At 64.7% G+C, this 57,671-nt stretch carries 45 protein-coding genes, 1 tRNA gene and 1 pseudogene (1 of these 47 running past the window's edge); 17 read left to right on the top strand and 30 right to left on the bottom strand.

Annotated elements, in window-relative coordinates:
• Together N5E02_RS01680 and N5E02_RS01675 are read left to right on the top strand one after the other, a co-directional pair.
• Positions 1–388 carry the 3' portion of a DUF6436 domain-containing protein gene (locus N5E02_RS01680; RefSeq protein ID WP_053497371.1) on the top strand. It extends 212 nt beyond the left edge of the window, so only the last 388 of its 600 coding nucleotides appear in the window; its start codon lies off the left edge, out of view; its stop codon occupies positions 386–388.
• A 9-nt stretch (positions 389–397) separates the two neighbouring features.
• Positions 398–1,912 carry a PLP-dependent aminotransferase family protein gene (locus tag N5E02_RS01675; RefSeq protein ID WP_279945771.1) on the top strand — a complete coding sequence of 505 codons (1,515 nt, stop codon included), beginning with the start codon at positions 398–400 and terminating at the stop codon, positions 1,910–1,912.
• A 70-nt stretch (positions 1,913–1,982) separates the two neighbouring features.
• On the opposite strand, the gene N5E02_RS01670 is transcribed toward N5E02_RS01675, so the two are convergent.
• Together N5E02_RS01670 and N5E02_RS01665 are read right to left on the bottom strand one after the other, a co-directional pair.
• A complete protein-coding gene (locus N5E02_RS01670; protein WP_139727895.1) occupies positions 1,983–3,284 on the bottom strand; it encodes an aminotransferase class V-fold PLP-dependent enzyme in 1,302 nt (433 codons plus the stop codon).
• Positions 3,284–5,686 (bottom strand): TonB-dependent receptor, encoded by a 2,403-nt coding sequence (locus N5E02_RS01665; RefSeq protein ID WP_139727897.1) that lies wholly within the window; start codon positions 5,684–5,686, stop codon positions 3,284–3,286. Before N5E02_RS01665 ends, N5E02_RS01670 begins: the two co-directional genes overlap by 1 nt.
• A gap of 200 nt (positions 5,687–5,886) precedes the next feature.
• Here N5E02_RS01665 and N5E02_RS01660 point away from each other — a divergent pair, with 200 nt between their 5' ends.
• Genes N5E02_RS01660 through N5E02_RS01650 form a run of 3 tightly spaced genes read left to right on the top strand, consistent with a single transcriptional unit; the run spans position 5,887 to position 8,533 of the window.
• Positions 5,887–6,714: an AraC family transcriptional regulator gene (locus N5E02_RS01660; protein ID WP_139727899.1), complete on the top strand. Its 828-nt coding sequence runs from the start codon at positions 5,887–5,889 to the stop codon at positions 6,712–6,714.
• Positions 6,715–6,727: 13 nt separating this feature from the next.
• Complete coding sequence (locus tag N5E02_RS01655; protein WP_065186579.1) at positions 6,728–7,807, top strand: alpha/beta fold hydrolase; 1,080 nt, start codon at positions 6,728–6,730, stop codon at positions 7,805–7,807.
• Positions 7,808–7,861: 54 nt separating this feature from the next.
• Positions 7,862–8,533, top strand: coding sequence for a VOC family protein (locus tag N5E02_RS01650; protein WP_139727902.1), 672 nt, complete (start codon positions 7,862–7,864; stop codon positions 8,531–8,533).
• Position 8,534: 1 nt separating this feature from the next.
• Here N5E02_RS01650 and N5E02_RS01645 read toward each other — a convergent pair whose 3' ends face one another.
• The 4 genes from N5E02_RS01645 to N5E02_RS01630 all read right to left on the bottom strand — a co-directional run bounded on the left by N5E02_RS01645 (position 8,535) and on the right by N5E02_RS01630 (position 13,083).
• A complete protein-coding gene (locus tag N5E02_RS01645) occupies positions 8,535–9,947 on the bottom strand; it encodes a TPM domain-containing protein (RefSeq protein ID WP_139728167.1) in 1,413 nt (470 codons plus the stop codon).
• 139 nt (positions 9,948–10,086) lie between these two features.
• The gene (locus N5E02_RS01640) at positions 10,087–11,811 is read right to left on the bottom strand and encodes a peptidoglycan-binding protein (protein WP_235646036.1); all 1,725 of its coding nucleotides are present in this window, start codon (positions 11,809–11,811) and stop codon (positions 10,087–10,089) included.
• A gap of 122 nt (positions 11,812–11,933) precedes the next feature.
• Positions 11,934–12,506 carry a hypothetical protein gene (locus N5E02_RS01635; protein WP_227836791.1) on the bottom strand — a complete coding sequence of 191 codons (573 nt, stop codon included), beginning with the start codon at positions 12,504–12,506 and terminating at the stop codon, positions 11,934–11,936.
• Between the two features lie 52 nt (positions 12,507–12,558).
• A complete protein-coding gene (locus tag N5E02_RS01630) occupies positions 12,559–13,083 on the bottom strand; it encodes a hypothetical protein (RefSeq protein WP_139727904.1) in 525 nt (174 codons plus the stop codon).
• A gap of 205 nt (positions 13,084–13,288) precedes the next feature.
• Between N5E02_RS01630 and N5E02_RS01625 the strand changes: the two genes are divergently transcribed.
• Positions 13,289–13,915 carry a YiiX/YebB-like N1pC/P60 family cysteine hydrolase gene (locus N5E02_RS01625; protein ID WP_053497353.1) on the top strand — a complete coding sequence of 209 codons (627 nt, stop codon included), beginning with the start codon at positions 13,289–13,291 and terminating at the stop codon, positions 13,913–13,915.
• A 54-nt stretch (positions 13,916–13,969) separates the two neighbouring features.
• On the opposite strand, the gene N5E02_RS01620 is transcribed toward N5E02_RS01625, so the two are convergent.
• The 3 genes from N5E02_RS01620 to ubiA all read right to left on the bottom strand — a co-directional run bounded on the left by N5E02_RS01620 (position 13,970) and on the right by ubiA (position 16,886).
• Positions 13,970–14,134, bottom strand: a complete 165-nt coding sequence (locus tag N5E02_RS01620; RefSeq protein ID WP_005414774.1) for a hypothetical protein — start codon at positions 14,132–14,134, stop codon at positions 13,970–13,972.
• A gap of 272 nt (positions 14,135–14,406) precedes the next feature.
• Positions 14,407–15,831, bottom strand: a complete 1,425-nt coding sequence (locus N5E02_RS01615) for a TIGR00366 family protein (RefSeq protein ID WP_170944951.1) — start codon at positions 15,829–15,831, stop codon at positions 14,407–14,409.
• Positions 15,832–15,992: 161 nt separating this feature from the next.
• Positions 15,993–16,886 (bottom strand): 4-hydroxybenzoate octaprenyltransferase, encoded by an 894-nt coding sequence (ubiA, locus tag N5E02_RS01610; RefSeq protein ID WP_005411493.1) that lies wholly within the window; start codon positions 16,884–16,886, stop codon positions 15,993–15,995.
• 149 nt (positions 16,887–17,035) lie between these two features.
• Between ubiA and N5E02_RS01605 the strand changes: the two genes are divergently transcribed.
• Positions 17,036–17,112, top strand: a tRNA-Arg gene (locus N5E02_RS01605).
• A 39-nt stretch (positions 17,113–17,151) separates the two neighbouring features.
• Here N5E02_RS01605 and N5E02_RS01600 read toward each other — a convergent pair.
• The 13 genes and pseudogenes from N5E02_RS01600 to N5E02_RS01540 form a co-directional block, all read right to left on the bottom strand.
• The gene (locus N5E02_RS01600) at positions 17,152–17,601 is read right to left on the bottom strand and encodes a hypothetical protein (protein ID WP_005420071.1); all 450 of its coding nucleotides are present in this window, start codon (positions 17,599–17,601) and stop codon (positions 17,152–17,154) included.
• Positions 17,598–18,032 (bottom strand): hypothetical protein, encoded by a 435-nt coding sequence (locus N5E02_RS01595; protein WP_005420072.1) that lies wholly within the window; start codon positions 18,030–18,032, stop codon positions 17,598–17,600. Before N5E02_RS01595 ends, N5E02_RS01600 begins: the two co-directional genes overlap by 4 nt.
• Positions 18,033–18,120: 88 nt before the next feature.
• Positions 18,121–18,387, bottom strand: coding sequence for a hypothetical protein (locus tag N5E02_RS01590; protein ID WP_005420075.1), 267 nt, complete (start codon positions 18,385–18,387; stop codon positions 18,121–18,123).
• A 205-nt stretch (positions 18,388–18,592) separates the two neighbouring features.
• Positions 18,593–18,886: a hypothetical protein gene (locus tag N5E02_RS01585; protein ID WP_005420077.1), complete on the bottom strand. Its 294-nt coding sequence runs from the start codon at positions 18,884–18,886 to the stop codon at positions 18,593–18,595.
• Between the two features lie 802 nt (positions 18,887–19,688).
• On the bottom strand, positions 19,689–20,066 hold the full coding sequence (locus tag N5E02_RS01580; RefSeq protein WP_139727915.1) for a hypothetical protein: 378 nt from the start codon (positions 20,064–20,066) through the stop codon (positions 19,689–19,691).
• A gap of 975 nt (positions 20,067–21,041) precedes the next feature.
• Positions 21,042–21,407 (bottom strand): hypothetical protein, encoded by a 366-nt coding sequence (locus tag N5E02_RS01575; protein WP_139727921.1) that lies wholly within the window; start codon positions 21,405–21,407, stop codon positions 21,042–21,044.
• A 1,243-nt stretch (positions 21,408–22,650) separates the two neighbouring features.
• The gene (locus tag N5E02_RS01570) at positions 22,651–23,109 is read right to left on the bottom strand and encodes a hypothetical protein (RefSeq protein WP_139727925.1); all 459 of its coding nucleotides are present in this window, start codon (positions 23,107–23,109) and stop codon (positions 22,651–22,653) included.
• 1,000 nt (positions 23,110–24,109) lie between these two features.
• Positions 24,110–24,469: a DUF6869 domain-containing protein gene (locus N5E02_RS01565; RefSeq protein WP_139727927.1), complete on the bottom strand. Its 360-nt coding sequence runs from the start codon at positions 24,467–24,469 to the stop codon at positions 24,110–24,112.
• A 526-nt stretch (positions 24,470–24,995) separates the two neighbouring features.
• Positions 24,996–26,102, bottom strand: a pseudogene (locus N5E02_RS01560) (RHS repeat-associated core domain-containing protein); the annotation flags it as partial.
• Between the two features lie 360 nt (positions 26,103–26,462).
• A complete protein-coding gene (locus tag N5E02_RS01555; RefSeq protein ID WP_139727929.1) occupies positions 26,463–31,100 on the bottom strand; it encodes an RHS repeat-associated core domain-containing protein in 4,638 nt (1,545 codons plus the stop codon).
• 315 nt (positions 31,101–31,415) lie between these two features.
• On the bottom strand, positions 31,416–32,771 hold the full coding sequence (locus N5E02_RS01550; protein ID WP_139727931.1) for a Gfo/Idh/MocA family oxidoreductase: 1,356 nt from the start codon (positions 32,769–32,771) through the stop codon (positions 31,416–31,418).
• 65 nt (positions 32,772–32,836) lie between these two features.
• Complete coding sequence (locus N5E02_RS01545; RefSeq protein WP_235646035.1) at positions 32,837–35,812, bottom strand: TonB-dependent receptor; 2,976 nt, start codon at positions 35,810–35,812, stop codon at positions 32,837–32,839.
• A 134-nt stretch (positions 35,813–35,946) separates the two neighbouring features.
• Complete coding sequence (locus N5E02_RS01540) at positions 35,947–39,306, bottom strand: TIM-barrel domain-containing protein (RefSeq protein ID WP_279945780.1); 3,360 nt, start codon at positions 39,304–39,306, stop codon at positions 35,947–35,949.
• A 322-nt stretch (positions 39,307–39,628) separates the two neighbouring features.
• On the opposite strand from N5E02_RS01540, the gene N5E02_RS01535 reads away from it, so the two are divergent.
• The 6 genes from N5E02_RS01535 (at position 39,629) to N5E02_RS01510 (ending at position 46,958) form a co-directional block, all read left to right on the top strand.
• Positions 39,629–40,783 carry an SIS domain-containing protein gene (locus N5E02_RS01535; protein ID WP_005420100.1) on the top strand — a complete coding sequence of 385 codons (1,155 nt, stop codon included), beginning with the start codon at positions 39,629–39,631 and terminating at the stop codon, positions 40,781–40,783.
• On the top strand, positions 40,776–41,714 hold the full coding sequence (locus tag N5E02_RS01530; protein ID WP_065185864.1) for an ROK family protein: 939 nt from the start codon (positions 40,776–40,778) through the stop codon (positions 41,712–41,714). The genes N5E02_RS01535 and N5E02_RS01530 overlap by 8 nt, the downstream gene beginning before the upstream one ends.
• A gap of 16 nt (positions 41,715–41,730) precedes the next feature.
• Positions 41,731–43,065: a D-tagatose-bisphosphate aldolase, class II, non-catalytic subunit gene (locus N5E02_RS01525; protein ID WP_065185865.1), complete on the top strand. Its 1,335-nt coding sequence runs from the start codon at positions 41,731–41,733 to the stop codon at positions 43,063–43,065.
• A 33-nt stretch (positions 43,066–43,098) separates the two neighbouring features.
• Positions 43,099–43,875, top strand: coding sequence for a DeoR family transcriptional regulator (locus N5E02_RS01520; RefSeq protein WP_005420109.1), 777 nt, complete (start codon positions 43,099–43,101; stop codon positions 43,873–43,875).
• Positions 43,872–44,987 carry an N-acetylglucosamine-6-phosphate deacetylase gene (nagA, locus tag N5E02_RS01515; RefSeq protein WP_279945770.1) on the top strand — a complete coding sequence of 372 codons (1,116 nt, stop codon included), beginning with the start codon at positions 43,872–43,874 and terminating at the stop codon, positions 44,985–44,987. Before N5E02_RS01520 ends, nagA begins: the two co-directional genes overlap by 4 nt.
• Positions 44,988–45,179: 192 nt before the next feature.
• A complete protein-coding gene (locus tag N5E02_RS01510) occupies positions 45,180–46,958 on the top strand; it encodes an MFS transporter (protein WP_164092994.1) in 1,779 nt (592 codons plus the stop codon).
• Positions 46,959–47,010: 52 nt separating this feature from the next.
• Here N5E02_RS01510 and N5E02_RS01505 read toward each other — a convergent pair whose 3' ends face one another.
• From N5E02_RS01505 to N5E02_RS01470, 8 genes are all read right to left on the bottom strand, one after another.
• Positions 47,011–47,481, bottom strand: a complete 471-nt coding sequence (locus N5E02_RS01505; protein WP_235648998.1) for a hypothetical protein — start codon at positions 47,479–47,481, stop codon at positions 47,011–47,013.
• Positions 47,478–48,029 carry an HdeD family acid-resistance protein gene (locus tag N5E02_RS01500; protein WP_049404389.1) on the bottom strand — a complete coding sequence of 184 codons (552 nt, stop codon included), beginning with the start codon at positions 48,027–48,029 and terminating at the stop codon, positions 47,478–47,480. The genes N5E02_RS01505 and N5E02_RS01500 overlap by 4 nt, the downstream gene beginning before the upstream one ends.
• A 1,067-nt stretch (positions 48,030–49,096) precedes the next feature.
• The gene (locus N5E02_RS01495) at positions 49,097–49,456 is read right to left on the bottom strand and encodes a hypothetical protein (protein ID WP_235648997.1); all 360 of its coding nucleotides are present in this window, start codon (positions 49,454–49,456) and stop codon (positions 49,097–49,099) included.
• A 39-nt stretch (positions 49,457–49,495) separates the two neighbouring features.
• Positions 49,496–50,185 (bottom strand): ComF family protein, encoded by a 690-nt coding sequence (locus N5E02_RS01490; RefSeq protein ID WP_235648996.1) that lies wholly within the window; start codon positions 50,183–50,185, stop codon positions 49,496–49,498.
• An 89-nt stretch (positions 50,186–50,274) separates the two neighbouring features.
• On the bottom strand, positions 50,275–51,444 hold the full coding sequence (locus tag N5E02_RS01485) for an L-dopachrome tautomerase-related protein (protein ID WP_171956203.1): 1,170 nt from the start codon (positions 51,442–51,444) through the stop codon (positions 50,275–50,277).
• A 191-nt stretch (positions 51,445–51,635) separates the two neighbouring features.
• Complete coding sequence (locus tag N5E02_RS01480) at positions 51,636–52,136, bottom strand: hypothetical protein (protein WP_279945769.1); 501 nt, start codon at positions 52,134–52,136, stop codon at positions 51,636–51,638.
• Between the two features lie 23 nt (positions 52,137–52,159).
• Complete coding sequence (locus N5E02_RS01475; protein ID WP_279945768.1) at positions 52,160–53,530, bottom strand: chloride channel protein; 1,371 nt, start codon at positions 53,528–53,530, stop codon at positions 52,160–52,162.
• Between the two features lie 368 nt (positions 53,531–53,898).
• A complete protein-coding gene (locus N5E02_RS01470; protein ID WP_095378218.1) occupies positions 53,899–54,207 on the bottom strand; it encodes a hypothetical protein in 309 nt (102 codons plus the stop codon).
• A gap of 159 nt (positions 54,208–54,366) precedes the next feature.
• Here N5E02_RS01470 and bioB point away from each other — a divergent pair, with 159 nt between their 5' ends.
• The 4 genes from bioB to N5E02_RS01450 form a co-directional block, all read left to right on the top strand.
• A complete protein-coding gene (gene bioB, locus N5E02_RS01465) occupies positions 54,367–55,410 on the top strand; it encodes a biotin synthase BioB (protein WP_005420125.1) in 1,044 nt (347 codons plus the stop codon).
• A 67-nt stretch (positions 55,411–55,477) separates the two neighbouring features.
• Entirely contained in the window at positions 55,478–56,701 is a 1,224-nt protein-coding gene (gene bioF, locus N5E02_RS01460; protein ID WP_279945767.1) for an 8-amino-7-oxononanoate synthase, read from the top strand.
• Positions 56,702–56,719: 18 nt separating this feature from the next.
• On the top strand, positions 56,720–57,499 hold the full coding sequence (bioH, locus tag N5E02_RS01455; RefSeq protein ID WP_065177890.1) for a pimeloyl-ACP methyl ester esterase BioH: 780 nt from the start codon (positions 56,720–56,722) through the stop codon (positions 57,497–57,499).
• Between the two features lie 29 nt (positions 57,500–57,528).
• A partial coding sequence (locus N5E02_RS01450; protein ID WP_279945779.1) for an SDR family NAD(P)-dependent oxidoreductase occupies positions 57,529–57,671 on the top strand: 143 nt, incomplete at its 3' end.

Here is a 57,671-nt window from a genome sequence, read left to right as displayed (position 1 = left end):
TTTCTGGGACCCGGCCTGCGGCGTGTGCAACCGCGAGACTGGTGCGCACCTGAGCTACCTGATCAGCATGTACCGCCGCGCCGGCATCGACTTCTACGCGATCCGTCGCCCTGGCACGCAGGGCGAACTGCCCGAGCCGCTGCGCAACAAGGTGATCAACCTGCCGACCATCGATGGCATCGAGCACATTCCGGCCAGCCCTGCCGTGGCGATCTGGGACCGGCAGGGCCATCTGGCCTACGCCGGGCCGTACAGCATCGGCATGGTCTGCAACTCGGCCAACAGTTTCGTCGAACCGCTGCTGGACAGACTGGTGCGCGGCGAATCCGTGCGCCCGAAAGGACTGCTTGCCGTGGGCTGTTACTGCCCGTGGCAGGCCAAGCGCTGAGGACGCGCAATGACATCACTGGCTCTGGGTGGCGTGGCCGCCGCAAACAACAACGGCGGTCACCTGTCCGAACCGACCGATGGTTATGGACAGGCTCCCGCCGTTGGAAGCAACGATACGCCCCGACATGCTCCGTACATGCCGCGACCGGATGTCGCAGCGCGCGAATGGGTGCAGGACGTGCTCGCGCACAACGGGCCGATCTATCTGCGCATCGTCAATTCGCTGGAGCGCACGGTGCGTCGCGGTGGTCTTGCACCGGGGCAGCGCCTTCCCTCGCAGCGCGCGTTGGCGCAGCAGCTCGGCGTCGACCTGACCACGGTAACGCGGGCATTCGATGAAGCGCGCAAGCGCGGCCTGATCGAAGCGCGTGGGCCACAAGGCAGTTTCATCGCACCACCCAAGGCTGGCTTCGACCAGGTGGTGGACCTGAGCATGAACGTGCCACCGGTACCCGATGCCGACGCGCTGGCCGAGACCCTGCGCCGCGGCGCCGCCGCCGTGCTTGCGCGCAGCAATGCACCGAACCTGATGACCTACCACCTGGGCGGCGGTAACCCGACCGACCGCCATGCGGCAGCGCGCTGGCTGCAACCGATGCTGGGCACGGTGGACGATGCCTGCCTGCTACTGACCGAAGGCGCCCAGGTGGCGCTGGCCGCGATCCTGCTCAGCCAGGGCCGCGATGGCGACGCGATCCTGTGCGATGCGCTGGTCTATCCGGGCCTGCTGCAGGCCGCAGCGGCGCTTGGCCGGCGGCTGTTGCCGGTGGACTGCGACGAACACGGCATGTGCCCTGAAGCGCTGCTGCGGCAGGCACGCGGGAGTGGCGCGCGGCTGCTCTATCTCAACCCCACCTGCCAGAACCCGACCGCGCTGACGTTGCCGTTGCAGCGGCGCGAAGCGCTGGCGCGTGTGCTGGAGAGTGAAGGCCTACTGGCGATCGAGGATGATCCGTACTGGCACCTTGCCGAAGAGGCGCCGATACCCCTGGCGATGCTGGCACCGCGCCATGTGTTCCATGTGGCGACGCTGTCGAAGGTGATCAGCCCGGGCCTGCGCACCGCCTTCGTGCGCTGCCCGAGTGCCGCGCATGCCGAGGCGATGACCGCCGCGCTGCGGGCGACGCGGCTGATGGGCCATCCATTGGTGTCGGCGCTGGCCAGCCAACTGTTGCTGGATGGTTCGGCACAATCGCTGCTGGCGCAGGTGCGTGCCGAGGCGCGCGAGCGCGTGCGCATGGCCCGCTGCCTGCTGGCGCCGTCGCTGCTGCTGCGCGCCGAAGGCCTGCACGCCTGGTGCAGGGTACCAGCGCCATGGACCGACGCCACGCTGGTGCGTACCGCGCAGCTGCAGGGGCTGGCCATCGCTCCTTCATCGGCGTTCTGTCCGCCCGGGGTGCAGCATCAGCACGGCGTGCGGCTGTCGTTGGGGCTGGCGGCGGACCGACGGCAGCTGGAGAGCGCGTTGCGGCGGATTGACCGGTTGTTGTTGTCGGACGCGCTGCCGGCGATCGAGCGGTAGCCCTGGTAGTGCCGGCCGCTGGCTGGCAACGGCGTGCACGGATCATGAGGTTGCCGGCCAGCGGCCGGCACTACCCCAATGCCACCAGCGCCTGTACCAGCACATCCATCTGCGCCGGTCGGGTGAACACCGACGGTGTCACCCGCACGCAGGCACCCGACTCCAGGCCATCGCGATGGGTGGTGAAGATCCGATGCTCATCCAGCAAGCGCTTCTGCAGTGCCTGATTCTGTTCTACCGAGGTGCGCCCGCGCAGGCGGAAGCTGGCCAATGCGCTGGCCAGCGCCGGATCAGGCGACGACAGCACTTCGATATGCGCCATCTGCCGCGCAGGCACGGTCCAGCGCTCGCGCAGGTAGCGCAGGCGCGCCTGCTTGTTGGCTGCGCCGATGCGCTGGTGCAGCGCGATCGCTTCCGGCAGCGCCAGGTAAGCGGCGAAGTTGACCGTACCGGTGTGCACACGGCTGCCCACGCGGCCATCGTCGGTCTCGCCCATGTACGGGTCCAGGTCCGCAACGCGGCCCTTGCGCACATACATCGCGCCGACGCCGACCGGCGCACCGATCCACTTATGCAGGTTGATGCCGACGAAATCAGACTTCAGCTGCGGCACCGCGTAGTCGATCTGGCCAAACCCGTGTGCTGCATCAACGATCACGTCGATGCCGCGTGCGCGCGCACGTTCAGCGATTTCGGCCACCGGCAGCACCAGCCCATGGCGATGGCTGACCTGGGTCAGCAGCACCAGTTTCAGGCGTGGCAGCCGCGCGAACGCGGCCTCGTAGGCCTGCAGGATCTGCGCATGGTCGGGCACGGCCGGCAGCGCGATGCGCTCGACCTGCACGCCGCGGCGCTGCTGCAGCCAGCGCATTGCGCCGATCATGCTGTCGTAGTCGATATCGGCGTACAGCACCTGGTCGCCAGGCTGCAGGCGGTTGTAGCCGCCGATCAGCGCCAGCATCGCCTCGGTGGCACCGCGGGTGAGTGCGATCTCGTCGGCGCCCACGCCCAGCAGTTCGGCCACCTGCCGCTGCACCGCCATGTACTGCGCCGGGAACGCATGACGGCCATACCAGGCATTGCCTCGGTTCACTTCAGCGGTGTGGCGCTGGTAGCTGGCCAGCGTCTCGCGGCCCATCGCGCCCCAGTAGCCGTTCTCCAGATGGTTCACTTCGTCGGTGACATCGAAGTGGCTGGCCACGGCGGCCCAGTAGTTTTCATCGCGGGCCAGCACGTCCGGCGCCACGGTCGTTGCGGGAATCTGCATGGACGCAGCGTAACGCGTGGCAGCCATGGCCGGCAGTGAAGAAAGTGCGGCTGCGGCCGGCAGCAAGGCGCCGGCACGCAACAGGGAGCGGCGGGCCGGGTCCATCAGAAGCTCAGCCGGTACTGTGCGTACAGGTTGGCACCGTCGGTGTCGTATGGCGCGTTGCGCGAGTAGACCAGGCCGCGACTGGCCTGGAAGGTGGCTTCGTCCGGATAGCGGTCGAATACGTTGTCGGCACCGACGCGCAGGCTGTGATGTTCGTTGATGCGATAGCCGACGGCCAGGTCGAGGAAGCTCATCGCGCCGAAGCGCTGGTAGATATCGCCCACTGCATTGCCGCTGGAATCGGTCCAGGCGCCGTAGTAGCGCATGCGTGCCATCAGCGACCAGGCGCCGATGTCCCAGCTGCCGGTCAGGCTGCCCTTGTGCTCGGGCAGGCGATCCTCGAACAGCACGCGCTGGGTCTCGTTGGTGGCCACCGAGGTGCTGCCATTGTCCACGCGGGTGCGGTTGTAGTTGTAGGCCAGGGTCAGCGTCATGCGGCCGGCGCCGAGGTCGCGCAGGTAGTTGCCGACCACGTCCACCCCGGTGGTGGTGGTATCGAAGTCGTTGGTGAAATAGTTCACCGAGGTATAGCCCAGCGGATTGGGCGTACCGGCCGGAATGGCGAAACTGGCCGACTGGCTGAAGCGGTCGCTGAGCTTGATCTGGTAGACATCCACCGAGCCGGACAGGCCCAGGTCGGTGCGCCAGGTCAGGCCCAGCGACGCGGTCCGCGATTCTTCCGGCTTCAGCGGCCTGGCGCCGAGCAGCTGCGCCAGCGGATCGTTCGGCCACAGGCGGCCACTGGTGAAGATCTGCAGCGTGCGCGTATCCAACCCCTGGGTGGTGCTGGTGGTGTTGAGCTGCGCCGGCGTCGGTGCACGGAAGCCGCTGGACACGGTACCGCGCAGGGCCACGTCCGGGGTGATCGCGAAGCGCGCCGAGAGCTTGCCGTCCAGCGTGCTGCCGAAGCTGGAGAAGTCCTCGTAGCGGCTGGCCGCACCGATGCTCCAGCGCTCGCCCAGCGGCACTTCCATGTCCACGTAGGCGGCCCTGCTGCGCTGGCTCCACTGCCCGGCCTGGCTGGCCGAGAAGCCGGGCGCGCCATTGGAATTGGCCTCCAGGCCCGCCGCAGCGCCCGGACCCACCGCGTACGAGGCCGGGTCGCCGGCACGCACCTGGTAGGTCTCCTGGCGGAACTCGCCACCGAAGGCGACGTTGACCGGCTGGGACAGCGCGGCCACGTCCCACTCGTAGTTGAAGTCTGCGTTGGCGTTCTTCTCGGTCTGGGTCAGGCGGCCAAGATCGAACGCGGTCGGGCTGGCCGGGCCGAGCGAGGCATTGATCGAGTTCTTCAAGCTGTAGTCGATGGCGTTGCGGCCATACGAGGCGCTGACATCCCAGCGCAGCTTGGGCGTGATCTCGCCGCGCAGGCCACCGACCAGCTGCAGGTCGTTCTGCGTGTTGCCGTACTGCGGGCTGAAGCCCACCGGATAGATCGAGCGCAGGTTCCAGCCCGGGAAGATGGCGGTGGTGCGGTACGCACCGGTGGTAGTGTCCGGATTGCGCCAGTTGAAATCACTGACGCCATCGCTGTGGCTGTACAGGCCGAAGGCATAGAACTCCAGTGTCTCGCTGGCATGGGCCTTCACGTTGAAGCCGACGCGGCGGCTTTCCAGTTCCGGCTGGCCCCAGCGCTGCACCGGATTGGGCACGTCCAGCTCCGGATGTGCAGCCTGGAAGGCGATCGCATCCGGGCGCTGGCGCGTGCGCGAGGTGGCGTCTGAGTTGGACGATTCGGCGAACAGCACCAGGCTGCCATAGTCGCCCAGCGACCAGCCGGTGCGCGCACTGAAATCGCGCGAGGCACCGTCGCCCTGCGCGTACTGCGAATAGCCGGCGGTGATCTCGGTGCCGGGCCCCTCTTCGAGGATGATGTTGATGACACCGGCGATGGCATCCGAGCCGTACTGCGCCGACGCGCCATCACGCAGCACCTCGATGCGCTTGATCGCGCTGGTGGGAATCTGTGCCAGATCAGCCGCCTGCGCACCGCGGTTGCCGAGCAGCGCGCTGCGATGGAAGCGGCGACCGTTGACCAGCACCAGGGTCTGGTCCGGCGACAGGCCACGCAGCGTGGCCGGACGCACGAACACCTGGCCGTCCGCCATCGGCAGGCGCTGCACCACGAACGACGGCACCAGCTGGGCCAGCACGTCCTTCAGGTCGGTGGATTCGACGGACGTGATGTCTTCCTTGCTGAACACGTCCACCGGCGCCAGCGTTTCGAACTGGGTGCGGTTGGACGCGCGGGTACCGGTGACCAGCATCGCGTCGAGCTGGGTGGGCGCGGCGCGGCTGCCGCCGGCGGCATCGACCGCATCGGCTTCCGCTGCGATCGCGCCTCCTGCGCTGGCCATGGAAAGGGCAAGGAGGATGGAACGCGAAAGCTTCGAACGATGCACGGCAGGGCTCCGGGAGGACGCGACAGGGCCAGCACCTGTGCGCACACAACAGGCCTGGACAAGGCGCGCAGTCTCGGCGCGATGTGTGAAGGAGGCATGACGTCAGTACGACAGCTTGAATCCGCACAGGCGCAAGAACTGCTAAACGCCGCGCCTGCCGATCCGCTACTGTGCCGGCATTGGATCCGGGGAACGGCAGGATGAGCGCGGCAGGCAAGGCGTTGTGGTACATCGAAACCCATGCGGACCAGCCCTTGGCGCTGGCCGACATTGCCGCTGCGGCCGGCCTGTCGCCGTTTCATCTGTCACGTCTGTTCCAGGCCCGCACCGGCACCCCGGTGGTGCGCTACCTGCGCGGGCGCCGCCTGACCGCTGCCGCGCAGCAGTTGGCCAACGGCGCCAACGACATCCTGCAGGTGGCGCTGGGTGCCGGCTATACCACCCATGCAGCCTTCACGCGTGCCTTCAGCGAACAGTTCGGACAGACGCCGGAGCGCGTACGCGAACAGGGCACCGATGGGCTGGCGCTGGTGCAGGCGATCCGCGTGGACGAGGCCCCGTCCGCCTGCATTGAAGCGCCCCGCCTGCTTGAGACGCCCGCGTTCCAGGTGGCCGGCATCAGCATGCGGCATACCCGCGACAGTGGTGGCGCGATTCCTGGCCAGTGGGCGCAGCTCAACCGCGAATGGCCGATGCCGGCGCCGATCAGCTTCGGCGTGTGCTGCAACAGTGATGACGATGGTGGCTTCGACTACATTGCGGCACTACCGGCAAGCACGGTGCCGAGCGTGCCTGCGCACTGGCGACGCGTGGACATTCCGGCGCGCCGCTACCTGGTGGCTTGGCACGGCGGACACATCTCGGCCATCCGCTCGACCTGGTTCTGGTTGCTGGATCATTATCTCCCTGCGTCCAACCTGAGCCTTGCCGATGCGCCGGACCTGGAGCGCTACGACGCCCGGTTCGACGAGCACAGCGGCAACGGCGGCGTGGAGATCTGGCTGCCCGTCGACGACCGTCACCACTGACAAGGAGTTGAAGATGCGCATGACCGCTGCTGTGCTGGGAGGAATGCTGCTGGCGTTCGCGAGCGTCGGCGCCGCCCGCGAAAGCGGCGTCGCCGGCGAGCGCCACGGCACGACGACGCTGGCCAGCGCCGCCGTGCGCGACGCAGAGCACCGTGACGCGCTGCGCTACACGGTCTGGTATCCGGCACCTGCAGGCAGCCGGGAAACCGCGCTGACCATCGGTCCACCCGACGCGCCGCTGTTCGACGTCGGCCGGTCGTCCAAGGATGCGCCGGTCGCCGGTGATCGCCTGCCGACCTTGCTGCTCTCGCATGGCAACGGCGGCAGCGCGCGCATGATGGGCTGGCTGGGCACCGCGTTGGCGCGGGCAGGCTATCTGGTGATCGCAGTCGATCATCCGGGCAACAACGGGGTTGACAGCATGACCCTGCCCGGCAGCGTACTGACCTGGCTGCGCGCCGATGACCTGCGTGCCGCACTGGCGGCTGTCCAGGCCGATCCGGTGCTGGGCCCGCATGTCGATCCTGAGCGCCTGGGGGTCGCCGGATTCTCGGCCGGCGGCTACACCGCACTGGTGGCGGCCGGTGCGCGACCGGACCTGCAGCGACTGCTGGCCTTCTGCACGGCGCATCCGGATGACGGCGTCTGCCGGCCCCAGCAGGAAGCGGCCACGCACACGATGGAGGCGCGTGTTGCCGCTGCGGCGTCGCCCGAGCTGTCGCCGTGGATGTCCCACGCCAACGACGCGCGCGCCATTCCCGGCGTGCGCGCGGTGTTCCTGCTGGCACCGGCAATCGTGCAGGCCTTTGCGCCCGAGCAGCTCTCCTCGCTGGAACAGCCCGTGTCGATCGTACTGGGCGAGGCTGACACGGTTGCGCCACCGCAGAGCAATGGCGAGGCTGCGCGTGCGGTGATTGCGGGCGCTGCACTGCAGGCGCTGCCCGGTGTCGGCCATTACGATTTCCTCGCCGCATGCACCCCGACCGGACAGCGGCGGCTGCAGGACCTGTGCAGGACGTCGGTGCCGAAGGCGCAGACCCACGCGCAGGCAGTGGACGCAGCAATACGATTCTTCAACCATTCACTGCGCTAGTGGCCGCCGGGCAGGCCCCAGCGTTACAGTGAGCGCGTCCATGGAGAATCGGTCATGCGCCTGCTTCACCTCACCCTGCCGGTGTCCGACGTCGCCACCGTCGCCGCGTATTTCCACGATGTGCTGCAGCAGCGCGTGGTCGGCAACCATGTGCACATCGGCTGGAGCACGATCGAACTGCAGGCGGCGGGTGATCACCCCATCGGTGGCGTGCACCTGGCCTTCAACGTACCGGACAACCGCTTCAGCGAGGCGATGGCCTGGTTGCGCGAACGTACCCCGCTGCAACGTAATCCTGAGGGCCTGGATTACTTTGCGCTGGAGAGCAGCTGGCAGTCGCAGTCGGTGTACTTCACCGGTCCCGACGGCCTGATCCTCGAGTTGATCGGCCGGCGCCGTCTGCCAGTCAGCACGCGCGCAGGCGCTTTCCATGGCAGCGAGCTGACCTGCCTGAGCGAGGTTGGCCTGCCCAGCCACGATGTCGATGCGGTGCGCGAACAGTCCAGCCAGCGCTTCGGCCTGCAGCCGATCAGCCCGCCTTCGCCGCAGTTCGCACCGGTGGGCGACGACGAGGGCCTGCTGATCATCGTCGCCGCCGACCGTCGTTGGTTCCCCGAGCAGAAAGACCTGCCCAATGCGCAGGGCGTGCAGCTGCAGATGGGTGATGTGAGCGGCAGCGGCGAGCTGCGCGATGCGACGCTGGGCTGGCGGGTGTGGGCGGCCTGAGCTACCAGCTGCCCGAAGCGCCGCCACCGCCGCTGCGACCACCGCCACCGGACCAGCCGCCGGAACTGCTCGAGGACGAACTCGACGACGAGGTGCTGGACGAGGAACGGTAGCCTTGGGACGACCTTTGTCCGCTGCGTGCTTTTTCGCCGGGCAGCAGGGTGAACACCCAGATGAAGTACAGGAACAGCGTGCTTGCGCAGGACACGATCGTCGCCAAAACGCGTGCGTTCTCGTCGCCGGCCCGGTCGATGGCCAGCAGCGCGCCCAGCGCATAGCCGCCGGTCAACAGCACCAGCACCACCAGGCGCACGGCGAAGCTGTTGCGGTTCTTCCGCCAGCGCGCGCGGCCGGCCTGCACCAGGAAGAACACCAGCATGGCGGCAATGGCGACCGCCAGGTTCAGCAACGTGTGCAGGGCAAGGCTGGGCGGCAACTGACCACGGACCAGCATCACCATGAAGAAACCGATACTGACGGCCAACATGCCGGACAGCACGATGCGCACACCACGGCTGCGACGCCAGCACCACCCCAGCAGCGCCGCCACCGGTACGGCCGGTAACAGCACGAAGAACAGCGCAGGCAGCACATGCCGCGGCAGCAGCAGCGTCGCCGAAACCAACCCAGCGGCCATCACAGCCGTTACCAGCAACGGCCTGCCCCAGGCAGGCAAGGTCGGCCAATTCGGCCTGGGCACTGCCGCATTGGCTGCCAGTGCCTTGCGCCGCCGCTCACGGCGTTTACCGCTGGACTCGGCCTCGGTCCTGATGGCCAGCAGGCGCGGCGGTGATCGCCACAGACCGGCCAGGAACCCCACCAGCAACGTCAGGGCAACGACCGAATCCCCTGTACGCCAATCCGCTGGCAACAGGTTGCGTGCGGATGAATCCTGCTCGGGCGGCAGCGGCTCGCCATCGATCAGCGCCACCAGCACCTTGCTGCCGTCCAGCATGCCCCGGTCCAGGTCTCCTTCGCGCAGGCGCGGCACGATCGCTTTGTCGATGATGCGCGCGGCATAGGCATCGGGAATGGTGCCTTCCAGGCCATAGCCGGTCTGGATGCGTACGCGCCTGTCCTGCACCGCCACCAGCAGCAACACCCCGTCATCGACACCGGCGCGGCCCAGCTGCCACTGGTCGAAGACACGCTGTGCATAGGCTTCGATGCCGTCATCGCCAACACTGGGCACCACCAGCACCTGCAGTTGCGCGCCTTTGCGTGCCTGCAGCTGCAATGCCTGCTCGCGCAGCGTGGCGCGGGTGCTGGCGGACAGTGCGTTGGCGGTGTCCACCACCGGGTCGTCCAGTGCCGGAATCGGGGCCGCCGCCAGCACTGGCAGCGGCAGCAGGCAGAGCAGCAGTGCCAGCCCTACCCACTGCCATGCGTTGCGCCACGGCAGCACCCGGCTCATGTGGACGCCGTGCCTTGCAATGGCGGTGCTGTGCATCATGCGAAACGGCATCCGTGTATGTCCTTGCCCCATGAACGGAAAAGCCGGCCGGATTACCCCGGCCGGCCTCCTATACCACACACTTCTTCACACGCAGCGGTCAACGGCCCATGGCCACCCGCTGCTGCTCGTCCTGCACGTGTTGCTGCGAAGGCTCATGCTTGGCCAGCATTGCAGCGCTGGTCTCCTGCAGGCTCGGTGCCGCCTGGGTCATGTCCACCGCAGTACGGAAGCCGGGAACGGTGCCCACGACGAAGGCCTTGCCATCCTGCACGGTGACGCCCTGCAGCTTTTCCGGCGAATCGATGCCGGCGGCCTTGGCCTGGGCGGTCACATGCGCGCTCATCTCGTTGGAGATCATGCCCGGCATGTGGCCACGGATCGCATTGTGCAGCGGCGTATCCGGATGCGCCTTGTCGCCCAGCTGCGGCCCCTTCGGCGCCGCCTCGGCATGGCTGCGGCCTTCGGCCAGCTTGCCCAGCGTCGCCGGACCCGCCACGCCGTCGGCGGAGAGCCCGTGCTGCTTCTGGTAGGCGATCAGTGCGTCCCTGGTATTGGCACCGAACTTGCCGTCCTCGCTCAGCGGATTGCCTTGGCCGTCGCGCACGCCCAGGCGGTTGAGTTCCTTCTGCAGCGCAGTCACTTCCTCGCCCTTGGCCCCCTGGCGCAGCACACCGTTGTGGTCGGCGTCATGCGAATGGCCACCCTTGCCGGTTTCCTTCAGCTTGCCGTGGTCCCAGAAGTCCTGCGGGCTGATCAGCTTGCCGTGCGGATCCTTCAACTGGTAATGCACGTGCTGGGCATACTGACCCGCACCGCCCGGGCCACGCCCGCCCATGGTACCGATCGGCTCACCCGCCTTGATCGGCTGGCCTTCCTTCACCTGGGTCGACTGCAGGTGCAGGATCTCGTGCGAGTTGCCCTGTGCATCCCTGATCTTCACCGTACCGTAGTCGCCACCGACGAACGTCACCGTTCCGGAGATCGGCGCGTTGACGGTCGGGTGCTGCAGATTACGGCCGTGCTGGCCGCCGACATAGTTGAAGTCGGTGCCACCGTGCGGCTTGTGCGCGCGGTGTTCGCCGAACTCACCGGTAATGTGCGGCTTGACCCCGTTCTGCGGGGGCAGCATCACCTGCATCGTCTGCTCGAAGTTGCGGGTCTGGCCTTCGGCATGCGCCGCTGCCGGCTTGGCCTGCGCGTGCGTGGCCGCAGCTACGGCGGGGGCCGCGTGGCTGCCCTGGGACTGGCCGTGGGTCAGTCCCAGGCGCTGCTCCACGAACCGCTCGTACTTGTCCACGTACGGCATCACCTTCTTTTCAGACAGGGTGAGGCCGCCGTAATCGCGGGTCGGGCCGTCGTGATGGTATTTGTAGATGTACTCCTCACCCTGGCCGCGCTTGTGCGCCAGCGTGCGGTTATCGATGTAATGGTCAACCAGTGCATCGGACTGTGCGCCGACGTCGAAGCGGTTGCGGTTGTTGAGGTGGTAGTGGTTGCCGGTCTTGTCGATGAACTGGCCCAGGCCCGAGGCCGAGGTGGTGCCAGCGGCGGCATCGGGGTTGAAGCCCGATTCAACGCGGGCGATGGCCAGTACGTGCGCCGTTTCGCGCGGGGTCAGGCCCTTCTCGCGCGCCGACTCGATGATCGTGTCGATCACCCGTGACTGTACTTCCGGGGTCGCATCGCCCCACCGGCGGGAGTTGCCATGCAGGCGGCCGTCGCTCTGGTCGATCGGCTCGCGGTAGTGGCTCCACGGTTTGATGCGGTCACTGCTGTAGGCCGCCCCGCGGGGCTGGACCATGTCCTGGTAGATGTCTGCCATGTGTGTGCTATCCATTCTATGAAAAGGGGGATTTCCTTAAGGGGTACTGCTCCTGGTACCTCTGGTACTGCGGTACTGCAGTGCTGCGTTCACAGCGCGCGTGCGACGTCCTGCCGCTGCGCTCAGTCTTCGATGTAGTTCACCTCCGGGTGCTTGATGCCGAGCGAGTCGATCAACTTCTCGTACTCGTCGTTGTTGGGCTCCTGCTCCTCGCCTTCCGCGCCGCGCAGCGGCGGTGTGCTGTGGGTCAACTGGCGGCCACTGGCGTCGTACAGGTAGTACCACTCGCAGAAGCTGCAGCCGAACGGCAGTTCACCGTACTGCACGACGAAGTACGGCGTACCGCTGCGGTCCTGCACGCAGGCCAGGCCAACGGCGGTATAGCCGTCCATCTCCTTGGGCGCAGCAATGGCCTGGCGTGCGCCGTCCTTTTCAATTTCCAGCGTGGTCAGCCGGGAAGCGTCCGTGTCTTGGGTGGGCTGGGCCGCCAGGTGCAGGCGGGTGCCTTGGCAATCGATATGCATGCCGGTCTCGTCGCGCGTAAGAGAGGTGGAATGGTCCGCAACGGCAGCCGCAGGTGCGGCCGGCGTCGCTGCCGGGTCAGTGGAAGCAGGGGCCGCCGGTGCAGCCGCCTCAGGGCCGCTGCAGGCAGCAAGCATCAGGGCCAGTACGGGGGCAACGGGAGACAGACGCATGCGGGGCTCCTTGGGTGAATCACACGACCGCTCGCAGGCGGTCGCTCAGGGGTCAGATCGATTCGTCCTCACGCTTGACCAGTTGCCAGCACGGCTTCTGGGCAAAGGTGTAGATCTGCTGGTCACTGGTATCGGGAGTGCGCATCTGCACCTGTACCTGGCCATCGGGCAGGCGGGTGACCTGCATCTCGCGGCCCTGGCGCTGCAGCGTGGCCGGGTCCGGCATCACCGGCCATTCGACCTTGGCAAGCGGCACCTTCTCCTCCACCTTGCGTGGCTCCGGCTCGGCTTCGCTGTCGATGTGGCTGTCCAGCAGCGGATCGGCAGTGGACGTTTCCTGCAGCGCGATCTCGTTGCCGAAATGCTTGAGGAAGTCGTCGAAGACCGGATGGGGGCAGCTGGCAGAAGCCTCTGCCGGGGCCGCGGCAACCGGCGTGGCCGGCGTCGTGGCAGTGGCCGTGCTGGTCGGAGCCGGTGCGGCGGCGTCAGCGGGGGCTGCCTGGGGCGCAGGCTTGCAGCCGGACAGCGCAAGCCCCAGGGCAAGCGCAAGCAGGGCAACGGGGCGGAGCTGGTTCACGGGATCCTCCTGATTCCGGGCGGTCGCGCGCGGTTCCGGCGCGGTAGGGAGGCAAGGATAGCCATGCCTCGGTCAATTCAGTTTCAACATCCGCTGTCAGGAATATCCCGACATGCCGAATTGTGACTAATATCACACTAATTCTGAAATCAACGTCATCGCAGCAGCCGTTAGACTACGCCGCACACGCTTCGACCCTGGCCCCATGCGCGCATTCCTGCTTGCCCTCTCCCTGCTGCTGCCAACGCTGTGGCCTGGTGGTGCGGCCGCGCTGGAGGTCCGGGAAGGCGATCTGCTGTTCGTCACCGCCGGCCATGCCGGCCTGAGCGCGGCCATCGACGATGCCACCGGCAAGCAGGGCGCACCCAGCTTCGATCACGTGGCCCTGGTCGCTGCGGCGCCAGACGGCTGGGAGGTACTGCATGCGGATGAGAAAGGCTCGCGCCGGCAGACGCTGGATCAGTTCCGCGAGGACGCCCGAGGCAAGCAGCGGCAGGTCGTGGTCTATCGGCTGCGCGCATCGCAGCAGGCTGCCATCAAGGATGCGATCGCGACCGCACGCATGATGCTGGGCAAGCCCTACAACACGTCGTATGTGTTGAATGAGGACAGCTACTACTGTTCGGATTTCATCGAACGTGCGTTCCGTGCGCACCATGTGTTCGCACTGCAGCCGATGAACTTCCGCAACCCGAAGACCGGGCAGATCGCACAGCACTGGGTCGATCTCTACCGCGCCATGGGCATGGAGGTGCCGCAGGATCAGCCAGGCACCAACCCGAACGACATGTCAGCAGCGCCGGTGCTGCAACGCATTGGCGTGCTGGAATAAGCGAAGCCCCGCACGGGGCGGGGCATCGCGCATCACAGGAAGTGGTTACCGAAGTCACTCCTCCTCGTCCTGCCCACCCTGTTGCTGGTTGCGCTGGTTGCGCTGCTGCTGTTCCTGCTGCTGTTGCTGCTGCTGGTCGCGGCCACGCCCCTGCTGCTGATCCTGCTGGTTCTGCTGGCCCTGCTGCTTCTGGTTCGGGTTCTGGTTCTGCTGTGCCATGTCCGATCTCCAAAGCCACACGCGGAATGCGGTGGACGGGCCCATCGTCTGCAGCGAAGAGTTAATCGCGCGTTGGTGGGCGGCTACATTGGTGTGTACGCGCGTGAATGAACGGGCAAAGCCCCTTGCGGCACAAGCCGATGAAGGATTCATATGGGTTCGGCATGTGCTCATGCCGTCAGCGCGACTGCGCGCATTCATGGCGTGCTCTGCTGGAAACACGCGCTGAACGGAGCTGGCGTCCTGCTCGCGCACGGACGCCAGCCCTGCACTCACGGCATCACCGGCGGCACATACGCCAGGGTCATGCCCAGCAGCCACAACAGGCCCAGCACCAGCGGGATGTGCACCAGCAACTGGATGAAGGTGAAGCCCACGATGTCGCGTGCCTTCAGCCCCAGCACGCCCAGCAATGGCAGCATCCAGAACGGGTTGATCAGGTTCGGCAGCGCTTCGGCCGCGTTGTAGACCTGCACTGCCCAGCCCAGGTGCGCCTTCAGCTCGTTGGCGGCCTGCATCACGTACGGCGCCTCGATGATCCACTTGCCGCCACCGGACGGCACGAAGAAGCCCAGCACCGCCGAGTAGATGCCCATCACCAGCGCGAAGCTATCGGTGCTGGCCACGTGCACGAACAGGCTCGACAGCCGGTGCGCCAGGGTCTGCCCGTCACCACCGGCGGCGTGGGTGAGGATCATCGCGATACCGCCGTACAGCGGGAACTGGATCAGCACGCCGGTGGTGCTCGGCACCGCCTTGGCCACAGCGTTGAGGAAGCTGCGCGGGCGCCAGTGCAGCAGCAGGCCCAGCGAAATGAAAAGGAAGTTGTAGGTGTTGAGGTTGGCGATGGCAGTCACCACCGGCTTGTTGGCGAACTCGTTGAACAGCCAGCCGAACGCCAGCAGCGAGAGCAGCACGGTCAGCAGCGGGCTGTATTCCAGCCATTCGCCCGGGCGCGTGCGTCGCTGCAGCGGTTCCGGCTCGGCCTGCGCAGCGCCGGGAAATTCCTCGGCGGTACGCGCACTGCCGGCTGCAGGCGCGGTCAGCCAGGCGATCAGCAGCGAGACAAGGATCAGCACTGCGGTCAGGGCGATCGACTGCCACAGAAAGATGGTTTCGGTGAACGGCAATACGCCGGTGATCTCCACCAGCCCCGGCGGCATGCTGGCCGGGTTGGCCTGCAACTGTGCGGCCGACGAGCTCAGCCCCATCGCCCACACTGCGCCCAGGCCGAGATAGGCCGACGCACCGGCGGCGCGGTAGTCCATGCGCAGTTCGGTGCGACGGGCCAGCGCGCGGACCAGCAGGCCACCGAACACCAGCGAGAAGCCCCAGCTGAGCAGCGAGGCGAGCATGCTGACCAGGCCCACGTACACCACCGCACCGCGACCGGTGCGCGGCACCCGGGCCAGGAAGTCGATGAAGCGTGCGACCACCGGCGCGGTCGCCACGGCGTAGCCGCCGATGACCACAAAGGCCATCTGCATGGTGAAGGGGATCAGGCTCCAGAAGCCGTCACCAAAGGCGCTGGCGGTGGCCTGAGGGGTCGAACCGAAGCCCATCGCGGCCAGCGCGACAATGACCACGCCCAGCACCGCGAACACATACGCATCGGGGAACCACTTTTCCGCCCAGGCGGCCGAGCGCAGCGCTGCGCGCGCCATCCAGCCGTCCTGTACTGCTGCCGTCGAGGCCATCGCCTACCCTCCCAGGTTCGATGGACCGATTCTGGGCGGTGGGGTGTGGGCTGTCTGCCACCTATTGGTCGTAGGTGGCGGTAGTGCCGGCCGCTGGCCGGCAAACTCGGGATCGCGCACGGGTGCAGCCGGCCAGCGGCCGGCTCTACCAACCCCTGGGGTCAGCGCAGCGCCAGGTCCACGGCGATACCGGCAAACAGCGCGGCGCCGACCCAGTTGTTGTGCAGGAACGCCTTGAAACACGGGCCGCGCTCGCGGTTGCGGCAGATCCAGAATTCGTACACCACCAGCGCGGTGGCCACGGCCACGCCGGCCAGGTAGTAGCCACCCAGCCCGCCGCGCACGCCAACCAGCGCCATGGTGGCCAGGAACAGCGCGTACAGCACGCCCTGGATGACCAGATCGAGATCACCGAACAGGATCGCGGTGGAGTGCGAGCCCATCTTCAGGTCGTCCTCGCGGTCGACCATGGCATACCAGGTGTCGTAGGCGGTCGACCACAGGATGTTGCCGGCATACAGCAGCCAGCCCAGCATCGGCACCTCGCCCTGCACGGCGGCGAACGCCATCGGGATGCCCCAGCCGAACGACATGCCCAGGTAGACCTGCGGCAGATGGGTGTAGCGCTTCAGGTACGGATAGCTGGCGGCCAGGAACACGCCGATGAAGCTCAGGCCGATGGTCAGCCCGTTCAGGGTCAGCACCAGGCCGAAGGCCACCAGCATCAGTACGGCGAACAGCGCCAGCGCGGCGCGACCGCTGATCGCGCCGGTGGCCAGCGGCCGCGCCTTGGTGCGCTCCACATGCGGGTCGAGCCAGCGGTCAGCGTAGTCGTTGATGACGCAACCGGCCGAGCGGGTCAGCCACACGCCGGCGGTGAACACGAACAGCGTCCACAGCGGCGGCAGGCCGCCGGCAGCCAGCCATAACGCCCACCACGTGGGCCACAGCAGCAGCAACGTGCCGATCGGGCGATCAGCGCGCATCAGACTCCAGTAATGCCGCCAACGCGGCGTCGCCGGCGACTGCGGCGAAGTGAGGGGGGTATCAGCCATGGCGATAGGATACTCCTGCCCCTCTGGCAGGGCTTTGCCGGTGGGGGGAGATTTGTTCGACGAAACTGGATAGAATGCCGGTCCCGCACCGCCTCATGGCGCTGCGATGCCCGCCCCGGCACTGGCCGACGGCGCGGCGGTTCTACAACGCGCCCGTAGCTCAGCCGGATAGAGTAGTGGCTTCCGAAGCCATTGGTCGGGGGTTCGAATCCCTCCGGGCGCGCCATTTTTCCTTCGTTGCCTGGCCGGCGCGCCGCCAGAAATGTCAGGGAATGAACGTTGCCGAGCGATGCTCGCAACCGGCAGTATCCTGTACCACGATGGAGTAATTCGCGCCCGCGCTGGATGCGCCGGGCAGGAACAGGCCATCACCATCGAACAGAACGCTCTGCTGTTCATCCTGCCCGATCGACAGCCCGATCGCTCCCGGTGTGATTTCCTCAAGGATCACGTTGTAAGGCCGCCAGGCATCCTCGCCTGTGCGCCTCATCTCTGCGCGAGCGGTCCTTGGGTTCAACCTGCGTCTCTCATCCACCCACAGCTGAAGCGGCTGATCAGCATTGTGGGTGACCTGGAAGCGCCCGTAGGTCAGTCCGTCGACGCTCTCGGTGCCGACGTAGGTGAAATGGGCCGGCGGACACTTCGTGGTGCGGTTCGGATGCGCCGCACAGGATGTCAGTGCAACCACGAGGCAAAAGGCGTTCAGGTGCTTCATGGCTTCGAGGCCTGACGTGGGTGGTTGTCGCGGCGGTGTTCGGCAGTGAGGGCAACCAGCACTACGCCCCAGAGCGGCGTGAGCAGCACGACGCTCATCACCGTCAGCGAAACCGGTACCTGCCAGAGCAGCGATGGGCTGAATCCGCTGAATCTATAGGCTTCCAGTACAAGCACCACGACCTGGGCCAGAAGGCCCGCGAGCAGCCCCAAGCCAGCCCCCTTGGCAAGCCGCCTGATCGTAAGGCGGCCCGCGGCGGGAACCCGTGCGCAGATTCCCAGCAACAAAAGGCTGACGGCATACAGCCAGAAGAAAACCTGATGTGAGTCGAAGGCGTAAAGCGCCCTGCCCACAAAGTGCAGGAACAGCCAGAGTGCTCCACACGACACCGCGTAGGCCAGCCCGTACCGAAGAATCTGCCTGGCTTTCATCTTGTACCTCTCCGAGGGCGTGCAGCCCGATCGCGTTCTTTTGTGGAGGAGTGCGGGAGCTCATGCACCTTGCCTCCCGCTTGGCACCCTACTCGCGCAAGGCATCGCGCAGCGCTCGAGAGTACCTGCCTGCCTCCAGCGTTCGCAGCTGGGCCAGTGGAATCCGATACCTCCTGAACAATGCGGCCAGTTCCCAGACGTCCTCCTCCAGAACCGCATCTGGATCCAGGGATAGATAGATGACATCCCCTCTGCCGACCACATTGCCGATGCAGCCGATTCGACCAATCCACTCGAAGAAGAACCGTTCATCCTGTTGAGAAAAGAAAACTACCCTTTTCGCTTCAAGCTCCATGGTAAATCACCGTCCATTCAACCAAGTCATTTGAATGACGCGCCCCATTCCAGCCTTTGCGCTGATTACTCTGGAGCGGCGACAACGAACAGAGCTGTCAGCGCGCTGCAGAACATCCTGCGAAGACACGGGTGGGCTTCTTCTTCAAGCTCAAAGCGATCACGCGGCGCATGGGATGCTCCGGCACGTGCACGCCTATCTGCAATCACACTTCTTCACTCATCCTCCCCCCTATCTCGTAGGGGAGGCAGGCCAAAGCAGATAGATGATAGGCCAGTGGCTCCTGCTGCCCCGACGCTACTCTTTGAATATCAGAGTAGTCATCGAAAAGACTTCCAACTTCAAGCTCCACCCGCTCACCGCCCATGGAGTGGCGTTCCGACCATGGCACCACGCGGTAGAACACGTCCTCCACTTCAATCTCTTGCAAGCCCCTGGAGCGCAGCGCGTCGAACAATATTGATGAGACCTTTTCCAAGGTGTCCAAATTCATCTTCATACTAGACGCCAAATTCGAATTTCATAAGGCCAGGGTGGCACTGAAAAGAAGATTGCGACTGCCGGCCCAAAGCGGGTATCTGCGCCCCCACGCTAGAAGGATACGGAGAAGATATGGGAATCACCACCTGCATATTTCCCGCGCCCTGCCGAGAACGGCCGCACTTGCCCGTCCGACTTCGAGCTTCCGTATCAATCCAGCACATTCAGGCCGATCCCCGGTTTTCACTCCATAGATCACGGGCTCACCGTTCCTATCTACTCCATCCAAATAGAGCACTGCGCAGTCACCAGCGATTGTTCCAATGCGCACCGCACGAACCTTCTCGATACTGGCATCTGGACCGGCTGCACCCTCGCACATCCCACCGTAGTACGCACTACTCAGCTCAGCGTAGATGGGTTTCAGCTGCAGCTCCCCTAACCGGTCATTCTCGCATCCGCTCAGGGCGAGCACGCAGACGGACGCGAAAGACAAAGCGCGTAGGAAGAAGCCTTTGGCATCGAGAGAACTCCTGAGCAACCCCGATTTCATTTGACTGCTTTCCATTAGCTCCCCAGAACAATCTGCTCGAACGCATTGGTCGCGCTGCACCGATCTCCCTTGCGGTTGCCGAGCGCGCCATTGGTCGCACACTGGCGTCATCCGCCAGGCAGTAGGCGGAGCTCGACGCTTCAGCGCACTATAGCGCCGCCGAGCATCGGCCGAATACGTTGGCGGGCTTCTCCCGAAGACTCACGGCAGCCACCCGTTGCTTCTGCTCACCGCAGCCCCCCATCACCCCGTACATGATGAGAAGTCCCTAGTCGTTGACGTAGCCGATGAACTTGCCCCTACCTTCATCCGAAGCGGCCCTGACGAGATAGACGCTCTCCCCGGGCGCTGGCTTCAGGTCACTCAACGGCATTGGACCGATCTTCCCTTCAACCTCTGATGCCGATACCACGACCAGCGAATGCTCCAACATCCACTTCGCAATGGCTGCTTCACTATCAGGATCAAGTATGGAAACGCGGTCAAGCGGCAGCGTCGTTGAATTGCCAGGGAAAATTGCACCGGACGAAACATCTACCCAGTCCGACTTCCATTCCGTATGTTGAAACTGGTGAATGCTGCAGCCCCCTAGCATTGGCAAGAGCAGCACCGCTGCACGCAAGATGCCAGCCTTCGGCATGGACATGAGAGCCCCAGAAAGGGCCGGCCAAATGTTAGTTACCATCTGCAACCCGTTCTGCAAAACGATTCAGGGACTGCACCTCGCGCCCAAGATGGTATGTCATTTCTTGACTTCCCTATCATGGGCTGGCACTTGGCGTGTCGCTACGCTGCTCCGGATTTGCGGCAGCGTGCGCAGTCGAAGCACCTGGCCTGCGCGCATTGTAATCGGCATCCCGGCAGGCGCGCACGATCGGACTTCGTGCGTGCCTGATCACGCCCGGGAACCAGCACAGCACCAGCACTACCAGACAGATCGTTCCCAGCCGTACCCATTCACCCGCGACACTGGCCCCGATCAGCGGCAATGCCGCCACCAGGATGACGACCTGTGTGTACAGAAGATAGAGCGTGTACGTGCCCAACCGCGGGTCTGAACGAAGCTCGACGCGACACCTCCGGCAGGACATCTTTGCTTGACGCCTCCCAGCAAATCTCAGGGGAAAGCGCTGCCCGCTAGCGCCACAAAGTGGACAGATGAAGGTCATCAGGCGCATCGGTAAAACCTCTTTTCAGAAGTTTCCATCAGCAGGTTCCATCTGCGGCGTCGACCATACGCACCACATCATCAAAGCTCTTGCCAGCGGCGTCAGATCAAGATCACCACGCGCATCGATGGTAGTCACGAAGGGCATCAATGCGCTGAGGAGGGCCACATCGTTGTAATAAGGCCACCACATGCAGGGGCGTGTCCTCATAGGCCCCTTGGGTCTCCGGACAAGTCAGCACCGTATCGCCGAAGTCAGTGCCGACACCGAGCCGGGAAAGCAGTTCGCTGAGTACAGGATCCATGATGTTCATCGGGCTGCACGCACGGTAGAGCCCATTGCGTTGGCCCGATGGTGGTCCGTCCCACAATCCATCTCTCCGTCAGATCCCTGTCGACCTACAAGCCAAGCGGTGCGTGCGTCTTGGAGCGATGCGCTCGACAGATCAGGAATCATGACTTGACAGGAATCAACCGGCTATCCCAAGTGCCCTCTACTAGAAGTGCAATCTCTGCGCCGACAGAGGCCTCAATGAAGACCAAGGTGTCACCATCGACAATTTCCCTGGCAGCCACTGGATCTAGGCCAAGGAGGAAGCAACACCGCTTGAATTCAAAGTAATCATCCTTTCGATTGAAGACCTTGAGATCGAGCACGACATTCTGGCTAGAGAAACCATCAACGCTTGCTCTCCTGACTTGGCCAAAGACAAAATCATAGGATGCCCGCGAAGATTCATCGAACAGAGAAACAGTCACACCTGACAGCGGATCAAGACGAATTCCAACCAGCTGGAAATCGTGAATAGTGATACCCATGCAATAACCTGTCGGAACCATACGTCGCGCGTGATGCTCCAGGCGCAGCCTACTGATCGGATTTCATTCCTTTAATCACAATCGCCATGAACATGCCGCAAATCAGGAGTGACCCCAGCGCCACAGGCAACATTACAAAATAATCACCCCTCTCAAGGTGACCAATAGCATACACCTTCAATACAAGATAGGACGAGGACCTCAAAAAAACTAGCGCAAATAACAACAAACCAAGCCAATTCATTATTTTCTTGCGCATATGCATATCACCTCCATTATATGCAACTGCACCCAGACCCACCCGAAACATCCTTCACCGCCTTCATGGCATCCAGCGCATCCTTGTCAGGGGCTACGAAGTGCAACAGTTCCGTGTGGCCTTAAGGTGACCGTTGAACGTCAAGCCGAATGACGACAGCTCTCCCGTCTTCGCGCCAACTGCCCCCCGCCACCTCGGTATAGATGGACTCTCTTTCCTTTGCATCCTGAGCGGTTTGTATCACTGACACTCCATCGTACGCCGTTGCTCCACCATTCACCATTACCAGGAATCCGGGGATTGCAACTTCGGGCTGCGGAGACAAAACACCGGCAATGGTGACTCCTTCGCCATTCACAGCTTCCAAGCCTCCAAAGGCGAGGTCTGCCACACCGAACGTCACGCCCAAGTAGTCGACGCACTCACACGGGCACAGACCAGGTGGATCTACCAAATACAACGGGACGCCACCTGCGTACGGCCGGCACTACCCCGGCAGTTGTTCAGAGCATCCCTGGAAAGATCTATGGTGCCCTCCTTTGCCGAAGACGGAGCAGGCCGACAGACCCGATTTTCCACATGGCAAACGCTGTGCAAAGAGAGAGCGCGACAAACGCCAAACCCGCAAATCCGTAGTCTCGTCCACCATCAGAAATATCAACCAGCACAAAGGCAAGGAGCACTGAATTTACGGCAACTCCAAGGCAAGCAACCAGCCTGAGCGCCCAGAAGAACATGATGTAGTAAGCCCCAAAAAAAACGATTGTATTTTCTCATCTCAAGGACACCCGCATCCTTTTCCAGTCGGCGCAGCTATCTGACCAGGAACTGTGTAGCCAGATCCCGACATGACGCCAAACCCAGCTCCAAGCAGTGGAGGGACCGAAAGGGATCCACCACCGACCTTATCTCGCCTCATATCTTCAAGTGAGAAAAGGCGGCGAAGCCACCCAATCTGCTCCACTCCAATCCACCCAGTGCCAACTATTCCTCCCTCAAGAATTTCCTCGGCCGAGCTCCAAGCCTGATGATTTTTCGCGCAGGACCAAGATAGATATCACCGAATACAAATGAGAATGCGACAGCTGTATAGAAAACAAGTAGTGCACCAGGAATGGGAATCGCGCGAACGAAGCTATCGCATTCGAGGTTGCGGGCGACGAGCAACCCAATCATCAGCATCTCGGCCAGGAGCGCTATTGCGAACGCGAAACGCACCTGCCCAACCTCAATCGACAGAATTCCCCTTCTCGCCAGTTCGAACTTGGAATATACGAGCAACATCAGCAACGCGAAAGAAAGAGCAAACATAACTTCCGGAGAGTACCTAGCTACTGGACAGCGCATACTCAACATGGACGCGATCAGCGCGCAACAGATCCCCAGCGCTCCCGCCGCAGCTGCACCCTTCATGAACCTTATGAAAATCACTTCGCCGGACATTGGCATTTATTGCAGTTTGACCTGTAATTCACGATTGCTCCAAGGGGCCCAAGTATCTTCGACCCACCCCGCAAGAGATTGGCGTTCCCCGGATGCGCTGCAGCCCGATTAAGTCGACCATTGGCAACCGAGTTGCGGTTGGCATCGTTGTAGGTGAACGTCTTGCTGCCGATGCTGGTGGTGTTGCCCGCTGCGTCATGGCTGCGCGCCTCGACATCCACCGCAGTCAGCTGATGGCTGGTTGCGGGATAGGGTGTAGCGGGGGCGCCGAGCCCCCGTGCATCCCTCAGCAGACGTCACCGCACCAAGGTGCCCTGCCATCACTGTGTCCTCCCAACCTTGCTGGGTACGCTCTGGCCCATATCCAACTAGGTAATTCACGCAGTGGCAGCTCCTGTTTCGCCACAGTCTCCAGCTTGGTGATCTCAGTTTCGCCTCGCTTAGTTAACTCTAGTCCGCGCTTCTCGCGGTTTCCGGGCAGGATGAGCTCCGGCCCACTGTTGATCTTAGCTCTCGTATTCCATCCCGCACATACCCTATGTGACCCAGATAGCAGACCTTCAGCACGTAACGAGTCTTATCCGGATAAACATATCCAACAACCGGAATCTGAGTAGTACTCGTACCAATTACGCCCCCGCCCTCTGCCGAATCATAAACTTCGATCACGCCCTCCGGCACAACTTCTCTACCCTTGTGTTCGCAAGAGGTGATAGTTAAGACTGAGCAGATAAGAAAAATTCCAGGAATAAATTTCATCACCTTTTCCCGCGTTGAATGGTTGAGTCATCAGACATCCACCAAAGCAGGGGGTTTATTGATTCCGGAAGAATCATGTTCACAGGCTGAAGCCCCTTGCCAATCTCCCGCATGCAATTCTGCAACGGCGTCCCGCAGTTATTATTTATTGCACTGTACTCCCCCTGCGGCCTCGCGGGACATGCCGATAGCGAAGCTGCCAAGCGTAGTCATAAGGCGTTCGAGCGTTACCCATGGCAGCCTAACCTGATGCAGCAGCAAGTTGTACCCGCCGCCATACCTCATCCGACATCGAGTTCTTCCACGTCTGAGCAAGGAGATCCCGAAGAGATGGGTCGTGCTTTGCCAAGCTTTCAACCCTCTCGATTTCGGTCTCGCCGTGGGCAACCAAGTAGTCCTCCAAAGGTCCGGCAGCAAGATTGGAAAGTAGATGCGCATCCACATCCATTCGCCTGACAGCCTCAATGAATTTCCAACCTTCGCCAGGATCTCGCTGGATGATGCCATCAACTTCATCCAGCACGCCTGTGAGCGGACCCCGCTCATTCGCATCGACTGCGAGCCGATTAAAGTTAACCCATGCTTCAGCGACTTTTTCCATGCACTCTTTATCAAGCATTGTCTAGATCTCAAATTGGTTGAGCCATAGTGGCCCATTGCCAAGCCTCATTGCTATAACCTGCACAGCGCTTTGCTGCAGATTCAGCAAGCAATCGCCTCAACTGTGCCTGCTTGTTTTGAAATTGCTGCACATGCCCATCTATTGACATACGACCGGTAGCCAGAAGCCCACGTCTATCCAGTTTAAGATCCCAGTATCGCTTTCTCAGCTCGACCACCAAAGAATCTATCTTTGCTATGAGACGATTACAGTCATCGTCGTCTTCTTTCTCGCACGCCTTGGATATGATGTTCCGCGTCAGAATTGACGCGGGACTTTGCGGATTTAAGACACTGCTTGAGTGAGTTAAGCTAAGGCTGTTCAGCGCATTTGTCGTTGCGGCAAGGCCAGAAGACACTTCCCCCCAAGAAGCGGGCGCAGCGAAGTTTGATTGATTGTCTCCTGTAGGAGCTTGGTTCGAATTCATCATAGCGCGAGAGCCTGCGTGCACGCCGCTGCGCATGACTTGCAGACCCTCTGCGTCACTATGTGAGCCCGGGGAACTTAGTGCGTAGCTGAAGGTACTTATTCCACCGGCCAACCCAATCGGATCACTCTGCGAATACCGCCCCACAGCCGGGTCGTACTCGCGTTGGTAGTTGTAGAACAACCCACTCGCATCCGTCTCCTGCTGGCCCGGGAAGCGCAGTGCCAGCTCGAACGCCACTCCATCGCCATCCGGGTCAGCACTCGGAATCTGGTTGCCGAACACCTCGCTCTTGTTGTTCCACTCCCAGATCGCCACATCGCGCACCGGATCGATCACCACGCGCGGTGTGCCCAGATGATCCGGCTGCACGTAGGCAAGTTCCGGCACGCCGGTGCCTGGCACATTGATCAGTGCTACCGGATAGTTGTCCAGCCAGATGGCCTGCTGCTGCGCCTGGCCCGTGGCCGAGTAGTTGCCTAGCCACCGCCCTGCCTCGTCGTACAGCGTGATCTGAGCCGCGCCACTGGCCGGGGTACGCAGCACGCGTTCACCGCGATGGTTGTAGCTGTAGCTTTCCAGTACAGCATCACCCTGCTTCACCGCGCTCATGCGGTTGGCATCGCTGTAGGTGAACGTCTTGCTGCCGATGCTGGTGGTGTTGCCCGCTGCGTCATGTTTGCGCGCTTCGCCGTCCACCGCAGTCAGGCGATGGCTGGTTGCGGGATACGTATAGCTGGCGGTGCCTGCCGAGGTGGTCAGCGCGGTGCGATTGCCGGTGGCGTCATAGGCATAGGTTTCGATCGGGGTGCCGGTCGTGCCGTCCTGGGTCTGAGTCAGGCGGCCCAGCGTGTCGTAGGCGTACTTGGCCAGCACCGTCGAGCCTGCGCCGTTCTTCAATTCGGTGATCGAACCGACCGGGTCGTAGCCATAGCCCAGCGAGAGGCCACCTGCGGCCGGGTCGTGCACCACTTGCGGGCGGTAGTCCAGATCCAGCGGACGCTGTAGCTGGCGGCCGTTGCCATAGGTCCAGCCGGTCGCCGGGCTGAAGGCCGCATGGGTCACGTTGTTCACCACGATCTGGCGCGCCTGGCCGGGCTGGGTCAGGCCGATCTGGCTGATGCGGCCCTGGGGTTCGCGCACGTAGCATGCTGTACTCGTCTTCCCACACGAAGTTCCGCCATTTCCTGCTCAGCAGCATGCGAAGAGAAGGAGCCTGCTCCGCCAGACTCTCCAACTCTGCAACTTCATTCTCGCCACACAAGATCAGCAATCCTCCAACTGTCCAGCCACACGATTGAAGAACGAAGATGCAGTTGCAGATGCATCCATCTGAGCCTTTGAAGCTGTCACTCTTCAGTGCTGCATTGGCTCGTCGAGTAGTTCCAACTCCCTCCATCATCTAAACAGGCATCGATAGCCATTTGCCCCCGAAACCAAAAAGCAAGAGCAATAATCACTACAATTGCACAGAGAAGTACAACGGTCTTTGACTGTTTTTTCATTTCAATAATTGTCCGGCAATCCATTCGGCCTGAATGGTGAACATACTTCAGAACATGACCCCTCGCCCGCGTTATTTCGGCCGAACAAATTGGCCCGTTGGTCTGCGGCCGACGCTGCAGATGAATCCCCCTTCACCCGCTGATCAAATATCTCCCGAGCATTGCTCATATTGCAAGCAGCCGCTTTGCCGCCTTGTCCGCGCTGAGCAGCCTCACAGTTTGCCTTGCAATGAAAGTACTTATCCTGGAGCTTCGTGTTAGCCAGCCTCATGTCGATGTAGTTTCTCACGAAATCCTGGACCCCCTGCCTGTACTCCGTTGGGTACCCGCTCGGAGGAGGGGGCGTTGCGCCGGAATACTTGTAGATGTACTCCAGATCTCTTGACTGAAGGCCAAGCGAATCCACGCTCATTAGCGGTCCACCGCCCGCATAGGTGAACGTGCTTATTCCCCCCATCAACCCAATCGGATCACTCTGCGAATACCGCCCCACCGCCGGGTCGTACTCGCGCTGGTAGTTGTAGAACAACCCACTCGAATCCGTCGCCTGCTGGCCGGGGAAGCGCAACGCCAGCTCGAACGCCACACCATCGCCATCGGGATCGGCACTCGGAATCTGGTTGCCGAACACCTCGCTCTTGTTGCTCCACTCCCAGATCGCGACATTCCGCACCGGATCGATCACCACGCGCGGCGTGCCCAGATGGTCCGGCTGGACATAGGCCAGCTCCGGCACGCCGGTGCCCGGCACGTTGATCAGCGCCACCGGGTAGTTGTCCAGCCAGATGGCCTGCTGCTGCGCCTGGCCCGTGGCCGAGTAGTTGCCCAGCCATTGCCCTGCTTCGTCGTACAGGGTGATCTGGGCAGCTCCACCGGACGGGCTGCGCAGCACGCGCTCGCCGCGATGGTTGTAACCGTAGCTTTCCAGCACGGCATCGCCCTGCTTCACCGCGTTCATGCGGTTGGCGTCGTTGTAGGTGAACGTCTTGCTGCCGATGCCGGTGGTGTTGCCCGCCACGTCATGGCTGCGTGCCTCGCCATCCACGGCAGTCAGCCGGTGGCTGGTTGCGGGATAGGTGTAGCTGGCGGTGCCTGCCGAGGTGGTCAGCGCGGTGCGATTGCCGGTGGCGTCATAGGCATAGGTTTCGATCGGCGTACCGGTCGCGCCGTCCTGGGTCTGGGTCAGGCGACCCAGCGCGTCGTAGGCGTACTTGGCGAGCACCGCCGAGCCTGCGCCGTTCTTCAGCTCGGTGATCGAGCCAACCGGGTCATAGCCATAGCCCAGTGACAGGCCACCTGCGGCCGGGTCGTGTACCGCCTGCGGGCGGTAATCCAGATCCAGCGGACGCTGCAGCTGGCGGCCGTTGCCGTAGGTCCAGCCGGTCGCCGGGCCGAAGGCCGCATAGGTCACGTTGTTCACCACGATCTGGCGTGCCTGGCCGGGCCGGGTCAGGCCGATCTGGCTGATGCGGCCCTGGATATCGCGCACGTAGTCGGCCACGCTGCCGTCGGGGTAGGTCAACGCGGTCAAGCGACCCGACTTACTGTAGGCATAGCGCAGGGTGGTGGCCACACCATTGACGGTCTGCACCTTGCGGGTGACCTGGCCGAAACGGTCATGGCAGTACTGGGTGCTGCCATTGGCGTGCAGCACCTGCCCCAGGCGGCCCTCGGCGAAGCGCTCGTCGGCGGCACAGGCGGCCGGTGCCACGTCATAGCTGTAGCCCACGTCCAGATTGGGGTCCGGATAGGCGATACCGATCAGGCGGTTGAGTGCATCGTAGTGATAGGTGGCGGTGACGCCGCGTGCATCGGTGGCCGTCTTGCGATTGCCGGCCGCGTCCACGGTGTAGCTGCTGGCGCCACTGTCCGGGCTGACCTGCCCGGTCAGATCACCGAAACCGTTGTAGGCGTAGGTGGTATGCAGGCCCTTCGGGTCGGTGACCTGGGTGACCTGGTCCAGCGCGTTGTACTGGCTGCGGATCTCCGCCGCGACGCCGCCGACGTCCTGCAGGGTCTGCGCCAAGCGGTTCAACGGATCGTACTGCTGGCTGGTCACGCGCTGCAGGGCATCGGTCACCGTCTGTGGGTTGCCGTTGGCATCGTAGGCAAAGCCGGTGGCGTGGTTGCCCGCATCCTTCAGCGCGGTCAGCTGGCCAAGCGTGTTGAACGTCCGCGCCAGGGTACGGCGCAGGGTGCCGCCTGCATCCAGCGTGTCTTCCTTGAGGCGGTTGCCGGCGTTGTCCAATACGTAGTGGATCGTGTTGCCGCTGTTGTCCGCAATATCGGTCAAGCGCTGGGCGGCGTCATAGACATAGGTGACACTGCTGCCGTCCGGCTCGGTGACCTGCTGCACCTGGCCGGTCGGCCAGTAGCTGATCTGGGTCACCCGGTCCTCGGCTGTGGTGGCACCGCGCACGGTGACCGAGGTCGGCCAGCCGCGCGCATGGTAGGTGTAATCGGTGACCACGCCGTTGGCATCCTTGACCGACAACGGCCGCCCGAACGCGTCGTAGGCCAAGGTCTCGACCGTCTGGCCCAGCGCATTGGTCACGCTGCGCAGGTCGCCCTTGCGATAACTGCAGGCACCACTGGTCGCGCATCCCGCGTCGTCCGCGGTGTAGTAGGCATAGGTGGAGACATCCGCCACATCACTGCGTGGGCCATCCACGCTACGCAGCAGTCCCACCAGCGGGCACTCCGGCCCTTCGGCCTCACAGTAGGTCTGCGTGGTGATGCGGGTATCACCGGTCACCCTGTCGCGCACGGTGATGGTGGTTGGCTGGAGGCGCGCATTGCGTGCGATGCGGATCTCACGGTTACCGATGGTCTGCTGCACCAGCCGATTGCTGTCCATGGCCACGCGCATTTCGCTGACGCGCTGGTCCGGAGTACCGGCCGCTTCGGTGGTGGTGGTCACGCTGACGGCGCCTGCGGCAGCATCACTGGCCTCGGCATAGGCGTAGCTGGTGACGACACCACGGCGATCGGTCACCGACTGCAGCCGACGCCGGAAATCGGTGCCCTCGGGCAGATAGGCGCGAGTGATGCTGCCGTTGCTTTCGGTGATGCTATTGACCTTGCGCGGAAGGCCACTGGTGCCGCTGGCGGTCAAGGCGTAGGTGCTCTGCTTGCCCAGTGCGTCGGTGACGATGGTGGTGCCTGCCGGCGTGTACTCCAGGCGCACGCCATCAATGCCCACGTCGGCTTGGCTGCAATCGCCGGAATGGCGGCTGCAGGTGACTCGCCCTTGCGTGTCATAGCCGTACCAGCTGTAGCGCTGGTTGTCTTCGGCGGTCACGCCGGTCAGGTAGCCCGGGAAGCGGGCGTCCTCATAGTGATAGGTACGGCTGGCACCGTCGGCATAGGTCGCGGTGATCAGTTCCCCGGCCGGAGAATAGGCGTAGCTCACCACAGGCTGGCCGGCGATCACCAGGGCCGAGATCAGTGAATCGTCGCCCGGCGCGAGGTACTGGACGTCCACGCGCCGACCGGTTGAATGGGTGATGCTGAGCAGGCGGCCGCGGCTGTCGTGTGCATAGGTCAGCGAAGTACCGTCTTCGAGATCACGGCGCTGCATCAAGCCATCAGCATCAAAATAAATGCGCTCTCCGGCACGTGAAAGTTGCCAGTTGGTGCCCTGCTGGACCGCACGATCGCCGCTTCCGTCCATGGCTTCGTAGCTTGCCCCCACTTTCTGGAATGCGGTCTGCCCGCCATCGGCGCCGATCAGCCCAACTTTCAGTTCGGGGCTGGGAGGGAAGGTGGAATCGTCTACGCCTGCGGTAAGCCGCAGATTGTGGGAATGGGTCCAGCCCGTACCCAACGCGCCGCCCGCCGTGCTTGTCAGGGAGTGATAGTGGCGTTGGAAGCTCACCCATCCAAGGTTGAAATCCGGCTCAGGCTGGGATTTATCGCCAGTGGTCGGATCACACGGGTTACCAACAGGACACTGCTGCGGCGGCAGCGGCCCGCTTGTGTAGGAGAGCATGGGCGACATGTGCGGCTCGTCCTGCTGGACCAGGGAGCACATCTGCAGGGCCTCATTCCACGTCAGGGACGGTCGATTCGGACAAAGCGCCGTTCTGGCCCGGCGCACACGCTCCCACCCCACTATCGACGAGCATTCTTGAGTGCTCTGATGATAGAAGTTCAAGGTGTAATGGAAATCCTTCTCCTCGTTGGTGACGCTACCGTCGTCGCCCCTGCCAAGTCCAAGGAGCTCCACCCAAGGATCCTCCGTGAGTGAAGTCGCCGGGCACTGCGGGTCGCTGACACGGGTAGCGAGGATCGCGCTACGAATCTGATCTTCGGATGAGTACTCCTGCCCTGAGTGGATGTAGACCCAGTCGGTAGTAACGATCTTCTCGGGTCTCACCCGGTAATCGTAGATGACCTTCTTTCCAAGGACGCGTTGGCGTTTGACATGCCAATCGAAGGGTTTGTCCTTTTCGTACTGGGAAAAGAGCGACTTAATGTCCTTCTGCACCGCCGCTTCGGTGGCTCGCGGCTGGCCCATCGACAGGTAGCTCTCCCACTTCTTCTGCACCTCCTGCGCCTGCGCAGCCCAAGGAGCCAAGCTCCCCAGCGCGATCATCGCCAGTGCGGCACACGAAATGGTCTTCAGTCGTTTCAACATCCCTGTTCTCCTTCCTGGACAAACACAGCACCGGCGGGAACGAGAACGTGGGGCGGTTGCCTCACCACGTCATGCTTCGGATCGTCCCTGGTCCGGAATGCGGTCTGACCGCATGGGGGACGTTATCTCCGATGTCGTTTACACATTCAAGTCATAAAGTGTGGAGTGGGTCGGATTTCAGAGTTTTCTGATAAAGCGAGCGGCCGACCGAACAAGCAGCCGAGCGTGGGCTCGGCTCTACAAGGCGAATGCCTCCAGAAACAGAAACGCCGGGCATCGCCCGGCATTTCCGTCACAGCATGGAAGGGATGAATCTCAGTATTTACCGTCGAACGCGAAGATCGGCTTGCGCGTCTTCCACGCACCAGCAGTAAAGTCCGGGAACTCCAGCGTCTGGAAACCGTTGGCGATCGACTGCTCGCTCAACGGGGTGATCGCACTCCAGGTCACCGCGTCGTAGATGTCGATCGGCATCGGTGCCTTGGCTTTGAGCGCTTCAACAAATGCATGGATGACGAACCAGTCCATGCCGCCGTGGCCGGCGCCGGCGGCGGTGTCGGCATTCTGTTTCCACAGCGGGTGCTCGTACGCGTCCTGGTACTTCTTGAACTCTTCCCACTGGTGCGGCGGGCTGCGGCCTTCGATGTGGATCGAATGGTTCACGTCCATCCACAGGCCCTTGGTGCCCTGCACACGGAAGCCCATTGAATACGGGCGCGGCAGCGAGGTGTCGTGCTGCAGCAGGATGGTCTCGCCGTTCTCGCAGGCCAGCGTGGTGGTGACGATATCGCCGAGCTTGAACTTCACCTGGGTGCTGGGGTGGGTGGTGCCACCACTCTTGGCCACGGTGTATTCGTGCAGGCCGCGTGCCTTGGTCGCGAAGGCGTTGATGTGGGTGAAGCGGTTGCCACGGTTGATGCCGGTGTACATCGCACAGGGGCCGATGCCGTGGCTGGGGTACAGCTCACCATTGCGTTCCACCGAATGCTCGGTGCGCCAGCGAGCTTCGCTCCAGCCCTTCGGACCGAACTCCACGCCGCTGTCGTAGGGCTGGTTGGGGTCGCCGGAATTGAACTTCACGCCGCGCAGGTCGTGCTGGTAGCCGGCCTGCAGATGCACCAGTTCGCCGAACAGGCCCTGGCGCACCATCTGCAACGCCGCCATCACGTCGCGGCGATAGCAGACGTTCTCCAGCAGCATGTACGGGGTGCCGGTGCTCAGCTGGGTCTTCAGCACGTCCCAGTGGTCCTGCAGCGTGATGCCGGCCACCACTTCACAGCCCACGGCCACGCCGGCCTGCATCGCGGCAATCGCCATCGGTGCGTGGTACTCCCACGGCGTGGCGATGATCACGCCATCGATGCCCTTCTGTTCCAGCAGGCGCTTCCAGGCGTTGGTATCGCGGTCCTGGCCGTAGGTCTTCGGGGCCGGCTTGCCGGCCTTGGCCACCATGTCCATGGCACGGCCGAGCATGATCGGTTCGATGTCGCACAGCGCGACCACCTCGACATCGTCGCGGCGCACCAGCTCCTTCAGCAGCACAAGGCCACGCATGCCGGTACCGATCATGGCCAGGCGCACTTTGCGCCCGCGTGCCCATGCCGGGGTCTGCGGCAGCAGGCTGCTGGCGGCGACAGCGGCACTGGCCGCGATGAATTCCCTACGCTTCATGGCAAACATCTCTCCTCTTGGCAGCGTGCCGGCCGCAGTCGGCACGCCAGGTCACGCAAACGGAATTACTTGAACCGGTAGCCGATGGTCACACTGTAACCACGGCCGAAGATGGTGGCGTAGTCACTGGAGTCACCCAGGAAGCTGTTCGGATCGTAGAACGGCAGGCGGTTGAACAGGTTCTTGACGGTGAAGCTCAGGTTCCACGCATCATCCGGGCGCCAGGTGACGCTCATGTTGGCGGTCCACCACGACGGTGCACCATCGCACTTGCTCTTCTGCAGGGCCAGGTAGCCGCCGGTGCAGGTTTCCTTGTTGTTGCTCTCTTCGTCGATCTGGTCGGTAGCCCACTTGGTGCCACCCACGTAGTTGACGAACATGCTGGTGGTCACCTGCTTGTAGGTCCAGTCTGCATTGAGCGTGGCACGCAGGCGCGGATTGTTGTAGTAGCCCACCACGTCGCCGTAGTACCAGCCGTTCTCGGCGTCCATGTAGAAGCGGTTGCGGTTGGCGATGGTGGCGGCCAGGCCGATGTTCAGGTTGCCCCAGTCGCCCAGCGAGAAGCGGCTGCGCGCGTCGATGTCGAAGCCGTCGATCAGCGTCTTGCCGCGGTTCTTGTACTGGCCGACCACGCTGGCCACGTTACCGGCGGAGTAGCCCGGCAGGGTGGCCGGGCAGCTCACGCCGCTGGCCGGATCGGCGCACATTGCCGCCAACTGCGCCAGGTTGGCGCGGTCACTGTCGGTGATCGGCGAGCGCGACATCGAGATGATGTCTTCCATGCGGCGATAGTCCGGCGCGACGATTTCATTGTTGCGGTAGATGAACCAGTAGTCGGCCGACACCGACAGCCAGCTCGCCGGCTCGTAGACGAAGCCGAGGGTGGCGATCTTCGCCTTCTCCGGCTTCAGATCCTTGTTCGGCTGGGTCATGCGCGCGACGGTACGGCTGCAATCGACGTTCAGCAGGGTCTTGCCCAGATCGACGTCACCCGGCCGCTGCGACTTCAGCAGCAGGTTGGCGATGGCGTTGGTCTCGCCGCAGCGCAGTTCGTCACGGAAGCCACCGAGCTGTGCGAATACGCCGCCGTTGCCGGACTCGGCCAGGCTCGGTGCGCGGAAGCCGGTGGAATAGGTGCCGCGCAACATCAGCTGATCGAACGCCTGGTACTTGAAGCCGATCTTCGGCGCGATGTTGGCGCTGAAGTTCGGGTACTTGTCCACGCGCACCGCCGCATCCAGTTCCAGCTTGTCGGTGATCGGCGCCACGGTCTCGGCGAACAGCGCGTAGGTGTTGCGCTTGCCGTCGAACCACGAGCCGCCCTGCTGGGTGATCAGGCCATTGGCTGCATCGGCATTGCCCGGGGTGTAGAAGGTCTCACGGCTGGCGTTGAAGCCGAACGCGGCGCGCATCTCGCCCGCCGGCAGCTGGAACAGCGGTCCTTCGATCTTGCCGTCCAGGGTATGCAGGCGGGTCCACGACTGGATGTCGAAGGTCGGGAACGCTTCACGTATCAACGCGGCGTTGGCTTCGCTGATCTCGCCGAACTTGTACGCCGGGTGGTCGGAGATGATCACCCGACCGGTGCCCGGATCGATCGTGTACGGCCCGAACGCCTTCTCGAAACCCTTGGTGTTGACGTTGATCGTCTGGTAGGTGGTGGAGTGGGTACCAGCGCTGGCGAATGCGGTTTCCCAGTTCCAGTCACCCGCGTTGCCACGTGCGCCCGCCAGCACACGATAGCTCTTGTCGGTATTGCGCTGGCCGAAGTAGTTCGGGCCGGCATCCTGCAGCAGGTAGTTCAGGCCGACCACGCCGCCCATCATGGCCTTCAACTGCGGGCTGGCGTGGTTGTACTCGTTGTTCGGGCCCAGGAACGGGTACAGGAACTGGTTGACGGTGTTGCCGGTGTTGCGCGAGAACCAGCTGGTCGGGTTGCCGGTGGTGGTGCCGTAGGTGCGCGGCGTGCCGCCGTTGGCGCGCAGGTCGATGTCGGTGTAGGTCGCCTCGGCGAAGATCTCGGTGTTGTCACCGACCAGGAAGGTGCCGTTGAGGTAGGCGGTGTTGCGCTCGGACTTGGCGCCGGCATCGATCTCGTTGTTCATCCAGGTTTCCCAGACGCAACGCGGGCCGGCCGCTTCACTGGTCAGCACGTTCTTGCAGCCCGGCGCAGCTTCCTGCACGCGGCGGCCAGTGACCGGATCGAAGGCGAAGTAGGTGCCCGGGTTGAACTCGCCCGGCCTGCTGCCCACGCCCAGGCGCAGGTTGTTGAGGTAGTTCGGGTTGTTGACGTAGTACTGGTCCGGACGCTTGTCGTAGAAATCGCTCAGCGGAATCGCGTCGCGACGGTACATGTTGACCGCGCCATAGATGTTGAAGCGGTTCTCGGCCAGGTCACCGAAGCCGGCGGTGATGCTGGCCTGGCGCTCACCGTAGGAATCGATGCGCGAGGAGGTGTCGTTGGTGAAGCTGATCTCGGCACCCTGGAAGTTGCGCTTGGTGATCACGTTGATCACGCCGGCCACCGCGTCGGTACCGTACACGGCCGACGCGCCGTCGGTCAGTACTTCCATGCGCTCGATGGCCGCCGCCGGGATCGCATCGATGTTGACGAACTGGGTCTGGAACCCGGCCGGTGCGCCGTAGTACGACAGGCGGCGACCGTTCAGCAGCACCAGTGTGCCCTGTGCGCCCAACCCGCGCAGGTTGGCCTGCGAGGCACCATCGGAACCGGTGAACAGCGAGCGCGCATCCTGCTGCGCGGGGCGAGCGGCCGGCAGGTTGTCGAGCACCTGCAGCAGCGTGCGCGCACCCATGTTCTGGATGTCCTGCTTGCTGATCACCTGCACCGGCGAGGCGGTTTCAACGTCGGTGCGGCGGATATTGGAGCCGGTGACCTCGATGCGGGCGAGGTCGGTGGCGTTGTCCTTGCTTTCCTGGGCGAAGGCAGGAGCAGCAAGCGAGAACAGCGCGCCGGCAATGGCCAGCGTCAGCGGAGCGATCGGGCGGCAGGGGGGGCGGTGGTGGCGGGCGGGCAACATCGGGGTTCTCTCCTGGCAGGGGTGCGGCGCAACTGAGTGAGCGCGTGGGCGTTCGGCGGGCAAAACGCTCCCGGGCCACGGCCATGAGGGCCGTAGTCGGGATGGGGCGGGGGAGGAGCGGTGTTACGTGGGGGTCATGGGGCGACGATGCTGGCGGAGTCGCCCTCCTGGCCGATCAGTACGGCGTTGGCCCAGTTGGCACAGACCTGGGCGGGTTGGCTGCCCTGCGCACCCAGCGTGCGCAGGCTCAGGGTGGAAAGGCCACGGATGTCCAGCTCCGGCTTGACCACGCCGGGCGCCTTCACCAGGCCGCTGTCGTACAGCAGGCGGTTGTCGCCCCATACCTGGAACTGCAGGCCGCCGGCGTTGCGGCAGGCGTCGTCGATGCCGAGGTCGGCACGCAGCAGGTGCCAGCCGCCCTGCAGGCGCAGGTCGATGCGGCTGTTGGCGCCGACCCCCAGGCCACGGCGGAACTGCAGGCCGTTCATGCGCATGCCGGCGTCGCCACGGAAGGACTGGTCGGTACGCAGCTGGCTGGCCAGCGCGGCCGGCACCGGCAGCTCGGAGAGATAGCGCTGCCGGGCCGGTCGCTCCGGTTCCTGGTGTTCGAGGATGTGGAAGGTGGACAGTGCGATCGGGCCGACGTCGCGCGGCTGCAGTGCATCGAACGCGCGGGCGCTGCCTTGGGCGGCGGTCACCATCGGGTCGGTGCTGCTGGCGCCGTCGCCTTCGGGGTTCTGCACGCTCAGTACGCGGAAGCGCAGCAGGCGGCCGGCATGGGCCGGGAAGTCGATGCGTTGCACGCCTTCCTTCAGCTGCAGGCGGCCACGGGCGATCGGCTCGCCCCACTCGCCATTGCTGTCGCCCAGGTACACCTCGTAATCGCGCACCTGGCCGTGCTTCCAGTTCTTGTCGTTGCGCGGCGCGATGTCGATGCCATCGATCATCCTGCGTTCGCCGAAGCCGATCACCCACTCGTGCGCGCCAGTGCGCACGGCCTGGTTGCGCACGCTGCGGAACCAGGTGTTGGGATCGTCATCGAAGGCGTTCTCCAGCGCATGGCCGGGCTCCTCGGCCGGGCGGTTGACCACCAGCAGGCTGTCTGCGGGCAGTTCGCGGCCGAGTACCGGCGCGGCCGGATAGGCATCGTCGGCGGCCGCAGCGGCCGCCGCGAAGTCCAGCTGCAGCTGCAGCGGCTGGCGGATGTCCTGGACAGCGGTACGCACGTGCAGCGTGCCACGGCGCTCCTTGGCATCGAAGTACCAGCCTTCAGCCGCACCGTTGAACGCCGCCGCATCGGCCAGCGCCGGCAACGCGCGGCCACCGGCCTGCACTGCACGTGGCGCCTGCCGGCTGAGCACGCGCAGGCCATAACGACGCTGCGCCAGCTGGCCGTTGTACTGGCCCTGCACCGCATCGATCTGCACCTGCACCGGGCCACTGCCCAGTGCAGGCGCCTGCACGCGGATTACCTGCGTGCTCGACTCACCCTGCTGGTAACGGCGCGTGTTGCCATCGTCTTCGTACAACGTGTACTGCGAGTCGCCCTGCGGGTACAGGTCGAAGGTCACTTCATCGAGCGGCTTTTCGCCGTCGAACAGCATCGACGGGTACATCGGCAGGATCGCACCGGCGCGCACGAACACCGGCAGCGTGGCCAGGTCCACCTGGCGGTCCAGCTGGCGGCCGTCGGCACCGGCCTGCACGCGGCGGCCGTCCCAGTAGTCGATCCACCCCCCGGCCGGCAGGTGGATGTCGCGGCGCCAGCCACGGCTGGCGGCCTGGCTGCGGTACACCGGCGCCACCAGCAGGTCGCGGCCGAGCAGGAACTGGTACTTGTAGGTCTCATCCTGTGCATGCGGGTCGCGCGGGTAGTCCCACATCAGCCCCCGCACCGGCGGTGCGCCGGTCTGCGCGGCCTCGTGCACCAGCCCATACATGTACGGGGTCAGGCGCATCTTCAACTTCAGGTAGTCGCGGTTGATGCTGCGGTACGGCTCGTCGTACCACCACGGGTGCTTGCGCGCGTTCGACGACCAGCCGCTCATGCCCATCAGCACCGGGGTGAACGCCTTCCACTGCAGGTCGCGGGTGAAGGTCTCGGCGCTGCCGCCGAAGATTGCATCAACGTCGCCACTGGCGTAGGCCATGCCGGACAGGCCCGAACCGACCAGGGTCGGCACGTGCCAGCGGATGTAATCCCAGCTGCTGCTCTGGTCGCCGGTCCACGCTACGGCGTAGCGCTGGATACCGGCCCAGCCCATCACCGTCCACAGGAACGGGCGCGAATCGGAGTTGTCGAGGATGCCGTTGAACGCCTGGCGGTTGGCATCCATCGCGAACTGGTAGCCCTTGCCGGTCCAGGCCACGTCCAGCTTCTGCACGCGGCTGCCGGCCTTGCCGACTTCCCAGGCGATCTTGTCGACACCGTTCTCGGTCCACAGGCCGGTGCGGAAGCCGTAGGCGGCAAGCCCCTTCACCGTTTCCGGCAACTGCTTGTAGCCGCAGCCGTAGCCATCGTTGGGCAGAATCCAGCCACCGGGCATGTCGTGGGCGCGGTACTGCTTGGCCACGCTGTCGATCACATCCGGCGTGGTGCCGGTCGGGCCGTCGCTCCAGCCTTCGGGCACGGTGCCGGGCTTCTTGCTGTTGTCGCCGTCGTTGTAGCAGTCGGCATCGCCATAGGACAGCGCCCAGCGCGCCACCATGTTCGGGCGGCCGGTCAGCTGGGTGTAACGCTCGATCAGCTTGGGCAGGTCCGCGCCGACGAAGTAGTAGGCATCGAAACGGTCTTCGCGATGCAGCAGCGTGGCCTGGTCGGGCTGGCGCAGGTCGTAGCTGCCATCGCTCCAGGTATTGCGCAGCATGCCCCAGCCACGGCTGCTCAGCAGCATGGGTGCCGGGCTGGGGCGGTCGCCCTCTTCCCAGCCGCCGGAATAGGACACCTCCAGCTCGCGGCCCTTGAACTGATAGCGGCCGTTCTGCTGGCCGCCACCGAAGTAGCCCTCATCGGCCTGCGACGACAGCACCTGCACGCTCTGCGTGGCCTCCAGGTCCAGCGGCTGCAGTTCCTGCCACAGCGCGGTGGGCTGGCCGTTGTCCAGGCGTTCCAGGCGCATGCGCAGCGGTTGCCGCTGCACATGCAGGACCAGTGCGTCGGTACGCACGCGGATTTCCTGCGCGTCTTCTTCCAGCTGCGCCTGCACGTTCGCCTTGGGCTGCGGCAGCACGATCGGTGCGGCCTTGTCGCCGGCGCCGGTCAACGTGCCGTTGCGGCCGGCCTGCACGCGGATGATGTCGGTCGCCGGCAGTTCAATGCGGATGCCCGCGCCCTTGTCGGTCTGCAGGTCCCAGCCCTGCACGCCATCGCGGCTGGCGCTGGCGCTGACCGATCGCAGGTTTCCGACCGGCTCGGCCCGGGCCGTCATGGACGCCAGCATCAAGGCCGGCAACAGGGCCAGCATCAGCGGCGAGCGACGTACGCAGTTTTCCACGCGGACTCCCAACCCGTTCACCGGGCGTTTCGAAAGCGATTGGGCCGACTCTAGGGCAGCGATTCGAAAGATGTCAACAAATTGAAAGGAAAAAGGAAGATATATTCCATTGAAACGAAAGTTGTTGCGTCGCAATACTTTGTGTAAGCGCTTGCAGTCGCCTGTTAAGCATTGTGCGATACGGCATTTGACCCGTCCTTTCGTTTTCATGGTCATGCCGCGACTGGGAAAGCCACTCGGCCATTTTCTTTCTTTTTACTTTCGATGTTTGACATTTCGAAAGAAAACACAGATGGTGCGCTGGCCCAACTGGAACCTCCGAATGGACGTCACCCTGCTTTCCGATGTGTCCGCCTGGCAGCGCCTTGGCGGAGCCGATACCGCAATCGAAATCGCCCAGCAGCCTGCGCTGTGGGAAGCACTCGCACAGGACCTGTCGCGTGCCCGCGACCGCCTGCAGGCCTTCCTCGGCGACAGCCTCAACGATCCCAACCAGCGCGTGCTGTTCACCGGCGCCGGCAGTTCCGGCTTCATCGCCGAGATGGTGGCCGACGCGATCAACGCACAGTGGGCGGCCGAGGTGCGCGTGGTGCACACCACCAGCCTGCTGACCCACCCGGCGCTGTACCTGCAGCGTGACCGCCCGACCCTGCTGGTGTCGTTCGGCCGCAGTGGCTCCAGCCCGGAAAGCGTGGCAGCGGTGGATCGCGTGCGCAGCGACGTGGACGACGCGCGCTTCCTCGACATCACCTGCAACGCCGATGGCGAACTGGCCCGCCGTGGCGCCGGCCGTGGCGATACGTGCACCCTGCTGATGCCGTCGGCCAGCTGCGACCGTGCCTTCGCCATGACCAGCAGCCTGACCTGCATGCTGCTGGCGGCACTGACGGTGTTTGATCGCTCGCCGTGGGATGCGCGCGTGGCGCGCCTGAAGCAGATCGCCGCGCTGGCCCGCGAAGGGCAGGCGCAGTGGGACGCACCAGTGGCAACGCTTGCGCAGCGCCCGTTCAACCGCGTGATCTACCTTGGCAGCGGCCCGCTGGAAGCGCTGGCCCGCGAGTGTGCACTGAAGGTGCTGGAGCTGACCGCTGGCCGCGTTCTGGCGCTGGCCAACACGCCGCTGGGCTTCCGTCACGGTCCCAAGTCGACGCTGGATGGCAACACCCTGGTGGTGGTGCTGCGCAGCGTGCAGCCGCTCGCGCGCCGCTACGAGCAGGACCTGCTGGACGAACTGCGCCGCGATGGCGTGGCCGGGCAGGTGCTGGCGATCGGTCCACATTCGGACATCGGCGCCGATGACGATTACACCCTCACCGTACCGGCGCTGGACGATCCGTGGCTGGCACCGGTGTGGCTGGGCTTCGCGCAGCTGTTCGCGCTGCAGCGCTCGGCCGCGCTGGGACTGACCCCGGACAACCCGTTCCCGGACGGCACCGTCAACCGCGTCGTCAAGGGCGTCACCATCCACCATGGCTGAGCTGATCGCCCACGCCTGCTATGGCATCGACATCGGCGGCACCAAGATCGAGCTGGTGGCGTGCGATGCGGCGATGCAGGTCACCTGGCGCCGCCGCGTGGCCACGCCGCAGGGCGACTACGATGGTTTCCTGCAGGCCGTGGTGACGCTGGTGGCCGAGGCCGACGCCGCGCTGGGCCGGAATGATGCGGCCATCGGCATTGCCCTGCCCGGCGTGCGTGACCGCCGCAGTGGCCGCCAGCTCAGCGCGAACGTGCCCGCACTGACCGGCCAATGCGTGGCGCAGGATCTGCAGGCGCGGCTGCAACGCTCGCTGCATTTCGGCAACGACCTGCAGTGCTTTGCCCTGTCGGAAGCGCACGGCGGCGCCGCCGACGGCTTCCCCAGCATGTTCGGCGCCATCCTCGGCACCGGTGCCGGCGGTGGCTTCTGCCTGCAGGGCCGGCTGCTGTCCGGCTTCAACGGTCTGGCCGGCGAATGGGGCCACTGGAGCGTGCCCGGCCATCTGCTGCAGCGCCATGGCCTGCCGCTGCTGGACTGCGGCTGCGGCCTGCAGGGCTGCGTGGAGCGCTATGTGTCCGGCAGCGGATTGGCCATGATCGAGCGCCACCTCGGAGGCAGCGCCGTCGATGCCAGTGCGGTGATCACGCTGGCAGAAGCCGGCGATGCCCGCGCGCGCAAGGCGCTGGACATTCATCGTGATCTGCTCGGCCACAGCCTGGCCGCGCTGGTGCTGGCGCTGGACCCGCACGTGATCGTGCTCGGCGGTGGCCTCTCGCAGTACGCGCCGCTGTACCGGCAGCTGCCGGCCGCCCTCGCCACCCATCTGTTCAATGGCGTGCAGGTCCCGCCGATCGTGCCGCCACGGTTCGGCGATGCCGGTGGCGCACGTGGTGCCGCCCTGCTCGCCTGCCAACCCTCGTTTTCCTGATCTCCGGAGCCTGACCATGTCCCCGTTGCAGACCCTGCTTGCTTCCCACCGCGCCGGCGCCAACGTCGGCCTGTACAGCGTCTGCTGCAGCAACGAGCAGGTGCTGCGCGCGGCCATGCACGTCGCCCTGGCGCATGGCACCGTGCTGCTGGTCGAGGCCACCTCCAACCAGGTCGACCAGTTCGGCGGCTATACCGGCATGACCCCGCCGCAGTACCGCGACTACGTCGGTACCCTGGCCGATGAAGAAGGCTTCCCGCGCGAGCGGCTGATCCTGGGCGGCGACCACCTCGGCCCGAATGCCTGGCAGAAGCGCCCGGCGGCCGAAGCGATGACCCACGCGCGCGTGCTGATCGAAGCCTACGTCGCCGCCGGTTTCCACAAGATCCATCTGGATTGCAGCATGTCCTGCGCCGATGATCCGGTGCCACTGCCCGATGCCATCGTCGCTGCGCGCTCGGCCGAGCTGGCCGAAATCGCCGAACGCACCGCCGCCGAACATGGCCTGCCGCCGCCGGTCTACGTGATCGGTACCGAAGTGCCGATTCCCGGTGGAGAAGCCTCGCTTGCCGAGGGCCTGCAGGTGACCACGCCGGCCGCCGCCGCGCAGACCCTGGCCATCCACCGGCAGGCCTTCGATACCCCGCAGCTGCGCGATGCGTGGCAGCGTGTGATCGCGATGGTGGTGCAGCCGGGCGTGGACTTCGATCACAGCAGCGTGCACGAGTACGACGCCGCCGCTGCCAGTACGCTGGCCGATTTCCTCGAACAGCAGCCACGCATCGTGTTCGAAGCGCACTCCACCGACTACCAGCGCGAGAGCGGCCTGCACGCGCTGGTGCGCGACCACTTCGCCATCCTCAAGGTCGGGCCCGCGGCCACCTTCGCCTACCGCGAAGCGCTGTTCGCGCTGGCCGCGATCGAGGCCGAACTGCTGCCGGCGGCACAGTGCTCGCGCCTGCCGCAGGTGCTGGACGAGGTGATGGTGGCGCAGCCGAAGTACTGGCAGTCCTACTACCAGGGCGATGACACTGCGCTGCGCCTGCTGCGCAGCTACTCCTTCAGTGACCGCTGCCGTTACTACTGGGGCGAGCCCGCGCTGGTGCAGGCGGTGCAGACCCTGTTCGCCAACCTGGAACAGCACGCGCCGCCACTGGTGCTGCTCAGCCAGTACCTGCCGGAGCAGTACCGCGCCGTGCGTGAGGGCACGCTGGCCAACACCCCCACCGCGCTGGTGCAGCACCGCATCGGCCTGTGCCTGGGCGAGTACGCGCGCGCCTGCAGCGCCAACCAGGCCGGAACCCGCACGCAGAACGCACGTTCGGCTGCCGCAGTTGCTGCGAACGGCTAATCTCTACCTTTCCCCGCGAAACCGAGAATGGCCATGCGCAACACCCGCTCCCGCCGGCAACAGATCCTGCAGCTGCTGATCGAGCACGGCTCGGTGCAGGTGGCCGATCTGGTCGAGCGTTTCGGCGTGTCGGCGGTGACCATCCGTGCCGACCTGACCCACTTCGAGTCGCAGGGCCTGGCCAACCGCACCCACGGCGGCGCCACCCTGGTGCGCACGCCGCCGCAGGAACAGGACATCCATGAGAAGGACGCGCTGAACCTGCCGTTGAAGGAATCGATCGGTGCGCGCGCTGCGCGCCTGGTGCAGCCGGGCGACAACATCATCATCGATTCCGGCTCGACCACGATGACGCTGGCTCGCCACCTGCGCGCGCATCGCGACGTGACGGTGATGACCAATGGCCTGAACATCGCCTGGGAACTGGCCAATGCCGCAGGCATCACCGTGCTGCTGACCGGTGGCCTGCTGCGCCAGCAGTCGCTGTCGCTGCAGGGCAGCCAGGCCGAGGCCAGCCTCAACTCGTACAGCTTCGACACCCTGTTCCTTGGCGTGGATGGCCTGGACCTGCAGTTCGGCCTGACCACCCACGACGAGGCCGAAGCCCGCCTCAACCACCGCATGGTCGAGCGCGCGCGCCGCATCGTGGTGCTGACCGACGCCTCCAAGTTCGGCCGTGTCAGCCTGCACCGCATCGCCCGCCTCGACCAGATCCACGCCATCATCACCGACGCCGGCATCGACGAGGCAACCCGCGAAGGGCTGCAGCGGCTGGGTATCGAAGTGATCATTGCCGAGCCTCCCGCATGACCGACATCCGTTCCCTGCATGGCCGCATCCTCACCCCGCTGGGCTGGCGGCGTGGCCAGGTCCACTTCGATTCACACGTGCGCCAGCTGCAGGTGGATGACCACAGTGGTGCTGACGACCTGCAGCTGCCGGTGATCCTGCCCGGCTTCATCGACCTGCATGTGCACGGCGCGGCCGGGGTGGATCTGATGCAGGGCGGCGACGTGGCGCGCACCATCGCGCGCACCCATCTGCGCTTCGGTACCACCACGCTGCTGGCAACCACCATGACCGCCGGCCTGGATGAGATCGAGCACGCGCTGAAGGGCGTGGCTGCGACGATGGCGGCGCCCGATGCCGATGCCGCCAGCATCGTCGGCGTGCATCTGGAAGGACCGTTCATCAGCCCGCAGCGGCTCGGTGCACAGCCCAACCGTACGATCGAGGCGACGCTGGCGCTGGTGCAGCAACTGCACGCACTGGCGCCGATCCGGGTAATGACGCTGGCACCGGAAATCGGCGATCACACCGCACTGATTCCGGCGCTTTCGGCGATGGGCATCCGCGTGCAGCTCGGCCACAGCGCCGGCACCTACGAGGAAGGCGTAGCCGCGCTGCAGGCCGGCGCCTCCGGCTTCACCCATCTGTTCAATGGCATGACCGGTGTCGACCATTACCGACCCGGCATCGCCGCGGCGGCGCTGGCGCATGCACAGTACGCCGAGATCATTCCCGACCTGCAGCACATCCATCCCGGCGTGATCCGCCTGGCCGCGCGCGCGATCCCGCGCCTGTATGCGGTGACCGACGCGACGGCCGCCACCGGCATGCCCGACGGCGAGTACGCGCTGGGCGAGCAGCGCGTGCACAAGTGCGGCGGCTGCGTGCGCCTGGCGACCGGTTCACTGGCCGGCAGCGCGCTGACCATGGACCAGGCGCTGCGCAACCTGGTGCGCGTGGGCCTGGAGCTGGCCGATGCCTCGCAGCGCGTTTCCACCTTCCCGGCCGACTATCTGGGCCTGGGCGATCGCGGCCGCATCGCGCCCGACGCCCGTGCCGACCTGGTGGTGCTGGACGCCGAACTGCGCCTGCAGCAGGTGGTCATTGGTGGGCGCGTGATCGATCTGACCTGACGCAAGCGATGCGGCCCGGATGCCGCGCGGGCTCCCTGTAGAGCCGAGCCATGCTCGGCTCACCGCACGAAGCGCGGCATGGGGAACCTCGATATCGGAACGGAAAGCAGCCGAGCATGGCTCGGCTCTACAGAATGCACTCTGCGACGAACCGCCGCCTGGCCTGGCCCGGCGCTACCACAGGAACTGCCGATGACTGCAAGCACCGCTCCGCGCTGGCCCGTACGTTACCTGCTCTTCATCGGCGGCCTCGGTGGCCTGCTGTACGGCATCGACATCGGCATCATCGCCGGCGCCCTGCCCTATCTTGAAGCCACCGCCAGCCACGCCTGGCAGCTCAGCAGCCAGCAGCTTGGCTTCGTGGTGGCCGCGGTACTGCTGGGCAGCGTGCTGTCCTCGCTGTTCGCCGGCATGATCGCCGACCTGATCGGCCGCCGCGGCGCGATGCTGCTGGCCGGCCTGCTGTTCACCGCCTCGATTCCGATCATGGCGCTGGCCTCCGGTTACACGCCGCTGCTGCTGGGCCGCCTGCTGCAGGGCATCAGTGGCGGTTTGATCGGTGTAGTGATTCCGCTGTACCTGGCCGAAGTGCTCAGCCCCGAGCGACGCGGGCGCGGCGCCGCGATGTTCCAGCTGCTGCTGACCGTTGGCCTGGTGCTGGCAGCCCTGATCGGCCTGTACCACGCCCACGCCGTGGATGCCGCCGCCGAAACCGTGCGCTCGCTGCCGCTGGCACAGCAGGCGCAGGAGCTGTTCACGGTGAAGGACCACGCCTGGCGCACCATCTTCTGGACCTGCCTGGCGCCGGGCCTGCTGTTCTGCGCGGGCATCTTCTGGCTGTCCGAATCGCCACGCTGGCTGGTACGCCGGGGCCGCATTGATGAAGCCCGCCGCAGCCTGCAGCGCGTACTGCCCGCTGCCGATGTGGAGCCCACCCTTGCGCAGATCCAGGCGCCGGAATCGAGCAGCAGCCACAGCAAGCGCGATCCACTGCTCAGCCGCCGCTACGTGGTGCCGTTCCTGCTCGCCTGCGTCGTGCTGGCCTGCACCCAGGCCACCGGCATCAACTCGGTACTGGCCTACGCGGTGAACATCCTCAATCAGGCCGGCCTGTCCGGTTCAGTGGCCAACGGCGCCGACGTGGCGATCAAGCTGCTGAATGCGGTGATGACCGTGGTCGCGTTGCTGCTGGTCGACCGCAAGGGCCGCAAGTTCCTGCTGATGCTCGGCAGCGGTGGTATCTGCGTGGCCCTGCTGGCCGCGGCCACGCTGTTCTTCCAGGCCGAGCGCGGTCGCGCTGATGTGCAGCCGCAGTTGCAGGCGGCGGTCAACGGCGATGGCCTGCAGCTGGTGCTGGATGAAGCCCAGTGGCAGCGCCTCGGTGCTGGCATCGACAGCGAGGGCCGGCCGCTGCAGCTGACCGTGTCGTACGCCTACGGCGACTTCACCAATGTGCGCGCCGTGCGCAGCGACAACCTGATTGATCGCGAACTGCGTATCGACCGCACCGGCACCGTACAGCCGGACAGCGTGATCGGCGCATTCTTCCGCAAGTTGCATCTGAACCCGTTCGCCGACCCCGCCAGTGCCGCGCAGGCGCCGCTGCGCGTCGAACAGGCCCGCATCGGCCCGGTGCCGCCACCGGCACACGGCTGGGCCGTGGCCGCCTGCATCCTGGTGTTCGTCGCGTTCTTCGCGGTCGGCCCCGGCGTGTGCGTGTGGCTGGCACTGTCGGAGCTGATGCCGAACCGCATCCGTTCCAATGGCATGAGCATCGCGCTGCTGATCAACCAGTTCGTGTCGACCACCATCGCCGCCATCTTCCTGCCCACGGTGGGCCACTACGGCTACGCCAGCATGTTCGTGTTCTGGGCGGCGTGCACCTTCGTGTTCTTCTTGGTAGCCGCGTTCTGGCTGCCGGAGACCAAGGGCAAGTCGCTGGAGGAGATCGAGGCACGGTTCGCCCGGTAGCGGTCGACCTTGGTCGACCTCCGCGCGCAACGCGTTGGTGTTGGCGCGCCCGTCACTGACCGGTGATGTGCTTCGCCAACGCCTGCGCCTCGGCGATGCTCGGCAATCCGCTCAGCATCATCGATTCACCGAACGGGCCTTTCACCGTCGCCACCATCAGCACGCGGCCGTCCACGCTGAGCGCCGCGCGCTGGCCCACCAGTGCTTCCGTGCCATAGTGGATGCGCTGGTGCGCTTCGTGTCGAAAGCGGATCTGCAGGCCAGGTTGCTTGTCCTGATCCAGCACGTAGCGCACATCGGCAATGTCGGCGCTGCCGGCGATCGGCGGCTCGCGCAGGGCCAGGGTTTCGCCTTGCCATTGCGCCGGCTTGCCTTTGCCGGAGGCGTCCACCGCGCTCAGGCGCACATCCACGCCAGGGCGCGGCACGTGATCCTTCCCTGCCAAGCCACCGGGCGTGGCGCCCGGCATGCAGCCGGCCAGGGTCAAGGCCACGCCCAGCAACAGCGGAAGCGCAGCCCTCACTTCAGCTTCCGCAGCTTGAATGCCACCAGCACCTGCAGCAGGCCGTACAGCAGGCTGCCGATGCCGATCCACAGCGTAGTTACCGCCACGCCGGCATATGGATTCGCCGCAAACAGCAGGCCCAGCACCACGGCCAGCACGCCGCTGAGGATCAGCAACCATTCGCCCTGGATCTGCTTGCGCACGCGGATCGCGAACACGATGCGATAGATGCCGGCCACCAGCAGCCACGCCGCCAGGAACAGCACCAGCACGCTGGCGGTGGCCAGCGGATTGATCACCGCCAGGATGCCGAAGCCCAGCGAGGCGAGGGCGTACAGCGCCAGCCAGCCGCGCGACGCGCCGCTACCGCCACTGATCAGGGCGAACAGGCTGATGACGCCCTCGACGATGGCCATCACGCCGAGCGTCCAGGCCAATGCCATGGCCGCCGACAATGGCCAGCCGATGGCGACGATGCCGAAGCCAAGAGCGACCAGGCCATACAGCAGGAGGATCCACCAGCTACGGCCGATTGCCGACAACAGGGGAGACAAGGGGGAATTCATGGCCACTCCTTCGATCCGGAACCGGGTTCATCGTAGCCGTTCGAGATGAAGGGGGAGATGACGGTGATCGTTGGCGGGTTCGTCGTGGGCCGGCGCTGCCATGGACGAAATTGCTCCGATCTCATCAATAGACAACAGCTGTCGTTCTTCTTCGCGTCGCCCGGCGCCCCATTTCGCCAGCGACGGTGAGCCGGGTGGGGCTGATGCCACTGCCATTGATCCTGGCGCGGGATCGGTCAGCAGAACAAGGCTCATCACCTCATGACCTCAAACTGCGCTGACCTTAGTGAAATCTGCGCAATTGTTGCGCCGCCCCCATCGCAGAACTCAACCTCATAGGCTTCCTCTGGCTCGGAGAGTACGGCAACTACCACCCCGAGACTGCCACGATAAATTCCCACTGAAGGAATATCCTCCAACAAGCGTACACCTTCATTGATTCTAAAATTCATATATAAATTACTTCACAAATACTGCTGTCAGCTCTGGAGCATCTGATCCGAGCTTATAGATCCATCCACCTCTAACGACCCCGCCCCAAATGCAAGAATATGAGTAGATCTACACCGCCCCCAGAACAAGCCTATTAAAACGTTCAAGTTCCGAAGGACTTACATCCTGATACTCACAATTCAATCCCGAACCACAAACAAAGCCGATACGTTCACTATATGCGGCATATACCGAACCAGAGCTATCCACTGATGAGAACACATCCAAGGAGGGGCTACTCAGTTCCGATCCACACCAGGAAATGATTGCGCCCCCCTCAACAAACCATTCCAGTGATCGCCTAATGCATATCAACCACTCGTCCTCATCAGGCCAGGAATTTATCTTAACTTCGGCGGACAAATTGCTCATACCTTGCCCCTCCCACTCCCTGAATCTCACATCGACGCGACCACTCCATATGTCCTCAAACGAGGCCCTATTCTTGCCAAATTCGCCAATCGAACCACAACTCCAATACCCGTAGAAAATAGTTCCGCATACCTCCTCCTGATAAACAACACGACCAGACTGGTCTGGAATGGCCCAATATATTCCGAGGCTGCCTTTCGTTATCATAGTCCGAAATTCTTGATCTGCTGCGGGGATGGCTTGATCGCTGTAACAATATCTCCAGCCGCTATCATGCCGCGAGGCTCCTTCGCCACAAAGATAACAACGTCCTCTCCGTTAATTTTCCCATAAAAGCCTTTAACCGGCTGCCCGCCTTGAACCATTACGTGATCAAAAGTTTTTATTGGTTTTGTAAGAATAGCCCGCCCAATATCCTGAAATGCCTGCCGAGCGGCTTTTGACCCAGAATTCTCCGTAATTATTCCAGCTTCAATCAAATGCCTGGCAGAGTGATAGGGTCTTTGCATCCGTGCACCCATTGCGGCGATGCAGTCGAGCACCGCGCGCTGAAGGATGGGCATCCTTCAGCTGCCGTCATGCGATGTCAATCGCTCCCGTCGTCACGGCACCCGTGCGCACACCCATGCCCGCACGTCCCTGGCACCCGCCAGCCGCAACGTCTCGGCGATTTCCATCACGGTGCTGCCGGTGGTCATCACATCGTCAACCACGGTCAATCGGGGTGGCACCGGACCGCGTACATCGAACGCATCGAACAGGTTTTCCCTGCGTTGCTCGGCCGTTCGTTCGGACTGCGGTGCGGTATGCCGCCGCCGGTACAGCCCATGCCAGACCGGCAACGGCAGCAGCCGGCACAGCTCGGCGGCCTGGTTGTAGCCGCGTTGGCGCAGGCGGCGGCGGTGCAGGGGTACCGGCGCCAGTGGTGGGCATGACCAGGCGGGCGGGGCCCGCTGCATCAACTGCGCCAGCAGGCGGCCAGCCGCCAGGTCCTGATGGAACTTGTAGCGCACCAGCAGTTGGTCCACTGGCGGCAGGTACAACAGGCTGGCATGAGTGGCCGTCTGCGGTGGCGCTTCCTCGCGGCAGCTGCCGCAGACGATCAGGGCGGCGTCCGGCAGCGGCAGCGCGCAACGCAGGCAGGCGCGGCCGGCCCAGGGTAGTTCGGCGAGGCAGGCGCGGCATAGGTCAAGGCCATCATGGCCTGGGTCGTCACAGACCAGGCAGCGCAATGGCAGCAGCAGGCGAAGCACGGCCTGCAGGCTCCAGGCGGCGGGGGTAAAGGCAGGCATACGTTGCAGCGTGAGCACCTCGATGGCGCGATGCCATCGGCTGTGTTCCCAGTGGGCCGTAGGAACTTTCACCGCTCTACCGGATCACTTCATCTCGTGGGCGCCGGCGCGGCATCCACCCGCGTGCGGTACACCATGTACGGCGCCTGCCGCCGATCAACGCCGCCATTGAATCCGGCTTGGCGGTGCAGCTGGTTGGCGGTGAAGTACAGATAGCCGTCCGGCCCCATCGACAACGTATCCGGCCACAGGATGCGCGGGTCGTGAACCACGGTCGTCCATCGCCCCTGCGCGTCGCGGGCATGGATCGCGTTGTGCTCGTAGTCGCTGGCATACAACCGCCCGTTGGCGTCCATCTCCATGCCATCGGAGGCGCCCTTGTCGCCGTGGTCGACCACCGCGGCCGCCAGTTCCGCTTCACTCACCTTCGGATCGCGCAGCAGCGCGGTCGGCACGCTGTACAGATGACGGCTGGACAAGGGCGTGTAGAACAGCGTGGCGCCATCGGGCGACAGGGCGATGCCATCGGCGGCCACGGTGAACGGCTGCGTCGAACCATCCGCGTTGCGCAGCCGCATCTGCTGCCCCTCCACGATCGGCACGAAGGCGGGATCGGCCGAGGTTGATACGTGGCCGACCAGTCGCTTGGACGCGACGCCAGTAGCGAGGTCGATCACGATGATGCCGCCGATACCGCTCAGCGACGAGTCGGTCACGTAGGCCACGCCCTCGCGGCCGACCCGGAAGTCGAAGCGCACATCGTTGACGTAGGTGCGCGCGTCGATGACGTTGGCCGGGAACACCAGTGTCCTGGCCACGGTATTGGTAGCCAGATCGATCGCCACCAGCTTGGCGCCACCGGCCTGCGGTGCGGAGAATCCGGGCGCTGCAGTGTCCAACACCCACAGCCGGCCCTGGCCATCGGCCACCACGCTCTGCACGCTGATGAAGTGTGCAGCCGGGTCGGCTCCGTCCGCGCTGTTGATGCGCGCATCCGGATAGGGAACGGCGCGGCCGTCGCGCCATTCGGCCACGCTGTAGCTCACGTCATCGCCCCAGCGCGGGAAGTTGAGGAAGATGCGCCCGGTTTCAGATACCGCCACGCTGGTGGGCATGGCACCCTCGAGACGCGCCACCGGTTCGAGGGTACCGATGCTGCGCTCGCTGGGCAGCATGGGCGCGCCGGACATCGCCAGCGCGGGGGAACTGGTCAGAGCCAGGAGGGCAGCCGCCAGGCTGCGGATACGGCAGTTGATCATGGTGCTCTCGATGCGGGTCCGGGTGCAGCCCCGGTGTCGATGCATCTTCTGCGTCGCGCGTGGCATCGGGTAGACGGTGCAGCGCGGAATCAGCTTCACTGCCGGAGTGAAAATGGAGGGCTGATTGATCGCATTGATTGAAGCAATGATCGTTGTCTATCCGTTGCGTGCCTGCCTTGCGGCAAACCCGCTCAAGACATCTCAACGGCTGCCAACGCGGTTTCGAACCTGTGCTGGCCCTCTTCACCCCACCAGGGAACGGTCATCACGCCCCCCTGCCGCTGCAACTGGTGCAGAAGGAGCAGGAAGGCCTGGACCTCCCGCTGGCCCCATGACGCTCCCATGTGGTAATCGAGCGTCAACCCATGGCGCATGACGAGAACACCCAGTTCTGGCAGAAGAACGCCGCCACAGGCAATGTCTGCAAGACCGACATGGAAGGGTTCCACTTCGTCCTGGATAACGCTTCGCGCGTCGCCCGGTCCCATGAACGGCTGACCACGATCTTCTGCACGGTGCCAGAGTTGCACGCTTCCAGAACCCGCGGCGCGGGCACCGCAGGCAAACAGATAGGCGAACGCATCGGCCGTTCCGGCGGCCTCACGGTACGCGAGCTCCACTTCCGGAAGCGAGCCATCATCGGTGACGAAGTAGCACCGTAACGTCGCCAACAGCTCCTGTGGGATGAACATTGCGACTCCAGGCTGCATTGCTCCTAATCATCTCCATTTTCACGGGTGCGGGAGGTTCGCACGGCAGGCGCCTTGACAGCCACATCTCCAGCCGTTTTCGGCACCATCAACAGCTCCGCCAACCCACGGTAGATCGGCACGCGGCACACCAGCCCGGACACGCCGCGCGCGATCAGCACCGTGGCCAGGATCGGCAGGAGCAGATCACCACTGTCGGTCAGCTCCAGCGAGATCACCGCCGAGGTCAGCGGGGCCTGGGTGACGCCGGTCAGGTAGGCACACATGCCCAGCAGCACGAACGCACGCGGATCCACGCCCGGCATCAACATCGCCAGGTTATGCCCAAGACCGGCACCGACCGCCAGCGCCGGCGAGAACAGGCCGCCGGGGATGCCCGCCACGTAGGACGCCAGATTCGCCAGCAGCTTCACCAGACCGAACTCGTGGCCCACCATCGCCTGCCCCTGCACCAGGCTGCGCGCCTGTTCGTAGCCGGTGCCGAATGCGCCTTCTCCGAACGCCAGGGCCAGCAGCACCACCACCAGCCCGCAGCCTGCGGCCAGCAACACGGGATGCCGCTGCCGCAGTTGCCCGAGCCAACGGGGGCGGCCCGCCGCACTGGCCAACACCGCGCGCGCGAACAATCCGCCCAGCAATCCGGCCACTGCGCCGCACAGCAGGATCGCCAGCCAGCCCTGGCCGAGCGGCAGGCGCGCACTCACATGGCCGAAGTAGGTGTAGTTGCCGAGCAGGCCCAGCGAGACCACGCCACCGACGATCACTGCGGTCAGCAGGGTGCCGGAGAAGCGATGCTCGAAGCGGCCGCTGAGCTCCTCGATGGCGAAGACGATGCCGGCCAGCGGTGTGTTGAACGCCGCCGCGATGCCGGCCGCGCCCCCGGCCAGCAGGAAGTGCGAGAGTTCGCGCGGGTCCTTGAAGCCGAACCAGCGGCCGAACAGGTACATCAGGCTCGCGCCCACATGCACGGTCGGGCCCTCGCGACCAACGGACGCGCCACCGAGCAGGGACAGCGAGGTCAGCAGCAGCTTGCCCGCCGAGACCGCGGGCGACAGGTTGGTCTTGCGGAAGGACTCGTCCGGCCTGTCCAGTGCGGCAATGACCTGCGGAATGCCACTGCCGCGGGTGGGTTTGAGCGCACCCGCGGTCAGCCAGGCCAGCAACGCGAAGATGCCGGGCGTGAGCAGCAGGGCCCACCACGGCGAGTGCGCGGTGATGCGCTGGAACAGATGGAAGGCCGCGTCGCTGGCCTTGGCAAACAGGATGGCCACCAGCGCTACGGCCACAGCACCGCCCCAGAGCGCGGCACGGCGGCGCCAGGCCTCACTGAGAACCAGCGCGGTGATGCGGCCGCGGAGGCGATTGAGATCGGTCATGCAGGACAGTCTGGATGCGGCGGGTGCGAGCGGACAGCGGCTACTGTGGCTGAAGGCCTTGCAGGATGCGGTGAAATGCCCCGATACGGGTCGTCCCGACTGCCTGCCCCGTGCGTACATCGCTGGACGCGCAGGCGCTCCCGCCACCGGCGCTTTTTCACCCCGCGCTTCCAGTACACCGCGCGCAACCCGTTCGCGCACACGCTGGGCGTAGAAGACATCGGCAATGCCGGGGTGGCGCTGCGGGTCCAGCGACATCGCGTTCCCCACGATGCAGGCGATGTTCGGAACTGTCCATCGCAGTGGAAACGCAGTTGCGCATCGATCCGGGCGATGCCTCCATCGGTCAGCGCGGCGGTGCTTTGCCGCTACTGGTCGGTGAGAGGGACATCGCTGTCAGGACCTTCGTCCGTATCACGCAGGCAACCGTTTATCGCCAACAAGCGAACCAAGACATAGTGACCGAATGCTTCAAGTTCCTCCTTCGGCAGCATCGCCGGATCGAGCTCCCCCGCCGCGTAGTCCTTGAAGGTCACGAAGGTGTGATTCTTCCACTGCCCCGGCGCATCGGCCTGACGCAGATCATCCAGCACCACGCGCAGGCCGCCGTCAGGAAGTGCGGCCAGGCTGCACAGCACCGCGTCGCGGCGGATCGGATAGGTCTGGTAGCTGTTCATGGCATGTACTCGCGCGTCCGTATGCAGCAATGAACTTACACCGTAGCGCCCATTCATGGCGGCCGCTCAATGTAAACTTTTCTATATAGAATTTGGTTGACAGCACTCACCCACCCCCCCACACTGCCGCCCTCGCTCCACTCGTACCCAAGGTCCGCCATGGCTGCTGCCATCCGCCACGACTGGCAACACGACGAACTGCAGGCCCTGTTCGACCTGCCGTTGCCCGAGCTGCTGTTCCGCGCCGCGGCGGTCCACCGTGAGCACTTCGACCCGGCGCAGGTGCAGGTCTCCACGCTGCTGTCGGTGAAGACCGGAGGCTGCCCGGAAGACTGCGCGTACTGCCCTCAGGCGCAGCGCTACAGCACCGGGGTGAACGCTCAGAAGCTGATGGACACCGATGCGGTGCTGGCCAAGGCCCGCCAGGCCAAGGCCGCCGGTGCGTCGCGTTTCTGCATGGGTGCCGCGTGGCGATCACCGAAGGACCGCGACATCCCGAAGGTAGCGGCGATGATCGCCGGGGTGAAGGCGCTGGGCCTGGAGACCTGCGCCACGCTGGGCATGCTCAGTGGCGAACAGGCACGCGCGCTGAAGGACGCCGGCCTGGACTACTACAACCACAACCTCGACACCGCACCGGACTACTACGATTCGATCATCCACACGCGCCAGTACCAGGACCGCCTGGACACGCTGGAGCACGTGCGCGAGGCCGGCCTGAAGACCTGCTGCGGCGGCATTGTCGGCATGGGCGAGACGCGCGCGCAGCGCGTTGGCCTGCTGCTGGCGCTGGCCACGCTGCCGGCGCATCCCGATTCGGTGCCGATCAACAGGCTGGTGCAGGTGGCGGGCACCCCGCTGCATGGCAGCGCGGAGCTGGACCCGTTCGAATTCGTGCGCATGATCGCGGTGGCACGCATCGCCATGCCGCGCTCGATGGTGCGGCTGTCGGCCGGGCGCGAAGCCATGAGTGACGAACTGCAGGCGCTGTGCTTCCTGGCCGGTGCCAATTCGATCTTCTACGGCGACAAGCTGCTGACCACCGGCAACCCGGAGAGTGAGCGCGACCTGGCCCTGTTCGCCCGGCTGGGACTGCAACCGATGGCGGTGCAGGTGGATGCCGAGGGCCACGATCACGGCGGTACAGTGCACGCCGACATCAGCGCCGATGCGCCCGGCTGCGGCTGCGCTCACGCGGCCTGAGACGGGGTACAAGCAGGCGTCGCGGCAACGCGCTACCCTAGCCGCCCCGTCGCCGCATTCAGCCGCCATGGCCCGCCCCGACCTGACCGCCCGCCTCCACGCCCAGCGCGCCCTGCGCGATGCCCAAGGCCGTCGCCGCACGCGGCGCACGGTCAACCGTCGTGATGGCGTCCGCCTGGAAGTGGACGGCCAGTGGCTGACCGGCTTCTGCAGCAATGATTATCTGGGCCTGGCCCAGCAGTTCAGCGTGGTCAACGCGCTGCAGGATGCCGCCGCACGCGAAGGCACCGGCGCCGGTGCATCGCATCTGGTCTGCGGCCACCACGCCCTGCATGACGCGCTGGAGCGCGAAGTGGCGGAGTGGCTGGGCTACCCGCGCGCGCTGCTGTTCGGTAGTGGCTTCGCCGCCAACCTGGCCGTGCAGCAGGCACTGCTGAGCGAAGAGAGTGATGTCTGCGTGCAGGACAAGCTCAACCACGCCAGCCTCTTGGATGCGACGCGGCTGGCCGGTGCGCGCCTGCGCCGTTATCCGCACCTTGATGCCGAAGGCGCGATGCGCCAGCTCAAGCACGCGCCCGACGGCGCGGCGATGCTGGCCACCGATGGTGTCTTCAGCATGGATGGCGACATCGCACCGCTGCGTGCATTGTCGCTTGTGGCACGCCTGCAGCAGGCGCTGTTCTATGTGGACGATGCGCACGGCGTAGGCGTGGTCGGTGACGGCCGTGGTGCCGTGGCCGCCGCCGGGCTGGGCGTGGACGATGTGCCGCTTCAGCTGGTCACGCTGGGCAAGGCACTGGGCGGTTCCGGCGCGCTGGTGCTGGGCCGCGACGATCTGGTCGAGCACCTGGCTGAAACCGCACGCCCCTACATCTACACCACGGCGATGCCGCCACCGCTGGCCGCCGCTGCACTGGAAGCGGTGCGCCTGGCACGCCGTGACAACTGGCGCCGCTCGAAACTGACCGACCTGATCGCGCTGTTCCGCAGCGAGGCACGCCGCCATGGCCTGGACCTGATGGCTTCGGAAACGCCGATCCAACCGCTGCTGTGTGGTGACGATCACCACGCCGTGGCGATGTCCAAGGCACTGGAGCAGGCTGGTTGGCTGGTCGGCGCGATCCGTCCGCCCACGGTGCCCGAAGGCAAGGCGCGCCTGCGTGTGACCCTGTCCGCCCTGCACACGCCGGAACAGGTGCGTGGCCTGGTGGACGCGATCGCCAGCGCGCGCGATCGCGTGGATCTGGCGGTGCGTGACGCCGCGCCACCGCCATTGCCTGTCTTTGCCTGAGCCTGCTGTCGTTTTCCCATGCATATCGACGTCACCGGCCAGGGGCCGGACCTGGTACTGATCCATGGCTGGGCCCTGCAGGGCGGTGTGTTCGCACCCTTGGTGCAGCGCCTGGCCGACCGGTTCACCCTGCATCTGGTTGATCTGCCGGGCCATGGCCACAGCCGCGAAGACACCACGCCGTTGCGCCTGCCGTTCGTGGTGAACGCCATTGCCGCGGCCACGCCGCCGGCGGTGTGGTGCGGCTGGTCACTGGGCGGCCTGTTCGCACTGCACGCCGCCGCAACGCTTCCGAAAGTGCGCGGGCTGGCGATGATCGCGGCCACGCCGCGCTTCGTGCGCGGCCACGACTGGCCGCATGCGGTGGAGCCGGCGGTCTTCGAGCAGTTCGGGCGCGAGCTGGCGACCGATTTCGGTGGCACCCTGGAACGCTTCCTGGCGCTGGATGTGATGGGCTCGGCGCACGCCCGCGAGGAGCTGCGCACGCTGCGCCAACGCCTGGTTGAGCGCGGCGCGCCCACCGAACGGGCCCTGCTGGAAGGCCTGCGCCTGCTGGAAAGCACCGACCTGCGCGGCGCATTGCCAACACTGGGCAAACCCAGCCTGTGGATCGCCGGCCAGCGCGACCGGCTGGTGTCTCCGGCGGCGATGCAGGCCGCTGCGGCATTGGCCCCGGGTGCGCAGGCGCTGACCATCGCCCATGGCGGCCACGCGCCCTTCCTCGGCCATGCCGACGAGGTGGCCAGCGCCCTGCAACACTTCGTTGCCGGCCTGTCACCGGCCGATGGCGGACAATGAGCGCCTTCCTCATTCCACGGGATTGACGCATGGATCTGGGTATCAACGGCCGCTGGGCACTGGTCTGCGGCGCAAGCAAGGGCTTGGGCCTGGGCTGCGCGCGTGCGCTGGTGCGCGAGGGCGTCAACGTGGTGATCGTGGCCCGTGGCGAGGCTGCACTGCAGGTTGCCGC

Origin of the sequence: Stenotrophomonas sp. GD03777, from assembly GCF_029842485.1 — a bacterium.
GTDB classification, from domain to species: Bacteria; Pseudomonadota; Gammaproteobacteria; order Xanthomonadales; family Xanthomonadaceae; genus Stenotrophomonas; species Stenotrophomonas sepilia.
Note: the sequence above shows the minus strand (reverse complement) of the source record. Positions and strands in the feature narration are given on the sequence as shown.

Bases quoted from the DNA above. Each gene is read 5' to 3' on its own strand.
- N5E02_RS01545 (WP_235646035.1), bottom strand. From the start codon at position 35,812: ATGTTGCCCGCCCGCCACCACCGCCCCCCCTGCCGCCCGATCGCTCCG.
- N5E02_RS01645 (WP_139728167.1), bottom strand. From the start codon at position 9,947: ATGAGCCGGGTGCTGCCGTGGCGCAACGCATGGCAGTGGGTAGGGCTG.
- N5E02_RS01565 (WP_139727927.1), bottom strand. From the start codon at position 24,469: ATGGAAAAAGTCGCTGAAGCATGGGTTAACTTTAATCGGCTCGCAGTC.
- bioH (WP_065177890.1), top strand. From the start codon at position 56,720: ATGCATATCGACGTCACCGGCCAGGGGCCGGACCTGGTACTGATCCAT.
- N5E02_RS01525 (WP_065185865.1), top strand. From the start codon at position 41,731: ATGTCCCCGTTGCAGACCCTGCTTGCTTCCCACCGCGCCGGCGCCAAC.
- N5E02_RS01485 (WP_171956203.1), bottom strand. From the start codon at position 51,444: ATGATCAACTGCCGTATCCGCAGCCTGGCGGCTGCCCTCCTGGCTCTG.
- N5E02_RS01530 (WP_065185864.1), top strand. From the start codon at position 40,776: ATGGCTGAGCTGATCGCCCACGCCTGCTATGGCATCGACATCGGCGGC.
- ubiA (WP_005411493.1), bottom strand. From the start codon at position 16,886: ATGGCTGATACCCCCCTCACTTCGCCGCAGTCGCCGGCGACGCCGCGT.
- N5E02_RS01510 (WP_164092994.1), top strand. From the start codon at position 45,180: ATGACTGCAAGCACCGCTCCGCGCTGGCCCGTACGTTACCTGCTCTTC.
- N5E02_RS01620 (WP_005414774.1), bottom strand. From the start codon at position 14,134: ATGGCACAGCAGAACCAGAACCCGAACCAGAAGCAGCAGGGCCAGCAG.
- N5E02_RS01475 (WP_279945768.1), bottom strand. From the start codon at position 53,530: ATGACCGATCTCAATCGCCTCCGCGGCCGCATCACCGCGCTGGTTCTC.
- N5E02_RS01595 (WP_005420072.1), bottom strand. From the start codon at position 18,032: ATGAAAGCCAGGCAGATTCTTCGGTACGGGCTGGCCTACGCGGTGTCG.
- N5E02_RS01555 (WP_139727929.1), bottom strand. From the start codon at position 31,100: ATGTTGAAACGACTGAAGACCATTTCGTGTGCCGCACTGGCGATGATC.
- N5E02_RS01480 (WP_279945769.1), bottom strand. From the start codon at position 52,136: ATGTTCATCCCACAGGAGCTGTTGGCGACGTTACGGTGCTACTTCGTC.
- N5E02_RS01590 (WP_005420075.1), bottom strand. From the start codon at position 18,387: ATGGAGCTTGAAGCGAAAAGGGTAGTTTTCTTTTCTCAACAGGATGAA.
- N5E02_RS01570 (WP_139727925.1), bottom strand. From the start codon at position 23,109: ATGTCCGGCGAAGTGATTTTCATAAGGTTCATGAAGGGTGCAGCTGCG.
- N5E02_RS01575 (WP_139727921.1), bottom strand. From the start codon at position 21,407: ATGGGTATCACTATTCACGATTTCCAGCTGGTTGGAATTCGTCTTGAT.
- N5E02_RS01660 (WP_139727899.1), top strand. From the start codon at position 5,887: ATGAGCGCGGCAGGCAAGGCGTTGTGGTACATCGAAACCCATGCGGAC.
- N5E02_RS01535 (WP_005420100.1), top strand. From the start codon at position 39,629: ATGGACGTCACCCTGCTTTCCGATGTGTCCGCCTGGCAGCGCCTTGGC.
- N5E02_RS01655 (WP_065186579.1), top strand. From the start codon at position 6,728: ATGCGCATGACCGCTGCTGTGCTGGGAGGAATGCTGCTGGCGTTCGCG.
- N5E02_RS01625 (WP_053497353.1), top strand. From the start codon at position 13,289: ATGCGCGCATTCCTGCTTGCCCTCTCCCTGCTGCTGCCAACGCTGTGG.
- N5E02_RS01470 (WP_095378218.1), bottom strand. From the start codon at position 54,207: ATGAACAGCTACCAGACCTATCCGATCCGCCGCGACGCGGTGCTGTGC.
- N5E02_RS01640 (WP_235646036.1), bottom strand. From the start codon at position 11,811: ATGGCAGACATCTACCAGGACATGGTCCAGCCCCGCGGGGCGGCCTAC.
- N5E02_RS01585 (WP_005420077.1), bottom strand. From the start codon at position 18,886: ATGAAGATGAATTTGGACACCTTGGAAAAGGTCTCATCAATATTGTTC.
- N5E02_RS01500 (WP_049404389.1), bottom strand. From the start codon at position 48,029: ATGAATTCCCCCTTGTCTCCCCTGTTGTCGGCAATCGGCCGTAGCTGG.
- N5E02_RS01490 (WP_235648996.1), bottom strand. From the start codon at position 50,185: ATGCCTGCCTTTACCCCCGCCGCCTGGAGCCTGCAGGCCGTGCTTCGC.
- N5E02_RS01600 (WP_005420071.1), bottom strand. From the start codon at position 17,601: ATGAAGCACCTGAACGCCTTTTGCCTCGTGGTTGCACTGACATCCTGT.
- N5E02_RS01635 (WP_227836791.1), bottom strand. From the start codon at position 12,506: ATGCGTCTGTCTCCCGTTGCCCCCGTACTGGCCCTGATGCTTGCTGCC.
- N5E02_RS01495 (WP_235648997.1), bottom strand. From the start codon at position 49,456: ATGCCCATCCTTCAGCGCGCGGTGCTCGACTGCATCGCCGCAATGGGT.
- N5E02_RS01650 (WP_139727902.1), top strand. From the start codon at position 7,862: ATGCGCCTGCTTCACCTCACCCTGCCGGTGTCCGACGTCGCCACCGTC.
- N5E02_RS01580 (WP_139727915.1), bottom strand. From the start codon at position 20,066: ATGTCCATGCCGAAGGCTGGCATCTTGCGTGCAGCGGTGCTGCTCTTG.
- nagA (WP_279945770.1), top strand. From the start codon at position 43,872: ATGACCGACATCCGTTCCCTGCATGGCCGCATCCTCACCCCGCTGGGC.
- N5E02_RS01615 (WP_170944951.1), bottom strand. From the start codon at position 15,831: ATGGCCTCGACGGCAGCAGTACAGGACGGCTGGATGGCGCGCGCAGCG.
- N5E02_RS01675 (WP_279945771.1), top strand. From the start codon at position 398: ATGACATCACTGGCTCTGGGTGGCGTGGCCGCCGCAAACAACAACGGC.
- N5E02_RS01520 (WP_005420109.1), top strand. From the start codon at position 43,099: ATGCGCAACACCCGCTCCCGCCGGCAACAGATCCTGCAGCTGCTGATC.
- N5E02_RS01550 (WP_139727931.1), bottom strand. From the start codon at position 32,771: ATGAAGCGTAGGGAATTCATCGCGGCCAGTGCCGCTGTCGCCGCCAGC.
- bioB (WP_005420125.1), top strand. From the start codon at position 54,367: ATGGCTGCTGCCATCCGCCACGACTGGCAACACGACGAACTGCAGGCC.
- N5E02_RS01670 (WP_139727895.1), bottom strand. From the start codon at position 3,284: ATGGACCCGGCCCGCCGCTCCCTGTTGCGTGCCGGCGCCTTGCTGCCG.
- bioF (WP_279945767.1), top strand. From the start codon at position 55,478: ATGGCCCGCCCCGACCTGACCGCCCGCCTCCACGCCCAGCGCGCCCTG.